This window comes from Streptomyces sp. NPDC006261 (genome assembly GCF_040613515.1).
Taxonomy (GTDB): domain Bacteria; phylum Actinomycetota; class Actinomycetes; order Streptomycetales; family Streptomycetaceae; genus Streptomyces.
This window is the reverse complement of sequence record NZ_JBEXSI010000056.1, coordinates 1-44,085: the sequence shown is the minus strand read 5'-3', so window position 1 is coordinate 44,085 and position 44,085 is coordinate 1. Positions and strand designations below refer to the sequence as shown.

General features: G+C 71.0%; 40 protein-coding genes. 11 read left to right on the top strand and 29 right to left on the bottom strand.

Annotated elements, in window-relative coordinates:
• Nucleotides 1-128: 128 nt before the first annotated feature.
• The 9 genes from ABZ154_RS28585 to hisD form a co-directional block, all read right to left on the bottom strand.
• Nucleotides 129-1,052, bottom strand: a complete 924-nt coding sequence (locus tag ABZ154_RS28585) for an alpha/beta hydrolase (protein WP_356837262.1) — start codon at nt 1,050-1,052, stop codon at nt 129-131.
• A gap of 203 nt (nt 1,053-1,255) precedes the next feature.
• On the bottom strand, nt 1,256-2,011 hold the full coding sequence (gene hisF / locus ABZ154_RS28580; RefSeq protein WP_356837261.1) for an imidazole glycerol phosphate synthase subunit HisF: 756 nt from the start codon (nt 2,009-2,011) through the stop codon (nt 1,256-1,258).
• On the bottom strand, nt 2,008-2,424 hold the full coding sequence (locus tag ABZ154_RS28575; protein ID WP_356837260.1) for a RidA family protein: 417 nt from the start codon (nt 2,422-2,424) through the stop codon (nt 2,008-2,010). Before ABZ154_RS28575 ends, hisF begins: the two co-directional genes overlap by 4 nt.
• Complete coding sequence (gene priA / locus ABZ154_RS28570) at nt 2,421-3,146, bottom strand: bifunctional 1-(5-phosphoribosyl)-5-((5-phosphoribosylamino)methylideneamino)imidazole-4-carboxamide isomerase/phosphoribosylanthranilate isomerase PriA (protein WP_018512033.1); 726 nt, start codon at nt 3,144-3,146, stop codon at nt 2,421-2,423. Before priA ends, ABZ154_RS28575 begins: the two co-directional genes overlap by 4 nt.
• On the bottom strand, nt 3,146-3,799 hold the full coding sequence (hisH, locus tag ABZ154_RS28565) for an imidazole glycerol phosphate synthase subunit HisH (protein WP_356837259.1): 654 nt from the start codon (nt 3,797-3,799) through the stop codon (nt 3,146-3,148). Before hisH ends, priA begins: the two co-directional genes overlap by 1 nt.
• Before the next feature lie 10 nt (nt 3,800-3,809).
• Nucleotides 3,810-3,977: a hypothetical protein gene (locus tag ABZ154_RS28560; protein WP_003969742.1), complete on the bottom strand. Its 168-nt coding sequence runs from the start codon at nt 3,975-3,977 to the stop codon at nt 3,810-3,812.
• Nucleotides 3,974-4,570: an imidazoleglycerol-phosphate dehydratase HisB gene (gene hisB / locus ABZ154_RS28555; RefSeq protein ID WP_093686685.1), complete on the bottom strand. Its 597-nt coding sequence runs from the start codon at nt 4,568-4,570 to the stop codon at nt 3,974-3,976. The genes ABZ154_RS28560 and hisB overlap by 4 nt, the downstream gene beginning before the upstream one ends.
• On the bottom strand, nt 4,567-5,694 hold the full coding sequence (locus ABZ154_RS28550; RefSeq protein WP_356837258.1) for a histidinol-phosphate transaminase: 1,128 nt from the start codon (nt 5,692-5,694) through the stop codon (nt 4,567-4,569). The genes hisB and ABZ154_RS28550 overlap by 4 nt, the downstream gene beginning before the upstream one ends.
• Nucleotides 5,691-7,013 carry a histidinol dehydrogenase gene (gene hisD, locus ABZ154_RS28545; protein WP_356837257.1) on the bottom strand — a complete coding sequence of 441 codons (1,323 nt, stop codon included), beginning with the start codon at nt 7,011-7,013 and terminating at the stop codon, nt 5,691-5,693. The genes ABZ154_RS28550 and hisD overlap by 4 nt, the downstream gene beginning before the upstream one ends.
• Nucleotides 7,014-7,182: 169 nt before the next feature.
• Between hisD and ABZ154_RS28540 the strand changes: the two genes are divergently transcribed.
• The 4 genes from ABZ154_RS28540 (at nt 7,183) to ybaK (ending at nt 11,342) form a co-directional block, all read left to right on the top strand.
• On the top strand, nt 7,183-8,784 hold the full coding sequence (locus tag ABZ154_RS28540) for an oxidoreductase (RefSeq protein WP_356837256.1): 1,602 nt from the start codon (nt 7,183-7,185) through the stop codon (nt 8,782-8,784).
• A 231-nt stretch (nt 8,785-9,015) separates the two neighbouring features.
• Complete coding sequence (locus tag ABZ154_RS28535; protein WP_356837255.1) at nt 9,016-10,056, top strand: hypothetical protein; 1,041 nt, start codon at nt 9,016-9,018, stop codon at nt 10,054-10,056.
• Nucleotides 10,057-10,061: 5 nt separating this feature from the next.
• Nucleotides 10,062-10,826, top strand: a complete 765-nt coding sequence (locus ABZ154_RS28530; RefSeq protein WP_356837254.1) for an LON peptidase substrate-binding domain-containing protein — start codon at nt 10,062-10,064, stop codon at nt 10,824-10,826.
• 18 nt (nt 10,827-10,844) lie between these two features.
• Nucleotides 10,845-11,342 (top strand): Cys-tRNA(Pro) deacylase, encoded by a 498-nt coding sequence (ybaK, locus tag ABZ154_RS28525; RefSeq protein ID WP_356837253.1) that lies wholly within the window; start codon nt 10,845-10,847, stop codon nt 11,340-11,342.
• A gap of 101 nt (nt 11,343-11,443) precedes the next feature.
• Here ybaK and ABZ154_RS28520 read toward each other — a convergent pair whose 3' ends face one another.
• The 4 genes from ABZ154_RS28520 to ABZ154_RS28505 form a co-directional block, all read right to left on the bottom strand.
• Nucleotides 11,444-12,187: an ABC transporter permease gene (locus ABZ154_RS28520; protein WP_356837252.1), complete on the bottom strand. Its 744-nt coding sequence runs from the start codon at nt 12,185-12,187 to the stop codon at nt 11,444-11,446.
• An 81-nt stretch (nt 12,188-12,268) separates the two neighbouring features.
• Complete coding sequence (locus ABZ154_RS28515) at nt 12,269-13,099, bottom strand: ABC transporter permease (protein ID WP_356837251.1); 831 nt, start codon at nt 13,097-13,099, stop codon at nt 12,269-12,271.
• Between the two features lie 145 nt (nt 13,100-13,244).
• Nucleotides 13,245-14,228, bottom strand: a complete 984-nt coding sequence (locus tag ABZ154_RS28510; protein WP_356837263.1) for an ABC transporter ATP-binding protein — start codon at nt 14,226-14,228, stop codon at nt 13,245-13,247.
• A 141-nt stretch (nt 14,229-14,369) separates the two neighbouring features.
• Entirely contained in the window at nt 14,370-15,632 is a 1,263-nt protein-coding gene (locus ABZ154_RS28505) for an NYN domain-containing protein (RefSeq protein ID WP_356837250.1), read from the bottom strand.
• A gap of 290 nt (nt 15,633-15,922) precedes the next feature.
• Here ABZ154_RS28505 and ABZ154_RS28500 point away from each other — a divergent pair, with 290 nt between their 5' ends.
• Nucleotides 15,923-16,102 (top strand): hypothetical protein, encoded by a 180-nt coding sequence (locus tag ABZ154_RS28500; protein WP_073880380.1) that lies wholly within the window; start codon nt 15,923-15,925, stop codon nt 16,100-16,102.
• A gap of 87 nt (nt 16,103-16,189) precedes the next feature.
• Here ABZ154_RS28500 and dnaE read toward each other — a convergent pair whose 3' ends face one another.
• Nucleotides 16,190-19,729 carry a DNA polymerase III subunit alpha gene (gene dnaE / locus ABZ154_RS28495; protein ID WP_356837249.1) on the bottom strand — a complete coding sequence of 1,180 codons (3,540 nt, stop codon included), beginning with the start codon at nt 19,727-19,729 and terminating at the stop codon, nt 16,190-16,192.
• Nucleotides 19,730-19,943: 214 nt separating this feature from the next.
• On the opposite strand from dnaE, the gene ABZ154_RS28490 reads away from it, so the two are divergent.
• The 4 genes from ABZ154_RS28490 (at nt 19,944) to ABZ154_RS28475 (ending at nt 24,832) form a co-directional block, all read left to right on the top strand.
• On the top strand, nt 19,944-21,269 hold the full coding sequence (locus ABZ154_RS28490) for a DUF2252 domain-containing protein (RefSeq protein ID WP_356837248.1): 1,326 nt from the start codon (nt 19,944-19,946) through the stop codon (nt 21,267-21,269).
• Between the two features lie 80 nt (nt 21,270-21,349).
• Nucleotides 21,350-22,081, top strand: coding sequence for a hypothetical protein (locus tag ABZ154_RS28485; RefSeq protein ID WP_356837247.1), 732 nt, complete (start codon nt 21,350-21,352; stop codon nt 22,079-22,081).
• A 63-nt stretch (nt 22,082-22,144) separates the two neighbouring features.
• Complete coding sequence (locus tag ABZ154_RS28480) at nt 22,145-22,960, top strand: DsbA family protein (protein ID WP_356837246.1); 816 nt, start codon at nt 22,145-22,147, stop codon at nt 22,958-22,960.
• A gap of 198 nt (nt 22,961-23,158) precedes the next feature.
• A complete protein-coding gene (locus ABZ154_RS28475) occupies nt 23,159-24,832 on the top strand; it encodes an alkaline phosphatase D family protein (protein ID WP_356837245.1) in 1,674 nt (557 codons plus the stop codon).
• A gap of 20 nt (nt 24,833-24,852) precedes the next feature.
• Here the strand turns inward: ABZ154_RS28475 and ABZ154_RS28470 are convergent, their stop codons facing one another.
• Entirely contained in the window at nt 24,853-25,431 is a 579-nt protein-coding gene (locus ABZ154_RS28470) for a dienelactone hydrolase family protein (RefSeq protein WP_356837244.1), read from the bottom strand.
• Between the two features lie 37 nt (nt 25,432-25,468).
• On the opposite strand from ABZ154_RS28470, the gene ABZ154_RS28465 reads away from it, so the two are divergent.
• Entirely contained in the window at nt 25,469-26,620 is a 1,152-nt protein-coding gene (locus tag ABZ154_RS28465; protein ID WP_356837243.1) for a mechanosensitive ion channel domain-containing protein, read from the top strand.
• An 11-nt stretch (nt 26,621-26,631) separates the two neighbouring features.
• On the opposite strand, the gene ABZ154_RS28460 is transcribed toward ABZ154_RS28465, so the two are convergent.
• From ABZ154_RS28460 to ABZ154_RS28440, 5 genes are all read right to left on the bottom strand, one after another.
• Nucleotides 26,632-28,218 carry a Na+/H+ antiporter gene (locus ABZ154_RS28460; RefSeq protein ID WP_356837242.1) on the bottom strand — a complete coding sequence of 529 codons (1,587 nt, stop codon included), beginning with the start codon at nt 28,216-28,218 and terminating at the stop codon, nt 26,632-26,634.
• A gap of 190 nt (nt 28,219-28,408) precedes the next feature.
• Nucleotides 28,409-28,894 (bottom strand): GNAT family N-acetyltransferase, encoded by a 486-nt coding sequence (locus ABZ154_RS28455; RefSeq protein WP_356837241.1) that lies wholly within the window; start codon nt 28,892-28,894, stop codon nt 28,409-28,411.
• Nucleotides 28,891-29,832: an RluA family pseudouridine synthase gene (locus tag ABZ154_RS28450; protein WP_356837240.1), complete on the bottom strand. Its 942-nt coding sequence runs from the start codon at nt 29,830-29,832 to the stop codon at nt 28,891-28,893. Before ABZ154_RS28450 ends, ABZ154_RS28455 begins: the two co-directional genes overlap by 4 nt.
• Nucleotides 29,833-29,882: 50 nt before the next feature.
• Nucleotides 29,883-30,473: a signal peptidase II gene (gene lspA / locus ABZ154_RS28445; RefSeq protein ID WP_356837239.1), complete on the bottom strand. Its 591-nt coding sequence runs from the start codon at nt 30,471-30,473 to the stop codon at nt 29,883-29,885.
• 58 nt (nt 30,474-30,531) lie between these two features.
• The gene (locus ABZ154_RS28440) at nt 30,532-31,344 is read right to left on the bottom strand and encodes a TraR/DksA C4-type zinc finger protein (protein WP_356837238.1); all 813 of its coding nucleotides are present in this window, start codon (nt 31,342-31,344) and stop codon (nt 30,532-30,534) included.
• Between the two features lie 574 nt (nt 31,345-31,918).
• On the opposite strand from ABZ154_RS28440, the gene ileS reads away from it, so the two are divergent.
• Complete coding sequence (ileS, locus tag ABZ154_RS28435) at nt 31,919-35,062, top strand: isoleucine--tRNA ligase (protein ID WP_356837237.1); 3,144 nt, start codon at nt 31,919-31,921, stop codon at nt 35,060-35,062.
• Nucleotides 35,063-35,427: 365 nt separating this feature from the next.
• Here the strand turns inward: ileS and ABZ154_RS28430 are convergent, their stop codons facing one another.
• The 9 genes from ABZ154_RS28430 to ftsW all read right to left on the bottom strand — a co-directional run bounded on the left by ABZ154_RS28430 (nt 35,428) and on the right by ftsW (nt 43,972).
• Nucleotides 35,428-36,579 carry a DivIVA domain-containing protein gene (locus tag ABZ154_RS28430; RefSeq protein WP_356837235.1) on the bottom strand — a complete coding sequence of 384 codons (1,152 nt, stop codon included), beginning with the start codon at nt 36,577-36,579 and terminating at the stop codon, nt 35,428-35,430.
• A 49-nt stretch (nt 36,580-36,628) separates the two neighbouring features.
• Nucleotides 36,629-36,913, bottom strand: coding sequence for a YggT family protein (locus ABZ154_RS28425; protein WP_356837233.1), 285 nt, complete (start codon nt 36,911-36,913; stop codon nt 36,629-36,631).
• Nucleotides 36,914-36,985: 72 nt separating this feature from the next.
• Nucleotides 36,986-37,609 carry a cell division protein SepF gene (gene sepF, locus ABZ154_RS28420; RefSeq protein WP_030564126.1) on the bottom strand — a complete coding sequence of 208 codons (624 nt, stop codon included), beginning with the start codon at nt 37,607-37,609 and terminating at the stop codon, nt 36,986-36,988.
• A gap of 126 nt (nt 37,610-37,735) precedes the next feature.
• Nucleotides 37,736-38,455 (bottom strand): YggS family pyridoxal phosphate-dependent enzyme, encoded by a 720-nt coding sequence (locus ABZ154_RS28415; protein WP_356837231.1) that lies wholly within the window; start codon nt 38,453-38,455, stop codon nt 37,736-37,738.
• Between the two features lie 6 nt (nt 38,456-38,461).
• On the bottom strand, nt 38,462-39,202 hold the full coding sequence (gene pgeF, locus ABZ154_RS28410) for a peptidoglycan editing factor PgeF (protein WP_356837229.1): 741 nt from the start codon (nt 39,200-39,202) through the stop codon (nt 38,462-38,464).
• On the bottom strand, nt 39,199-40,422 hold the full coding sequence (gene ftsZ / locus ABZ154_RS28405) for a cell division protein FtsZ (RefSeq protein ID WP_356837227.1): 1,224 nt from the start codon (nt 40,420-40,422) through the stop codon (nt 39,199-39,201). Before ftsZ ends, pgeF begins: the two co-directional genes overlap by 4 nt.
• Before the next feature lie 276 nt (nt 40,423-40,698).
• Nucleotides 40,699-41,493: an FtsQ-type POTRA domain-containing protein gene (locus ABZ154_RS28400; protein WP_356837225.1), complete on the bottom strand. Its 795-nt coding sequence runs from the start codon at nt 41,491-41,493 to the stop codon at nt 40,699-40,701.
• Nucleotides 41,494-41,542: 49 nt separating this feature from the next.
• The gene (gene murG, locus ABZ154_RS28395; protein ID WP_030564134.1) at nt 41,543-42,637 is read right to left on the bottom strand and encodes an undecaprenyldiphospho-muramoylpentapeptide beta-N-acetylglucosaminyltransferase; all 1,095 of its coding nucleotides are present in this window, start codon (nt 42,635-42,637) and stop codon (nt 41,543-41,545) included.
• A 6-nt stretch (nt 42,638-42,643) separates the two neighbouring features.
• Nucleotides 42,644-43,972 (bottom strand): putative lipid II flippase FtsW, encoded by a 1,329-nt coding sequence (gene ftsW, locus ABZ154_RS28390; protein WP_356837222.1) that lies wholly within the window; start codon nt 43,970-43,972, stop codon nt 42,644-42,646.
• Nucleotides 43,973-44,085: the final 113 nt, after the last annotated feature.

Sequence of the window (44,085 nt, the reverse complement as noted above, 5' to 3'; positions counted from 1 at the left end):
GGCCCGCGAGGTGGCTCGGGAGACCGCGTTCGGCGTGCTGTACGCCCTGGCCGACCCGGCGGACGGATCGCTGCCCGCCGAGGTCGGAAGACCGGTTCCCCGCCGGTTCCGCACCGGCTGCGCCGGTTCTACGAGGAGTGCGGGCAGTTGCCCCGGTACTCCGCGATGGTGAGGCTCGGCCGCGGGATCGGGCAGAGGAACTGCTCGTAACGGGTGTCGTTGTCGATGAATCGCTTCAGCCACGAAAGGCTGTACTTGGCGATCGTGGTGTTGGACGAGTTGGGCGTGAAGTGCGAGGCGCCCCGCAGCTCCAGGTACGCCTTGTCGAGCGACCCGGGCAGCGACTGGTAGAACGGCTCGGAGTGCGAGGCGACCGGCGCGACCGTGTCGCCGTCCGCCCCCACCACCAGCGTGGGCGTGCGCAGTTCGGGCCAGGTCTTGTCGGTGTTCCAGCCGGTCAGCGGGATCGCCGCCTTCAGCGACGGACGGCTCTTGGCGGCCTCCAGGGATCCCCCGCCGCCCATCGAGTGGCCCATCACGCCGAGCCGGCTGGCGTCGACACGGGTCCGGACCGAGCTGCGCTGGGTCAGGTAGTCCAGCGCGGACAGCAGCTGGCGGCCCCGGCTGTCGGGCTGGTCGAGGGTGGTGTTGGTGTCGATGGTGAAGACCACGAAGCCCTGCGACGCCAGGCGCGGCCCGAGCCAGGCGATGGAGGACTGGTAGGCGGTGAAGCCGGGCGAGATGACGACCGCGCCGAACGTGCCGTCGGCGGTGGAGGTCGGGTAGTAGATGGTGCCGCCGCCGAATCCGCTCACGGCGAGCGAGGAGACGGAGGTCTGGGAGGTGGCGTACGAGCCGCGGCTCGCCTCGATGGAGGCGTTGGTGGGGGCCGGCCCGCGCTCGTAGGGGTTGGCGGCGGCCTGGGCGCCCGGGACCAGGGCGGTCATCAGGAGACCGGCGGTGGCCGCGGCGGCGGTCAGCAGGCTGGTGAGCGTACGGGAGCGGCTCGGGCGTGGGGGGTGCTGGCGTGAGGGGAGGAGGTGCTGCTGCACGGGGGGATCCTCTCGGTGGTGGCGGAACCACACCACGCGAGGCGCCCACGAGCCCGTCGTCCGGGGGCTGTCGGGGTGCACCGCGTGGCTGCCGTCGTCGTTCGTCGGCGGTCGCCACTCTCACGGTGCGTCCCGGGGACACGCATCGGCGGTATCACCGGTCTTGGCCGGACCGGTGATACCGCCGAAAGGGATCGAAGACCTCAGCGGACCGGGTGTCCCGCTTCCCTCAGCGCGTCCTTGACCTCGGAGATCCGCAGGTCTCCGAAGTGGAACACCGACGCGGCGAGCACCGCGTCCGCGCCCGCCTCGATGGCCGGGGCGAAGTCCGCGAGGCGGCCCGCGCCGCCGGAGGCGATGACGGGCACGGTGACGTGCCCGCGTACCGCCTCGATCATCTCCGTGTCGTAGCCGTCCTTCGTGCCGTCCGCGTCCATCGAGTTGAGCAGGATCTCGCCCGCGCCCAGCTCGGCGGCCCGGTGCGCCCACTCGACGGCGTCGATGCCGGTGCCCTTGCGGCCGCCGTGGGTGGTGACCTCGAAGGCGCCCTCCGGGGTGCGGCGGGCGTCGACGGAGAGCACCAGGACCTGGCGGCCGAAGCGTTCGGCGATCTCGCGGATGAGGTCGGGGCGGGCGATGGCTGCGGTGTTGACGCCGACCTTGTCCGCCCCGGCGCGCAGCAGCTTGTCGACGTCGTCCGGGGTGCGGACGCCGCCGCCGACGGTGAGCGGGATGAAGACCTGCTCGGCGGTGCGGCGGACCACGTCGTACGTCGTCTCGCGGTCGCCGCTGGAGGCGGTGATGTCGAGGAAGGTCAGCTCGTCGGCGCCCTCGGCGTCGTACAGCTTGGCCATCTCGACGGGGTCGCCCGCGTCGCGCAGGTTCTGGAAGTTGACGCCCTTGACGACCCGGCCGTTGTCGACGTCGAGGCAGGGGATGACGCGTACGGCGAGGCTCACTTCGCGCCTCCCCGGTAGGCCTCGACCTCGACCTCGACGACCAGGCTCGGGTCGACGAACCCGGACACGATGATCATGGAGGCGACGGGGCGTACGGCGTCGAACAGCTCCTTGTGGGCGCGGCCGATGTCGTCCACGTCCCTGGCGTGCGTGATGTACATCCGGGTGCGGACGACGTCCTCGCGGGTGAGGCCCACCTGCTCCAGCGCCGCGAAGGCGACGTCGAAGGCGGTGATCGCCTGCTCGTACGGGGAGCCGGCGGAGATCTGGCCGTTCACCACGGAGGTGCAGCCGGCCACCAGGACGAGGCCGCCCGGGAGTTCGACGGCGCGGGAGTAGCCGAACTTGTCCTCCCAGGGGGCGCCGGTGGAGATCCGGCGCACGGAGGCGGTGGGCTCGAGGGCGTCCGTCATGCGGCTACCGCCTTGAGCGCCTCTTCCAGCGTGAACTCCTTGGCATACAGCGCCTTGCCGACGATCGCGCCCTCGACGCCTTCGGGGACGAGGAGGGAGATCGCGCGGAGGTCGGCGAGGGAGGAGACGCCGCCGGAGGCGACGACCGGGCGGTCGGTGACGGCGCAGACGTCCCGCAGGAGACCGAGGTTGGGGCCCTGGAGGGTGCCGTCCTTGGCGATGTCCGTGACGACGTAGCGGGCGCAGCCCTCGGCGTCGAGGCGGGCGAGGGTCTCGTAGAGGTCGCCGCCGTCGCGGGTCCAGCCACGGCCGCGCAGGGTGGTACCCCGGACGTCGAGGCCGACGGCGATCTTGTCGCCGTGCTCGGCGATGACCTTGGCGACCCACTCGGGGGTCTCCAGGGCGGCGGTGCCGAGGTTGACGCGGCGGCAGCCGGTGGCGAGGGCGGCGGCGAGCGAGGCGTCGTCACGGATGCCGCCGGAGAGCTCGACCTTGATGTCCATGGCTCCGGCGACCTCGGCGATCAGGTCCCGGTTGTCACCGGTGCCGAAGGCGGCGTCCAGGTCGACGAGGTGCAGCCACTCGGCGCCGGCGCTCTGCCAGGCGAGGGCGGCCTCCAGCGGGGAGCCGTAGGAGGTCTCGGAGCCGGACTCACCGTGCACGAGGCGGACGGCCTGGCCGTCACGGACATCGACGGCGGGGAGCAGTTCAAGCTTCGGCATTACAGCGTCTCGATCCAGTTGGTCAGCAGCTGGGCGCCGGCATCGCCGGACTTCTCGGGGTGGAACTGGGTGGCCCACAGCGCGCCGTTCTCCACGGCGGCCACGAACCGTTCGCCGTGCGTGGCCCAGGTGACCTTGGGGGCACGGATCTTGGCGTTGGTGACTTCGAGGGACCAGTCGTGCGCCGCGTAGGAGTGCACGAAGTAGTACCGCGCGTCGGCGTCCAGGCCCGCGAAGAGCCGGGAGTCCTCGGGGGCCTCGACGGTGTTCCACCCCATGTGCGGGACGACGTCGGCCTTCAGGGGCCCGACCGTACCGGGCCACTCGTCCAGGCCCTCGGTCTCCACGCCGTGCTCGATGCCGCGCTCGAACAGGATCTGCATCCCGACGCAGATGCCCATCACGGGGCGGCCGCCGGAGAGCCTGCGGCCCACGATCCAGTCGCCGCGGGCCCGCTTCAGTCCGTCCATACATGCGGAGAAGGCGCCGACGCCGGGGACGAGCAGCCCGTCGGCGTTCATCGCGCGGTCGTAGTCGCGGGTGATCTCGACGTCCGCGCCGACGTGGGCGAGGGCCCGCTCGGCGGAGCGGACGTTGCCGAAGCCGTAGTCGAAGACGACGACCTTCTTCTTGCCGGTCGATGTGTCGGTCATGACGTCCTCCTCAGTCCCACAGGCCCTGGATCCGCAGGATGCCCGCCACCAGGCACATCACGGAGCCGATCGACAGCAGCACGATGACGCCCTTGGGCATCCCCTGCTTCGCGAAGGAGTAGACGCCGCCGGCCAGGAAGAGGCCGACGACGATCAGGATGGTGTTGAGGCCGGTCACAGGGCGCCCTTCGTGGAGGGCAGGATGCCTGCGGCGCGCGGGTCGTGCTCACAGGCGTACCGCAGGGCGCGGGCGAGGGCCTTGAACTGGCACTCCACGATGTGGTGGGCGTTGCGTCCGTACGGCACGTGGACGTGCAGGGCGATCTGCGCCTGGGCGACGAAGGACTCCAGGATGTGGCGGGTCATCGTCGTGTCGTACTCGCCGATCATCGGGGCCATCTTCTCGGGCTCTGTGTGCACGAGGTAGGGGCGGCCGGAGAGGTCGACGGTGACCTGGGCGAGGGACTCGTCCAGCGGGACGGTGCAGTTGCCGAAGCGGTAGATGCCGACCTTGTCGCCGAGAGCCTGCTTGAAGGCGGCGCCGAGCGCGAGCGCGGTGTCCTCGATGGTGTGGTGGCTGTCGATGTGCAGGTCGCCCTCGGTCTTGACCGTGAGGTCGAAGAGGCCATGGCGGCCGAGCTGGTCGAGCATGTGGTCGTAGAAGCCGACCCCGGTGGCGACATCGACCTTTCCGGTGCCGTCGAGGTTGATCTCGACGAGCACGGACGTTTCCTTCGTGGTGCGTTCCACGCGGCCTACGCGGGGGCTCATGCGTCGTGCTCCTTCTTGAGTTCGCGTACCGCATCGAGGAACGCGTCGTTCTCTGCCGGGGTTCCCGCGGTGACCCGCAGCCATCCCGGTACGCCGTTGTCCCGGACCAGGACGCCCCGGTCGAGGATCTGCTGCCAGACGGCGTGGCTGTCGTCGAAGCGGCCGAACTGGACGAAGTTGGCGTCCGACTCGGTGACCTCGTAGCCGGTGGCGCGCAGCTCGGCCACCAGCCGGTCGCGCTCGTTCTTGAGCTGCTCGACGTACCCCAGCAGCGTATCGGTGTGCTCCAGGGCTGCGAGCGCGGTGGCCTGGGTGACCGAGGAGAGGTGGTACGGCAGCCGCACCAGCTGGACCGCGTCGACCACGGCCGGGTCGGCGGCGAGGTAGCCCAGGCGCAGCCCGGCGGCGCCGAACGCCTTGGACATGGTCCGGGAGACGATCAGGTTGCGGCGGCCCTCGATGAGCGGGAGCAGCGAGGGGTGGTGGCTGAACTCGCCGTACGCCTCGTCGACGACGACGATCGAGGGCCCGGCGGCCTGGGCGGCGTCGTACAGGGCGAGGACCGTGCCGGCGTCCACCGCGGTGCCGGTGGGGTTGTTGGGCGAGGTGATGAAGACGACCTCGGGGCGGTGCTCGGCGATGGCGGTGCGGGCGGCCGCCACGTCGATGGTGAAGTCCTCGTTGCGCGGCCCGGAGATCCAGCCGGTGCCGGTGCCCCGGGAGATCAGGGCGTGCATGGAGTACGAGGGTTCGAAGCCGATCGCCGTGCGGCCGGGCCCGCCGAAGGTCTGGAGCAGCTGCTGGAGGACCTCGTTGGAGCCGTTGGCGGCCCAGACGCTGGCCGCCGTCACCTCGTGGCCGGCGGTCCGGGTGAGGTAGCGGGCCAGCTCGGTGCGGAGCTCGACGGCGTCCCGGTCGGGGTAGCGGTTGAGTCCGCGGGCGGCCTCGCGGACCCGCTCGGCGATCCGGTCGACCAGGGCTTCGGGGAGCGGGTAGGGGTTCTCGTTGGTGTTGAGCCGTACGGGGACGTCGATCTGGGGTGCGCCGTACGGGGACTGCCCGCGCAGCTCGTCGCGGACGGGGAGCTCGTCCCAGGGGTTGCCGGTGGTGCTGCCGTTCGTCACTGCTGCGGAACCTTCCAGCCGAACCGTGCCTTCAACGCGGCGCCGTGGGCGGGGAGGTCCTCCGCCTCGGCGAGGGTCACGACATGGTGGGTGACCTCGGCGAGCGCGTCGCGGGTGTAGTCGACGATGTGGATGCCGCGCAGGAAGGACTGCACGGAGAGGCCCGAGGAGTGGCAGGCACAGCCGCCGGTGGGCAGGACGTGGTTGGAGCCGGCGCAGTAGTCGCCGAGCGAGACGGGCGACCAGGGGCCGACGAAGATCGCTCCGGCGTTGCGGACCCGGTCGGCGACGGCGGCCGCGTCGGCGGTCTGGATCTCCAGGTGCTCGGCGCCGTACGCGTCGACGACCTTGAGTCCGTCCTCGATCGAGGAGACCAGGACGATCGCGGACTGGCGGCCGGCGAGCGCGGGCTCGATCCGGTCCTTGATGTGCTTGGTCGCGGCGACCTGCGGGGCCAGCTCGGCCTCGGTGGCCGCGGCCAGCTCCGCGGAGTCGGTGACCAGGACGGCGGCGGCCATCGGGTCGTGCTCGGCCTGGCTGATCAGGTCGGCGGCCACGTGCACCGGGTCGGCGCCGGCGTCGGCGAGGATCGCGATCTCGGTGGGCCCGGCCTCCGCGTCGATGCCGATGCGGCCCTTGAGGAGGCGCTTGGCGGCGGCGACGTAGATGTTGCCGGGGCCGGTGACCAGGTTGACCGGGAGGCAGTCCTCGGTGCCGTACGCGAACATCGCGACGGCCTGGGCGCCGCCCGCCGCGTAGACCTCGTCCACACCGAGCAGGGCGCAGGCGGCGAGGATCGTGGGGTGCGGGAGGCCGTCGAAGTCCTTCTGCGGCGGGGAGGCCACGGCGATGCCCTCGACGCCCGCCTCCTGGGCCGGGACGACGTTCATCACGACGGAGGAGGGGTAGACCGAGCGGCCGCCGGGGACGTAGAGCCCGACGCGCTCGACGGGGACCCACTTCTCGGTGACGGTGCCACCGGGGACGACCTGGGTGGTGTGCGTGGTGCGGCGCTGCTCGCGGTGGACGAGTCGGGCGCGGCGGATCGACTCCTCCAGCGCCGCGCGGACGGCCGGGTCCAGCTCGTCCAGCGCCCGGGTCAGGGCCTCGGCGGGCACCCGGACCGACGCGATCCGGACACCGTCGAACTTCTCCCCCCACTCGATCACTGCCGCGGAGCCACGATGGCGGACGTCCTCGCAGATGGGCCGCACCGTCTCCAGGGCGGCTTCCACGTCGAACTCGGCACGGGGCAGCAGGTCGCGCAGGGCAGCACCCTCGGGGAGGGTGTCGCCGCGCAGATCGATTCGAGAGATCACACCGCAATTCTCGCAGACCGTTCGGGACGCCCGGTCGCCCGTATCACTGGCTGATACATGTCTCAGCCATCTCGGGCCGTGCGCCCTTGTCACTGCTGACCGATAGCTTTCACACCGTCACACAGAGGGAAGAACAGCACCACAGCATGCGTGCACGGAGGGAGCGGCCGTGACCGAGCCGCACGAAGGCGATATCCCGGACGGCCTCAGCGCAGCGGAGCTGGGCATGTGGCAGTCCTTCCGCAACGGGACGACCTACGACTTGCGCACCTACGGCTCCGCCCGCAACGATCCGTTCGCCCCGCACGACTGGGGGCCCGAGCGGAGTGTCGGCGCGCGGACGGTGGCGCAGCTGCTGCTGAGCGGGCCGCCGCCACGGCCCGGCCGGGTGGCGGCGCTCAAGCTCCGGGGGGTGCGGATCACCGGGAAGCTGGATATGGCGGGGGGCCGGGTGGCTCCGTACGTCGAGCTCACGGGCTGCCGTTTCGAGCAGGAGGTGGTGCTCCCGGAGTGCCATTTCACGACGCTGCGGATGGTGGGCTGCCTGCTGCCCCGGCTGGAGGCGGCCCGGCTGCACACGGAGGGCGATCTGCATCTGCCGCGCTGCCGGATCGACCGGGGCATCCGGCTCACCGACGCCCAGATCGGCACGGACCTGCTGATCAACCAGCTCAGTGTGGGCCCCGACCGGCACGGCCGGGCCTTCGTCGGGGACGGCATGTCGGTCGCCCAGGACCTTCAGGCCGAGATGATCGAGACGCACGGCGAGCTGAGCCTGCGCGGGGCGAAGGTGGGCGGTTCGCTGAGTCTGCGGGGCAGCCACCTCCGGGCGGCGGAGGACCGGCGCGCGCTGAACGCGCCGCAGCTGACGGTGGAGCGCACGCTCTACATGACCGAGGCGTGGGTGAGCGTCGACACGGGCAACCAGGGCACGACTCCCCCGTACGGCGTGGTCTACGCCCCGACCCCGGCGCGCGGGACCCGGTCGCAGATCTTCGAGTGCAAGGGCGGGGTGCGGCTGGACGACGGGCGGTTCGGGGACGCGGTGGACCTGCACAAGGCCCGGTTCGCGATGACCCGGCAGGAGGAGCTGTCGCTGCGCCGGATCGTGACGCCGGAACTGCGGTTCAACGCGGAGCGCCCGGAGGAGGGCCGGGTCGTGCTGAACGGGGCGAAGGTGGTGACCCTGATCGACCTCTCCACCAGCTGGCCGGGGCCCGGGGGTCTGGCGATGGGCGGTTTCGTCTACGAGAACCTCGTCCCGTACGGCCACTTCCCGCTCTCGCGGCGGCTGGAGTGGGTGCTGGCGGCGACCCCGGAGTACGTCCCCGAGCCGTACGAGCGGCTCGCGACGGTGCTGCGCAGCAGCGGCGAGGACGCGGACGCGCGGGAGGTGCTGCTGGCCAAGCAGCGCCGCCGCCGGGAGACGCTGCCGCCCGCCGCGAAGGCGTGGGGGTACCTCCAGGACTGGACGGTGGCGTACGGGTACCGGCCGGGGCGGGCGGCGGTGTGGATGGCGGTGCTGTGGGCGGCGGGCACGGCGGCCTTCTCGCAGTACGACCCGGCGACGATCAAGAACGACGAGTCGCCGCTGTGGAATCCGGCGCTCTACGCGCTGGATCTCCTCATCCCCGTGATCAACCTCGGCCAGGACGGCTACTGGCGGATGGAGGGCGGCTGGCAGTGGACCGCGGCCGCTCTGGTGCTCGTGGGGTGGATATTGGCCACGACGGTGGCCGCCGGAGCCTCCCGGCTGCTGCGCAGGGGCTGACCGAAAGGGCAGCTCGAAGCGGGTGGGGGCGGCCAGGACCGGCACATCCGCTGGGTTCGTGAGGCGGGTGTGCCGGTAGGAACGGGTCGGCCGAGAGGGTTTCGATGGGCGCATTCAAGCCACCGCCGGATAGTTCCTTTGCCCTTTCTTGACCCGGCTCGATACAACCCGTCCACTCGGCACAGAAGCTTCACAGCACACCCCTGGCGCGGCCCCCACCAGGGCTTTTCAATGGTCTGCACCATGGCCTTCCTTCGCGCTCTGCTCAGTACCGCGCGCATGATCCGGCACAGCTCTCCGCTGTCCGCCGGGCTGCCCGCGGATGACGCCGTGCTGCTCGACGCCCCCGACGAGCGGCTCTCCCCGGCGCTGGTGGCCGCTGCCCTCGGCGACCCCGAACCAGCCGCCAAGCTGCTCGCCACCACCCGGGACGCCGCCGACTGGGAGAACCGCGACCGGTATCTCGGCCGGCTCGTCACCTTCGCCCGCCACCGGGACGGCTGGCTCACCGACTGGCTGGCTGCGGCCCCGCGCGACCCCGACGCCCTGCTGGTCAAGGCGGAGCTCGCGGTCCGCCGGGCCTGGGAGTCGCCCGCCCGCGCGGAAAGGCTCCACGAGGTCGGCCCGCTGATCACCGCCGCCGCCGAGGCGGACCCGCGTGACCCGGTGCCCTGGCGGCTCGCCCTGGAGCACGCGCGCGGCAGCCACGCCACGCACACCGCCTTCGAATCGCTGTGGGAACAGGCGGTACGGCGCTCCGCGCATCACTACGGCTGCCACGTGGCCGCGCTGCGCTACCTCTCGGCCGCCTGGTACGGCTCGCACCGCGAGTGCTTCGACTTCGCCGAGCGGGCCGCCGAGGACGCCGTACCCCGCTCCCTGGTGCAGGCCCTGCCGGTCCGGGCGGCCTTCGCCCTTCTGCTGGACACCCAGGCGCTGGGCCGAACCACCTCCGTGCTGGAGGAGCGGATCGACGCGGCGGCCGACGCGGCCATCAGGCTGTCGGCCGCCTACCGGCCCGGCGACCCGTGGCCCGCCGAGGTCCGCAACCTCCTCGCGTACGTGCTCCTCGCCCGCGGGCGCTGGGCCGAGGCGCTGGAGCAGTTCACGCTGATCGGGCAGCACGCGACGTCGTTCCCGTGGTCCTCGGTCTCCGACGACGCGCTGGGCCGGTTCCTCGACGCACGGGACGGCGCACGGCTCCAGGTGGCCTCCGCGACCCCCTTGCGGAACCGGGCCGACCGCGGACGTCCGCGTGGCCATTACGCTTGAGCGTTGTGACCACCGCCCGTCTTCCCCTTTTCCCGCTCAACGCGGTGCTGTTCCCCGGCCTCGTGCTGCCGCTCAACGTCTTCGAGGAGCGCTATCGCGCCATGATGCGGGAGCTGCTGAAGAGCGACGAGGACGAACCTCGCCGCTTCGTCGTGGTCGCGATCCGCGACGGCCGCGAGACCGCGGTGACGGGTACCGGCATGCCGGACCCCGTCGCCTCCGCACCCCCCGCCGAGCGCGCCCCCGCCGAGGGCTTCGGCCCCGACCCCATCCAGACCTTCCACCGGGTCGGCTGCATCGCCGACGCGGCGACCATCCGCGAGCGCCCGGACGGGAGCTTCGAGATCCTGGCCACCGGCACGACCCGGGTGAGGCTGCTCTCGATCGACGCGAGCGGCCCGTATCTGAGCGCCGAGGTCGAGGAAGTGACCGAGGAGCCGCCGGCCGAGGACGAGGCCGACGAGGCCGGAGCCCTCGCCGAGGGCGTCCTGCGGGCGTTCCGCGCCTACCAGAAGCGCCTGGCCGGAGCGACCGAACGCTCGCTCGCCACCGGCTCCGAGCTGCCCGACGACCCCTCCGTCGTCTCCTACCTGGTCGCGGCGGCCACGGTTCTGGACGTCCCCACCAAGCAGCGCCTCCTCCAGGCGCCGGACACCGCGACCCGCCTGCGCGAGGAGCTGACGCTGCTGCGCCGGGAGACCGCGGTCATCCGGCACCTGCCCTCGCTCCCCGCGCCGGACCTGACCCGCGCCCCGACGCACCCCAACTGAACGAGGAATCCCCCACCGGTGGCGAAGAAGCCGAAGAAGCAGTCGGGCGGCACCCCCGCCACGGTCGCCCTGACCGCGGCGGGCATCGCCTTCACGCTCCTCCCCTACGCCCACGACCCGGCCTCTACCTCCTACGGCGAGGAGGCCGCCGAGGCCCTGGGCATCTCCCCCGACCGGGTCTTCAAGACCCTGGTCGCGGAGGTCGACGGCGAACTGACGGTCGCGGTCGTCCCCGTGGCCGGCTCCCTGGACCTCAAGGCCCTGGCGTCCGCGGTGGGCGGCAAGCGCGCCACGATGGCGGACCCGGCCGCCGCGGAACGCACCACGGGCTACGTCCGTGGCGGCATCTCCCCCCTGGGCCAGCGCAAACGCCTGCGTACGGTGCTGGACGCCTCGGCGCGCTCGCACGCCACGATCTGCGTCTCGGCGGGGCGCCGGGGCCTGCAGGTGGAGCTGGCGGCGACGGACCTGGCGGAGCTGACGGGGGCGGTGTTCGCGGAGATCGGGCGGGGCTAGTCACAGCCCCGCAGGCGTTCGGGGCGCGGGGTCGGGGCAGAGCCCCGGTTCCGGGAAGGGCGGGTAGGGAACGGCCCGCCGCAGGAGCCCCGCCCGCGCCGCTACGGCGCCCCCGAACCCCCGCCCGGCGCCGGCGGCACAGGCGGCCCGGCCGGCCCAGCAGGCGGCACATCGGACCCGGGCGGCGGCCCGCCCGCCCCCGGCTCCCCGTAGTACGAGGTCCACCCCTCCCCCAGCCACGCCGGCTCAGGCTCCCGCACCCCGAACGCCGCGGTCAGCAGCACATGCAGGGCCAGCGCCACGAACGGCCACACCAGCACCGCCGCCGCCACCGCGTGCAGCTCCAGCGGCGCGTCGAAGACGACCCCCTTGCCGGCCTCCCGCGCCCGGGCCACCACGTCGGAGGACGGCCCGAGCCAGATCCCCACCCGCCAGGCCAGCAGCGAGCCGAGCACCCCGCCCAGGGCGAGTCCCACCACCACGAAGACACCGCCCCGCCGCAGCCGCCAGGAGACGGCGGCCGCCGACAGCACGCCGAACACGGCCGCCAGCAGGACAAACGTTCCGTCCGCCCCGATCGCCTCCTCGCCCTCGCTGTTCCGCAGGAAGACAGCGCTGCCGTCGGAGACCAGGGGCACCCGGGGCGCCAGCCACAGCCACAGCAGCCCGAGCCCGATACCGGCGAGCGCCACGAGCACGAGGACCAGGGCGGCCTGCCGGAGCTCCGTCGCCGTGTCCGGGTCGTCGGGCGAACCGTACGCGGGCGCGAGGCGGGAGCCCGCGGGCGGGTTCTGCCACGGATCGTGGGGGTTCGGCTGGTGAGGCGGCGTCAGAGGTGCGGTCACCGTGCCATCGTGCCAGGCCCCCCTGTGCGGCGCCTCACCGGCTGCCCACCCGTGCGTACCAGGCACACCACCCGGCGCCACCTACCGTACGGCCGCCCGCCGGTACGCCCACGTGGCCACGGCCAGCGACAGCACCCCCACCACCGCGCAGACCGCGAGGAAGAAGCCGATCACGCCCCAGTCAGGGTCGGCGTCGAAGGAACGGGCCAGCGCCTCGACCCCGTACGTCGAGGGCAGCAGGTCACGCGCCCACCCCACCGGCTCCGGCAGCCGGTCGGCCGGCAGCACGCCGAGCAGCAGAGCGGCGGACATGCCCAGCTGCCCCAGCAGAGTGGCCAGCTCCTGGCGGGGGGCGAGCAGCCCGAGGGCGGCCCCCAGACCGGCCAGGGCGGCACCGGAGAGCGGGATGACGGCGACCAGGACCCACAGATGGGTCATCGGGAGCTGGAACAGCACGCTCCCCGTGATCGCCGTGAAGACCGTGCCGGGCACGGTGAACGAGGCGTACGCCGCCGCTGCCCCCAGCACCACCGCGGCGGGCGGCACCGGAAGGGTGGCGTAGTGGTCGAGTCCGCCACCGGCCCGCAGCTGGCCGAAGTACTGGGCGAGCAGGTTGAGCGCGACGAACGCCACGACCAGCACGCTGGAGCCGGCGACCACCGCACGCGCCTCGGCCCCGCCGTCGACGACGCCCCGCATCAGGACCATGATCCCGACGGACTGGAAGGTCGCCACGAAGAGCAGCGGGATCCGGGCGACCCGCGCCCGCGAGAGCTGGGCGCGGTAGACGGCGGCCAGCGAGGGCAGCAGCCGGGCGCGCGGCGCGAGAGGGGCGGGCACGGTCCGCGCGGCGGAGCCGGGCAGGGGCCGGGCCCGCGACGGTGCGGTCCTGGCCGGAATGATGCTCGTCACCTGAGGCCGCTCCCCTTACGCCCGTCCCGTACATCCACCGCGCCCACCGCGTCCCGTACATCACGCACGGACAGCACGTCCCGTACATCGACTGCGTACGGCGCCCGCACACGGTTCAGCACCCGCGCCCCGCGTCCCTGGTTCCTCACGCCTTCACCAGCCCCTTGCTCGCATTGGCCGCGTCTCCCCCGAGCGCCAGGTACACATCTTCCAGGCTGGGTGTGGCCAGGGTGAAATCGTCGAGCGCGGCGAAGGCCGCGCCACCCGTCACCGCGGCGACCGCGGCCCGGGCCTCGTCGGGGCTGAGCCGCAGCACCCAGCGCCGCCCGGACTCCTGGGCGGACGGGCGCAGCGCCGCGACCTCCGGGACGTCCAGCGGGGCCCGCTCACGCCACATGAGCTCGACGCGGACCTCGCCGGCGACCTTCTCCTTGAGCCCGGAGGGGGTGTCGCAGGCGATGACCCGGCCGCGCTCCAGGACGGCGACCCGGTCGAGGACGGTCTCGGCCTCGATGACGTTGTGGGTGACCAGCAGGACGGTGGCGCCGCGCTCGGCCCGGCGGCGGTCGACGGCGGCCCAGACGGCCCGCCGGGCCACCGGGTCCATGCCGGTCGTCGGCTCGTCCAGGACCAGCACGGGCCGGTCCCCGACGAGCGTGGCGGCGAAGCAGGCGAGCCTGCGCTGGCCGCCGGAGAGCTTCTTCAGGGGCCGCCCGGCGAGCGCGGTGAGACCGAGCTCATCGAGTACGGCGTCGCGTTCGGCGCGCGCCTCGCGGAGGTGGAGGCCGCGCAGCCGTCCGGTGGTCTCGGCGGCCAGGGAGACGGTCAGCTCGTCCAGGGCGGTGGATTCCTGCCCCAGGTAGCCGATCAGCCGGGAGGCCCGCTCGGGGTGGCGTACGAGGTCGTGGCCGAGAACCTCGACGGAGCCGGAGTCGGGGCGCATGAGCCCCGTGAGCTGACGGACCAGCGTGGACTTGCCGGCGCCGTTGGGGCCGAGCAGTCCGAAGATCTCGCCGCGCTCGACATCGAGGCTGATCCCGTCGGTGGCGCGCACCTCGGGGGTGGCGGGCGCGCCGCGGCGGCCCCGGACGGCGGGATAGGTCTTGACGAGGTCACGCACCGCGCACACGGTGCCGGTGTCGCTCTGCGCCTGTGCTGTGCCCGTACTCACGAGGTACGAGGGTACGGGGTCACAGGCCCCGGTTCGCGTCCGGGGCCACCACGCGCCGCGGAGCCCCCGGGCCCGCCTGCTCACGCCCTGCGTACGCCCCTACTCCCCGGCGGGCACGTGCTCGGCCGCCGCGCGCACGTCGATCTCGCGCCAGAACCCGGCCCGGATCGCGTAGCGGTCGTGCTCGTCGATCTGGTCGTCCTTGTGGGCGAGGAGCCCGAAGCGGGCCGCGTACCGCAGGAGTTCGCCGTCGATGCGGTGCGGGATGCGCGGGTACATGGTGGACAGCTTCTGCAGGTGGACCGTCTCCGGGAGCCGTTCCATCCAGCGCCGGGCGAAGACCTGGCCCACCTCGAAGGGGTCGCCGCCGACGGTGGTGATGTCCTCCTCCCGGTCGGCCCAGCGCTGTTCGGCGCTGGTGACCTGGGCGAGGGTCGGCAGGGATGCGGTTTCGGCCGGTTCGCCGAGGGGGCCGCCGCGCTCGACCCAGCCCTTGTCGGAGGACCAGCGCAGGGTCGCGTTGGCAGGGGTCGCGTTCTGGGCGGCCGTCCGGTCGGGGTGGGTGCTGTGGGCGCGGAGAGCGGCGAGGTCCTTGGGGGTGGGGACGCCCTTGTGGCCGGGGGCGGCGGGGGGCTCGGAGGGGCCGGGCCCGGTGGGCGCTGCGGGCCCGTTGCGGGCGGCGGCGGCCTGGGCCTCGGAGGCCCGCTCGGCGGAGGCGGCGAGGGCGGCCTCGGGCAGCGGCGCGGAGAGGATGGCGGCGATCTCGGGGCGTGGGGCGGGCGGCGGGGGGCAGCTGCCCCCGGTGTCCTTGGCGCGTACGGCCTTGGTGATCCAGGCCCGGTCGAGGACGCGGCGTTCGTCCGCCTCGGCCACGAGGTCCTCGGACTGGTTGTAGTCGCCGTCGGCGGCCTGGACGGCCCACAGGTGGACGGCGACCCCGTGCTCCTTGGCGGACATGAGCCCGGGCAGCAGATCGCCGTCGCCGGTCACCAGCACGACGTCGGAGCAGGCCCGGTTCCTGGCCAGCTCGGTGAGCTCGGCGTGCATGGCGGCGTCCACGCCCTTCTGGGCCCAGCGTCCGTCGCTGCGGGTCAGGGCTCCCAGCCGTACGGTCACCCGGGGCATCACGCGGAGCCTGCGGTGCTCCGGCTGGGGCACCCGGTCGGGGGCGCCGTCGAACCAGTAGATCCGCAGCAGCGGCTGCTGCGTGTCGGCCTCGGCCCTCTCGCGCAGCCCCTGGATCAGGGCCGCGTGGTCGACGGTGATGCGGGAACGGGCGGGCTCTCCGGCCAGCAGACTCGCGGCTGCGCCCAGCAAGTAGCCGGCGTCCACCAGGACGACGCAACGGTCCACGCGTTCCACCCTCTTCCAGGAATTCGGGAACGGTTCAGCGGCCCGCCCCTCGATGACCGGGTCCGCTTGCCCAGGGTTTCCTTCGAGTCTGCCCGACCGCACAGGGGTTAACGGCCGGAACTCGATCATCGGCGTGGCGAATCGGGAAAGAGCTGGAGAAGGTCCGGGGCGGAGGGCCGGAACGGCCTCGCTGCGGATACCACTACGGATGGTAATGATCCAACATGCACTGTTTGCGGCGCCATGTGAGTCTGACGATGGTCCTGGCCCCCCAGGATTCCCCACAGGAGGCATTCACCATGGCCAAGAACAAGAACCGCAAGCAGGGCAGCCAGCACGATCGCGCGTCCGCGTCGGAGCGTAGTGCCGAGCAGGCCAAGTCGACGGCGTACGAGTCGCAGACCCAGCCGCAGGCACAGGCCCAGGGCAGCCCGTCCGACGTGGCGCGCAAGCACCAGCGGCGCTTCGGTCACAACTGACGCGTCGGCCGCTCGCGGTCATGCACGAGAGGGGCGTCCCGCACGGTGCGGGACGCCCCTCTCGTCGATTCCGTATCGCCCTGGGGCTCAGCCGGCCAGGCAGGACGGTCCGAGCAGCACCTTCAGATCGCCGAAGAGGGCCGAATCGGCCTTGACCCGGTGCCGGTCCAGGCGCAGGACGGTCGTCTTGCGGGGGCCCTGGAGCTTGATGCGCACCTCGGTGTCGCCCCGGTGGTGGCTGAGCACCTCGCCGAGCCGGGTGACCATCGGCGGAGTGATCTTCACGGTGGGGATGGTGAGGACGACGGGCGCGTTGGTCCCGGCGTTGGAGATGTCGGGGACCTGCATCTCCATGGCGACCAGCCGGGGCACGTCCTCGCGCTTGTCGAGCCGTCCCTTGACGAAGACGACGGTGTCCTCGACGAGCTGGGTGGAGACCAGCTGGTAGGTGGCGGGGAAGAACATGCACTCGATGGAGCCGGCCAGGTCCTCCACGGTGGCGATGGCCCAGGCGTTGCCCTGCTTGGTCATCTTGCGCTGGAGGCCGGAGATGATGCCGCCGACGGTGACGATGGCGCCGTCCCCGTAGTCCCCGCTCATGAGCTGGGAGATCGAGGAGTCGGCCTTGTCGGACAGCACGTGCTCCAGGCCGAACAGCGGGTGGTCGGAAACGTACAGGCCGAGCATCTCCCGCTCCTGGGCGAGCAGGTAGGCCTTCTCCCACTCGACGTCGGAGAACTCCACGTCCAGGCCGAAGCCCGGCTCGTCGCTCTCCTCCTCGCCCATGCCGCCGAAGAGGTCGAACTGGCCCTCGGCCTCCTTGCGCTTGACCTGGACCACGTTGTCGATCATCGGCTCGTGGTGGGCGACGAGACCCTTGCGGGTGTGGCCCATCTCGTCGAAGGCGCCGGCCTTGATCAGCGATTCGACGGTGCGCTTGTTGCAGACGACCGCCTCGACCTTGTCGAGGAAGTCGGGGAAGGAGCTGTACTTCCCCTTGGCCTTGCGGGAGCGGATGATCGAGTCCACGACGTTCTGGCCGACGTTGCGGATGGCGGTCAGGCCGAAGAGGATCACGTCGTCGCCCTGGGCGGCGAAGTTGGACAGCGACTCGTTGACGTTGGGCGGCAGCACCTTGATGCCCATGCGGCGGCACTCGTTGAGGTAGACCGCGGACTTGTCCTTGTCGTCCTTGACCGAGGTCAGCAGGGCCGCCATGTACTCGGCGGGGTAGTTCGCCTTGAGGTAGGCGGTCCAGTAGGTGACCAGGCCGTACGCCGAGGAGTGCGCCTTGTTGAACGCGTACCCGGCGAACGGCACCAGGACGTCCCACAGCGCCTTGATCGCCGCGTCGGAGAAACCCTTCTCCTTGGCGCCCGCCTCGAAGAGGACGAAGTTCTTCGCCAGCTCCTCGGGCTTCTTCTTGCCCATCACCCGGCGCAGGATGTCGGCCTCGCCGAGCGAGTACCCGGCGACGATCTGGGCGGCCTTCTGGACCTGCTCCTGGTAGACGATCAGGCCGTAGGTGAGGCCGAGGACCTCCTTGAGGGGCTCCTCCAGCTCCGGGTGGATCGGGGTGATCTCCTGGCGGCCGTTCTTGCGCTCCGCGTAGTTCGTGTGCGAGTTCATGCCCATCGGGCCCGGCCGGTAGAGGGCCGAGACGGCGGAGATGTCCTCGAAGTTGTCGGGCTGCATCTGGCGGAGCAGGGAGCGCATCGGCCCGCCGTCGAACTGGAACACGCCGAGCGTGTCACCGCGGCAGAGCAGTTCGTACGTCTTGGGGTCGTCCAGCGGCAGGGAGAGCATCTCCAGGTCGATGCCCTTGTTGGACTTCACCATCTTGATGGCGTCGTCCATGATCGTCAGGTTGCGCAGGCCGAGGAAGTCCATCTTCAGCAGGCCGAGCGACTCGCACTGCGGGTAGTCCCACTGCGTGATGGTGACGCCGTCGGTGTGCCGCACCCAGACCGGGGCGTGGTCGACGATCGGCTCGCTGGACATGATGACGCCGGCGGCGTGCACACCCATCTGCCGGACCAGACCCTCGACGCCCTTCGCGGTGTCGATGACCTTCTTGACGTCCGGTTCGCTCTCGTACATCCCCCGGATCTCGCCGGCCTCGCTGTAGCGCGGGTGCTTGGGGTCGGTGATGCCGTTGAGGTCGATGCCCTTGCCGAGGACGTCGGCGGGCATCGCCTTGGTGAGGCGGTCGCCCATGGCGTACGGGTAGCCCAGCACCCGGGCCGAGTCCTTGATGGCGTTCTTGGCCTTGATCTTGCCGTAGGTGCCGATCATGGCGACCTTGTCGGCGCCGTACTTCTCGGTCACGTACCGGATCACCTCGACGCGCCGGCGCTCGTCGAAGTCGATGTCGACATCGGGCATGGAGACGCGCTCGGGGTTGAGGAACCGCTCGAAGATCAGCCCGTGCTCGATCGGGTCGAGGTCGGTGATGCCCATCGCGTACGACACGATCGAGCCGGCCGCGGAGCCACGGCCGGGGCCCACCGCGATGCCGTTGTTCTTGGCCCACATGATGAAGTCGGCGACGACCAGGAAGTACCCCGGGAACCCCATCTGGATGATGATGTCCATCTCGTACTCGACCTGCTTCTGCCGGTCCTCGGGGACGCCGCCCGGGAAGCGGCGCTGCATGCCCTTGCGCACTTCCTCCTGGAACCAGGTGATCTCCGTGAAGCCGTCCGGGATCTCGAACTTCGGCATGAGGTTCTTCGCCTCGAACATGCCGGAGGTGTCGATCTGCTGGGCGACCAGGAGAGTGTTGGCGCACCCCTGCTGCCAGGCGTCGGAGGAGTCGACGGCGTACATCTCGTCCGTCGTCTTCAGGTAGTAGCCGGTGCCGTCGAAGCGGAAGCGGTCCGGGTCGGAGAGGTTCTTGCCGGTCTGGATGCAGAGCAGGGCGTCGTGGGCGGTGGCCTCGTGCGCGTACGTGTAGTGGGAGTCGTTGGTGACCAGCGGCGGGATGTCCAGCTTCCTGCCGATCTCCAGCAGCCCGTCACGGACCCGGCGCTCGATCTCGATGCCGTGGTCCATCAGCTCCAGGAAGTACCGGCCCTCGCCGAAGATGTCCTTGTAGTCGGAGGCCGCCTGCACCGCCTCGTCGAACTGGCCGAGCCGCAGCCGGGTCTGCACCTCTCCGGAGGGGCAGCCGGTGGAGGCGATGAGGCCCTCGGACCACTGGGAGATGGTCTCCTTGTCCATCCGGGGCCACTTCTGGAGCCAGCCCTCGGCGTACGCGTCGGAGGAGAGCCGGAAGAGGTTGTGCAGACCGGTCTTGTTCGACGCCCAGATCGTCTTGTGGGTGTACCCACCGGATCCGGACACATCGTCGCGCTTCTGGTGCGGCTGCCCCCACTGCACCTTGCGCTTGTGTTTACGCGACTCGGGAGCCACGTACGCCTCGATGCCGATGATCGGTGTGACCCCGGCCTTGGTCGCCGAGTGGAAGAAGTCGTATGCCCCGTGCAGGTTGCCGTGGTCGGTCATCGCGATGTGCGACATGCCCATCTCGTTGCACGCCTCGAACATGTCCTTGAGCCGCGCCGCACCGTCCAGCAGCGAGTACTGGGTATGAACGTGCAGGTGCGTGAAGGGCGGCTTGGTCACGGCGTCGGGCCTCCGGGAAGTCGGGCGATGACGGACGGGGGAACAGCGTGGAAGTCTACGACGTGGCGGACCCGGACGGCGGGCACTACCCGCGATCGCCGAGCGTTGGAGAGGGCGGGACACGTGTCCGTTTTGTCATGCACTCAGTCACGCTCGCAGTGGAGCGGACCCGGGCCCGGCCAGGCACGCCAACGACAGCAGGAGGCAGCAAGAGATGTCGGAAACGCAGACCGGCGCAGCGCAGCGCGGGGAGCAGATTCTCGCCGTTTTCGACACCGCCTTCGGGGAGCTGCTGGCCGCGGATCCGGCCGCTTTCCGGGTCAAGTTCCGCAAGATGGCGGGCTCGGCCTTCGCCTTCTACCGGGGCACGGCCTGCCTGTTCTACACCGATCTGGAGCGGGAGCAGCGTGGCGGCCCGTATCTGGACGAGCGCACGGGCCGGGTCTGGATCCACGGTGATCTCCACGCGGAGAACTTCGGCACCTACATGGACGCCAACGGCCGCCTCGTCTTCAACGTCAACGACTTCGACGAGGCGTACGTGGGCCCGTTCACCTGGGACCTGAAGCGCTTCGCCGCCTCCGTGGCGCTGATCGGGTACGCCAAGGCGCTGGCCGACGAGCAGATCACCGACCTGGTCCGGATCTTCGCCGCCGCCTACCGGGAGCGGATCCACGCGCTGGCGACGGGCGCCAAGAACGACGAGGTGCCGCCCTTCACGCTGGACACGGCGGAGGGGCCGCTGCTGGACGCGCTGCGCGCCGCCCGCTCTCTGACCCGTTTCTCGCTGCTGGACTCGATGACGGTGATCCGGGACTTCGAGCGCCGGTTCGCGGACGGCGGGGGTGCGATCGACCTGGACGCCGCGACGCGGTACAAGGTGCTGGCCGCGTTCGACGGCTATCTGGAGACGCTGCCGGAGTCGAGCCTGACCCGTCCCGACTCCTACCGGGTCAAGGACGTGGTGGGCCGCCGGGGTATCGGCATCGGCTCCGCCGGGCTCCCCTCGTACAACATCCTCCTGGAGGGCAACAGCGACGCCCTGGAGAACGATGTGGTGATCTATCTCAAGCAGGCGCAGACCCCGGCGGTCTCCCGGCACATCACGGACGCCGCCGTGCGGGACTACTTCCAGCACGAGGGGCACCGCACGGTGATCTCGCAGCGCGCGCTCCAGGCCCACGCGGACCCGTGGCTGGGCTGGACCGAGCTGGACGGGGCCGGCCAGCTGGTCGCCGAGGTCTCGCCGTACGCGGTCGACCTGGACTGGTCCGAGATCGACGAGGTGGACGAGATCGCGGCGGTCGTCGCCGATCTGGGCCGGGCGACGGCCACCATGCACGCGGCGGCGGACGACGAGAGCGGCCACTCGCTGGTGCCGTTCTCCACGGAGCGGGCGATCGACGCGGCCATCGCGGCCGACGAGGAGGGGTTCGGCGAGCATCTGGTCGACTTCGCCCACAGCTACGGGACCCGGGCCCGCGTGGACCACCAGATCTTCGTGGACCTGTTCCGCAACGGCCGGATCCCGGGCCTGTAGGCCGTCCGCGTCCGGCCGTGCTGTGACTCTCAGCTTCTTTTAAGGTCCGCTTACCTCCGTACATGACACACTTTCCGGCGATGGACATCTCAGGTACGCAGCTCAGGGTGGTGCGCGCGGCGCTTTTCGCCGCGCTCGTCGTCACCCTGTCCACGGCGTCCCATGTGCTGCTCTCCGGGGTCCCGCTGCCGCTGACGGCCGTCGCGCTCCTCGCGGCGGCCGTCTTCGCCGTGGCGTACGCGCTGGCCGGCCGGGAGCGCGGCTTCGGCGCCATCGCGGGGCTGCTCGTCCCCCTGGAGCTGGCGGCCGACACGCTCTTCACCACCGGTCAGCACCTCTGTTACGGGGCGGCGGGCGGACCCATCGCGGGCCCGTTGCGCTCGGTCGGCTTCGACGTGCTCTGCGGGGGCGGCGAGGTCGCCACGACCGGGGCGCGTCTCGCGGGCGTCGGCACGGTGGGCACCCCGCTCGCCGGGGTGACCGGTGCGGGCGACCGCGCGGCGGCCCTGCTGGCGCAGCCCGGTCCGGCCGTGCCATGGCTGCTGCTCGCCGCCCATGTGGCCGTCGGGCTGCTCGCCGCCGCCTGGCTGCGGCGCGGAGAGGCGGCCCTGGCGGGGCTGCTGCGCACGGCGGCTCTGGTGGCGTTCCGTCCGCTGCTCACCGCGGTCGCCGTGGTGCGCGGGTCCGTCCGGTCCGCTTCCCGTCTCCCTCACGCCGCCGGGCTCGTGCACCCGCTCTTCGCGGCCCGCTTCCTCGTGCACTCCGTGGGACGGAGGGGGCCGCCGCTCACCGCGTACGCCCTTGCTGCCTGAGGGCAGGACGGCCGACGCCGAGCAGCACCCTTTCCACTCCCCACGCACCCACGGAGAACGATCATGAGCAAGCGCAACACCCAGGAGAACAAGGCAGCGGCCCGTGAGCGGCTGCGCGCCGAGCGCGAGCGCCAGGCCAGGAAGGACCGGACCCGCAAGCAGCTCGTCGTCGCCGTCTCGGTCGTCGCGGCCCTCGCCGTCGTCGGAGGCATCAGCTACGGCGTGATGCAGCTGAACAAGCCGGACGCCTGGGAGACCGCCGCCGACGCGAAGAACGTCAGCGCGCCGAAGAACACCTCCGGCACCGACGGCACCACCGTGGTGATCGGCAAGTCCGACGCCGAGAAGACCCTGGAGCTGTACGAGGACTCCCGCTGCCCGGTCTGCGCCACGTTCGAGCAGGGCGTCGGCGAGACCCTCGCGAAGGACGTCGAGGCCGGCAAGTACAAGGTCAAGTACGTCGGTGCGACCTTCATCGACAACACCGACAACGGTGAGGGCTCCAAGAACGCCCTGAGCGCGCTCGGCGCCGCGCTGAACGTGAGCCCCGAGGCGTTCATGGACTACAAGGCCGCGCTGTACTCCGCGAAGTTCCACCCGCAGGAGAGCGAGGACAAGTTCGCCAAGGACAGCTACCTCATCGAGGTCGCCGACTCGGTGGACGCGCTCAAGGGCAACAAGGCCTTCCAGAAGGACGTCGAGGACGGTACGTACGACGCCTGGGCGATGAAGATGTCCGCGGCGTTCGGCAAGAGCGGGGTGGAGGGCACCCCCACCCTGAAGATGGACGGCAAGAAGGTCACGGCCGAGGGCAGCGACAACGCCCCGATGACGGCGGCCGACTTCACGGCGGCGGTGGACAAGGCGCTGAAGGCGTAACGCGGACAAGGCGCTGAAGGCGTAACGCCTCAGGGGCGGCGAGCGGCGAGGCGCCGGCCGCGGGTCCGCCCCCAGGGGTGGCCGGGCCGGACGGTCGCCGGCCGGAGGGCCACCTCCCGGCGACCGTTTTCCGACGGGCGGACGAACTTTCCCTGTTCGCCCGCCCGTTCGCTGTACGCGCCAGTAGGGTGATCGGCCGTGACCAGTCGACACGTACCCTCTCCGAGCCGCCGCACGGTCGTCCGGGCCGCCGCCGCGACCGCCGCCGCCGTTCCCGTACTCTCCGCCACCACAGCCGCTTCCGCATCCCCCTCACCGGAGGTGACGGCCCCGGCGCCCGCCTTCCTGCACGGCGTCGCCTCCGGTGACCCGTTGCCCGACGGTGTCCTGCTGTGGACCCGCGTCACCCCCGAGCCCGGCGCGGAGCCCGGTTCGGGGCGCGGGGCCGATACACCGGTGCGCTGGGAGGTCGCGGAGGACCGGAACTTCAGCGCGATAGCCGGGAGCGGTACGACGCTCGCCTCGGCCGCCTCCGACCACACGGTGAAGGCCGACGTCCGCGGACTGCGGCCGGCCTCGACGTACTACTTCCGCTTCACGGCGGGCGGCGAGGGCGCCGAGGTCCGCTCCCCCACCGGCCGCACCCGCACCGCGCCCGCCACCGGGGCGAGCGTGGCAGGGCTCCGCTTCGGTGTGGTGTCCTGCGCCAACTGGGAGGCGGGCTGGTTCTCCGCGTACCGCCATCTCGCCGCCCGCGGTGACCTGGACGCGGTGCTGCACCTGGGCGACTACCTGTACGAGTACGCGACCGGCGGCTACCCGACCCAGGGCGCGGCCCTGCGTGAGCACCGGCCCGCCCACGAGATCCTGAACCTGGCCGACTACCGCCTGCGGCACGGCAACTACAAGACGGACGCCGACCTCCAGGCGCTGCACGCGGCCCACCCGGTCATCGCGATCTGGGACGACCACGAGTTCGCCAACGACGCCTGGTCGGGCGGGGCACAGAACCACACCCCGGGTACGGAGGGGGTGTGGGCCCAGCGGGTGGCGGCGGCCAAGCAGGCGTACTTCGAGTGGATGCCCGTCCGCGCCTCCACCGAGGGGACCGTCCACCGGCGGCTGCGGTTCGGGCGGCTGGCCGATCTGCACCTGCTGGACCTGCGGAGCTTCCGTTCCGAGCAGGCGTCCATCGGCAACGGCTCGGTGGACGACCCGGAGCGTACGATCACCGGCCGGGCGCAGCTGGACTGGTTGAAGGCGGGCCTGGCAGGGTCGGACGCGGTGTGGAAGCTGGTCGGTACGTCGGTGATGATCTCGCCGGTCGCCTTCGGGGCTCTCCCCGCCCATCTGCTGGGGCCGCTCACCGGGCTGCTGGGGCTGTCGAAGGAGGGGCTGGCGTTCAGCGTCGACCAGTGGGACGGGTACACCGACGACCGCAAGGAGCTGATCGGGCACCTGCGGGACCGGGGGATCACCGACACGGTGTTCCTGACCGGCGACGTCCACATGGCCTGGGCCAGCGAGGTGCCGGTGAAGGCGGCGACGTATCCGCTGTCGCCCTCGGCGGCGACGGAGTTCGTCGTCACGTCGGTGACCTCGGACAACCTGGACGACATCCTGCGGGTCGCGCCGCAGACCGTGTCGCTGGCCGCGTCCGCGGCCGTCCGTACCGCCAACCGCCATGTGAAGTGGGTGGACATGGACTCGCACGGCTACGGCGTCCTGGACGTCACCGCCGAGCGCTCGCAGATGGACTACTACGTGCTCTCCGACAAGACGGCCAAGGACGCCGCCTCCTCCTGGGCCCGCTCCTACCGGACGCGGCGGGGCACCCAGCGGGTGGAGCGGGTGGACCGCCCGGTGCTCTGAGGCAGAGCGGCTCCTGCGCCCTACAGCGTGGCCAGGAAGCCGAGCGCGACCTTCCAGGCCTGCTCGGCGGCAGCCTGGTCGTAGTCGTGGAGGTCGGGGTCGGTGAACAGGTGGCCGGCCCCGGGGTAGCGGTAGATCTCCACGTCCGCGCCGGTCCGCTGCATCTGGAGGTACCAGCTGTTCAGCCAGTCGTGGGACTCGAAGGGATCCGGGTCCGCGACGTGCAGCTGGACGGGGAGCTCGTCCACCGTCGCGTTCTCGGCGATGTCCGAGGTGCCGTGGAGGAGCAGCAGCCCGCGCGCCTTCGCGTCGCCGAGCGCCAGGGTCTGCGCGGTCGCCGCGCCGAGGGAGAAACCGGCGTAGACGAGCCCCTGGTCGGAGTAGGGGGCCGCGGCCAGCACCGCACGCTTCAGCAGCTCCTCCTTGCCGACCTCCTCCTTGAAGGCCATGCCCTCCTCCACCGTCTCGAAGGTGTGCCCCTCGAACAGATCGGGCACGCGCACCTCGTGGCCGGCGTCCCTCAGACGTGCGGCCGCGGCGTGCACTGCGGGCGTGACCCCGTAGGTCGAGTGGAAAAGCATGATGTTCATGAGGCCCATGGTGCCAGTTGCGCCTCGATGCTTGGAGGACCGGACGATGGAGAACGTGCTGCGCCCGCTGATCGTCTTCGGCGGATCCGTGGTGATCACACTGCTGGCCGGCTGGCTGGTCGACCGGCTGCTGCGCAGGGCCGACAGCCGTCACCACGAGACCCCGCTGTGGGGCCTGCTGCGGCGCTGCCGACCACCGCTGCAAGTGGTGATCATCACCGCCCTGCTGCGCGGCAGCTACCGCCAGTCGGGCATCGCCTGGGTGTGGGAGCACCGGGTCGGGATCGGCCAGGCCCTGTCCCTGGTCCTGATCGGTGCCTCGGCCTGGCTGGTGGTCCGGGCCGCCGCGACGGTCGTCGAATCCAGTTACGCCCGGTACGCGACGTCCACCCGCGATCCTGCCCGGGTCCGGCGGGTCCGTACGCAGGTGACGCTGATCCAGCGGGTCGTCATAGCGGTGGTGACGGTGGTCGCCATCGCCGCGATGCTGCTGACGTTCCCGGCGATGCGCGGGGTCGGCACCTCGATGCTGGCCTCGGCCGGTGTGCTCGGCATCGTCGCCGGTGTGGCCGCCCAGTCGACCCTCGGCAACCTCTTCGCGGGGCTCGAGATCGCCTTCGGCGACATGGTCAGGCTCGGCGACACGGTCGTGGTGGACGGCGAGTGGGGAACCGTCGAGGAGATCACCCTGACGTTCCTGGCGGTACGGACCTGGGACGAGCGGCGGATCACGATGCCGGTCTCGTACTTCACGAGCAAGCCGTTCGAGAACTGGTCGCGCGGCGGGGTCCAGATGACCGGCACGGTCTACTTCCACCTCGACCACGCGGCGCCGATCGCCCTGATGCGCAAGAAGCTGCGGGACGTCCTCGGCGACATCGCCGCCTGGGACGGCCGCGACTGGTCCCTCGCCGTCACCGACACGACCCCGACCACGATCCAGGTGCGGGCGGTGGTCACGGCGAAGGACGCGGACGACATCTGGACGGTGCGGTGCGCGGTGCGCGAGCAGCTGATCGGCTGGCTGCGCGACCACCATCCGTACGCGCTGCCGCGCGTCGCCACGTCGCCCGGCGCGCTGCCGCCGGGCGAGCAGTGGGCGGAGCTCACCGGGGCGCAGACCCGGCCCAGCCGCAACGGGTCCGGCCCTTCCCGTGACCTGGACGACTCCAAGGCGCCCCGGACCGGCCGCGGCTGAGACCGCGGGGTTCAGCGCAGGGAGCGGACGTCCAGGTAGCGCAGCACCCGGTCCACGACCTCCGGGTCGGAGCCGGCCTCGTTGCGCGCCGAGAGCACCTCGTGGCGGGCGGCCGACATCATCTCGCGCTGGACCCGGCTGACCGCCTTGAAGCGCTCGGCCCGCTTCGCGTACGCCTCGCGCCGCTCCTCGTCGACGATCTCCGGGTTGATGCGGGCCCCGATGTCGTACGCGGCCTTCTGGAGCCGCTCCACGACCTCCTCCGGGAACTCCTCGACCTCCTGGATCTCCTTGAGCCGGAGCTTGGCGGCCTTGGCGGCGCGCAGGGCGAGCTCCCGCTCCAGGGCCTCCTCGGCGTCCGCGTCGGCGCGCACGCCGAGCTTGCGGACCAGCCAGGGCAGGGTGAGGCCCTGGAAGACGAGGGTGACCATGATCACGGAGAAGGCGATGAAGACGATCTCGTCGCGGCCGGGGAAGGGCTGTCCGTCGTCCGTCTCCAGCGGGATCGCCAGTGCCAGCGCGACGGAGGCCACCCCGCGCATCCCGGCCCACCACATGACGACGGTCTCCCGCCAGCTGGTAGGGATCTCCTCGTTGACGTCCCGCCGGGTGTGCAGCCGCTTGGCGAGCCAGGTGGCGGGCAGCAGCCAGGCCAGCCGGACGCCGACGACGACCGCGACGATCACCAGCCCCCAGCCGGCCATCTGGAACTCGCGCCCGTCGGAGGAGCCGAACACGCTGTGCAGCTCCAGGCCGATCAGCCCGAAGGCCACGCCGGTGACCAGGGTGTCGACGATCTGCCAGAAGGTACGTCCGGTGAGCCGGCCCAGCACGTCGTCGGCGTCGGCGGTGCGCTCGGCGAGGTAGAGGGCGACGGTCAGGACGGCGAGGACGCCGGAGCCCATCAGCTCCTCGGCGAGGACGTAGGCGACGAAGGGCACCAGGAGACTCAGGCCCACCTGGAGGGTGGCGTCGCCCAGCAGGCCCATCAGCTTGATGGTGAGCCAGCCGAGCGCGAGGCCGACGGCGATCGCGACCACGGCGGAGAGGATGAGCAGCCCGAAGGCCTCGGGCACCGAGAAGCTGCCGCTCACGGCCGCGGCGATGGCCAAGTGGTAGAGCACGATGGCGGTGACATCGTTGAAGAGCCCCTCGCCCTCCAGGATCGACACCAGTCGGCGCGGCAGTCCGACCGAACCCGCCACGGCGGTCGCGGCGACCGGGTCGGGCGGGGCGACGAGCGCGCCCAGCACGACGGCTGCGGCGATCGGCAGCCCGGGCACGACAGAGTTGGCGACCGCGGCGACGGCGGCCGTGGTGACGAAGACCAGGGCGACGGCCAGCAGGAAGATCGGGCGTTTGTTGGCGACGAACTGGCGCCAGGAGGTGCGCTGCACGGAGGCGTAGAGCAGCGGCGGCAGCAGGGCCGGGAGGATGAACTCGGGCGGGATGTCGACGTTCGGCACGAAGGGCGCGAAGGCCATCGCGACCCCGGCCAGCGTCATGAGGACCGGTGCCGGCAGCCCCAGGCGGGCGCCGAGGGGCACCGTGACCACTGCTCCGAGCAGCAGCAGGAGCAGCAGGGTCATCTGATCCACGGGAGGTGCCTTCCGGAGCGTACGGTTCCGGGCCTCTCACCGGGCCGACGTCCAGGTCACGGCTCAGCCGTGCCCGCAGGTCCGGCCGGGGTGAGCGGCCGTCAGGAGCCCGGCCGGGTCAGCGGCCGAGCGGGCCTCCACCCTGCCACGCCTGGTTCACGGAGTGGGCGAGGCCTCCCGCACGGCGGGATCAGGCAGGCCCGGTCCTCCGGCGCATCGCCCGGTGCGCAATGCCCGCGTCCGGGAACTCGGGGCCGTACGCGAGGTATCCGAGCCGCTCGTAGAAGCCGAGGGCGTGGGTCTGGGCGTGCAGGTCCACGGCGGCCAGGCCGAGCCGGCGCGCCTCGTCCTCGATGGCGCGCACCAGGGCCGCGCCGACGCCGAGGCCGCGGGCCTGCCGCGTCACCGCGAGCCGGCCGAGGGAGCCGACGGTGAGGTCGCCACCGGTCTTGCCGGCCGCGTCGGCGCCGTGCAGCAGCCGCCCCGTACCGAGGGCGGTGCCGTCCGCCGCGACGGCCAGGACGTGCACGGCGGTGGGGTCGTAGGCGTCGTACTCGATCTCCTCGGGCACGTTCTGCTCGCCCACGAAGACCTCCTTGCGCACCTGGAAGCAGGCCTGGAGGTCGCTCTCCTCTACGGCCCTGCGGGTGGTGTACGGGGGTGGGACGGCGGTCACTGGCTCTCCGCGGCGATGGTGTCGAGGGCGTGCTGGAGGTCGGCCGGGTAGGTGCTGGAGAACTCCACCCAGCTGCCGTCGCTCGGGTGCTCGAAGCCCAGGCGCACCGCGTGCAGCCACTGCCGGGTCAGCCCGAGCCGCTTGGCCAGGGTCGGGTCGGCGCCGTACGTCAGGTCGCCGACGCAGGGGTGGCGGTGGGCGGCCATGTGGACCCGGATCTGGTGGGTGCGGCCGGTCTCCAGCTTGATGTCCAGGAGACTGGCGGCGCGGTAGGCCTCGATCAGGTCGTAGTGGGTCACCGACGGCTTGCCCTCGGCGGTGACCGCCCACTTGTAGTCGTGGGTGGGGTGGCGCCCGATGGGGGCGTCGATGGTGCCGCTCATCGGGTCCGGGTGGCCCTGGACGAGGGCGTGGTACTTCTTGTCGACGATCCGGTCGCGGAACTGGGCCTTGAGCAGGGTGTAGGCGCGCTCGGACTTGGCGACGACCATCAGGCCGGAGGTGCCGACGTCGAGGCGGTGCACGATGCCCTGGCGCTCGGCGGCGCCGGACGTCGAGATGCGGTACCCGGCGGCGGCGAGGCCGCCGATGACGGTGGTGCCGTTCCAGCCGGGGCTGGGGTGGGCCGCGACGCCGACCGGCTTCATGATGACCACGATGTCGTCGTCGTCGTGGACGATCTCCATGCCCTCGACGGGCTCGGCCACGACCTGGACGGGGGCGGGTGCCTGGGGCATCTCGACCTCCAGCCAGGCGCCACCGTGCACGCGCTCGGACTTGCCGGCCACCGAGCCGTCCACCTGGACCTTCCCGGCAGCGGCCAGCTCGGCGGCCTTGGTGCGGGAGAAACCGAACATCCTGGAGATGGCGGCGTCGACACGCTCGCCTTCCAGGCCGTCCGGTACGGGCAGGGTGCGGATCTCGGGGTGCGTACTCACCTGTCGAGTATGCCTTGCGCCGGGCACTCCCCGCGCAGCCCCGGCCCCGGTCAGTCCTTGTGCACGGTCCCGTCGGGATCCAGGCCCTTGAAGGAGAGGATCACGATGAGGATGCCGCCGCACACGATGGCGGAGTCGGCGAGGTTGAAGACGGCGAAGTGCTTGGGGGCGATGAAGTCGACCACCGCCCCTTCGAACACGCCGGGGGCCCGGAAGATGCGGTCGGTGAGGTTGCCGAGCGCACCGCCCAGCAGCAGTCCCAGGGCGATGGCCCAGGGCAGGCTGTAGAGCTTGCGGGCCAGCCGGATGACGACCACGATCACGCCGGCGGCGATGATGGTGAAGATCACCGTGAACGCCTCGCCGAACCCGAACGCGGCACCGGGGTTGCGCAGCGCCCGGAACTGCAGCCAGTCACCGATGATGTCGATCGGCGGCTGGTGCTCCAGCCTGGCGACCACGATCATCTTGGTGACCAGGTCCAGCAGGTAGGCGACGACGGAGACGCCGATGAGCACCAGGATCTTGCGCTTGCCCGTGCCCGCGTTCACCGCGGCGTCGGCGGCCGTGGAGGCGCCGTCGTCCGTGTGCTCGGTCTCGGGATTGTCCGGCGTACCGATGATGCGCTCCGCCTCTGCCACGTGAGTCCCTCAACCTAGGTGCCTGACTGAGGACGAGGGTACGACACACCTGTACGGGTCAGCTGCGCCGCTCCTGCTTCTGTTTGTCCTCGACGCAGAGGGTGGCGCGGGGAAATGCCTGCATCCGTGCCTTGCCGATCGGTTTGCCGCACACCTCGCAGAGCCCGTAGGTCCCCGCCTCCAGGCGGGCGAGCGCCCGCTCGGTCTGCTCCAGCGTCTCCTGGGCGTGGGCGGCGAGCGACAGCTCATGTTCACGCGTGATGTTCTTGGTGCCCGTATCGGCCTCGTCGTCGCCCGCGCCGTCGCCGGAGTCCCGCATCAGCCCGGCGAGCGCCGCTCCCGAGGCCTCCAGCTCGCTGCGCAGCCGCGTGATCTCGCCGGTCAGCAGAGTGCGTGCCTCGGTTACCTCCTCGGGCGTCCAGGGGTCCTCCCCGGGCCGTACCGCCAGTTCGCCGGGGGCGGTCGCGGCGGCTCCGCGGGCCGGCGGCACGGCCGCCTCGTCCGTACCGGCTGCGGGGCGACTCGCGCTCTTCTTGGCTACCACCGTGTGGGCTCCCGTCTCCTCGGCGGCCGCAGCCGCCCCTGTGGCCGTCTGTGCGGCCGTCTTCGAAGCCTTCTTGGCCGCGCTCTTCTTCGTGGTGCTCTTCGTGGTGCTCGTGGTGCTCTTCCTGGCAGCGGCCTTCTTCGCGGCAGCCCTCTTGGCCGGCGCCTTCTTCGCGGCCGCCTTCTTTGCCGCTGCCTTCTTGGCAGGCGCCTTCTTCGCGGGCGCCTCCTCGGCAGCCGTCCCGCCCTCGGACGTCTCGTCGGCCGGTGGCTTCCCGTCGGCCTTCTGCCCGGCCGCGGTCTCTTCCGCCGTCTTCTTCGCCACCATGGCCGCGGCCCCTTCACATATTGTGATCTTGCACGCGAATCGTGCTGGGACGATAAATCGACCCCAGTCCCGCGGCAACGGGGCACGCCGCCCTTTCGCCCCTCCCCGTACCCGGTCGTGGCGCGCCTGCATCCGTTGTTCCCAGCTCCCCGCCCGGTAATCCAGCCCCCGACCGCCCCCGCCCCCCGTACCCGACTCCGTACGCCCCCGACTGGCCATTCGGGTCACGCCGGGCCCCGGTTAAACCGGTCGGCCGTCAGCCGTCCGGGCCCGTACACTGGGCCCAGCGAAAGGCATGGACGGGACGAGTAGCGCCGTACGCAGCCAGCAGCGACCCGGGGACGGTGGGAGCCCGGGGGCGAGCGCGTCGTGAAGATCACCCCGGAGCCGCCGGAAGAACGTTTTGGACCGTGGGTTCCGCCCCACGGGCACCAAGACCACTAGACCCGGCGTCGCGACCCCAATGAGGGGGCCACGGGCACACGCCCGGGGCCAAGGAGGGTGGTACCGCGGGAGCCGAGACGCTCTCGTCCCTCCGACGGAAGTGGAATACGTCCGCCGGAGGAAGCCGCACATGACATCGCCGCAGTACCGCCAGGTACCCGCCCAGGTCGACCTGCCCGCGCTGGAGCACGCCGTTCTCGACTTCTGGCAAGAGAACAAGGTGTTCGCCAAGAGCCTGGATCAGTCCGAGGGCCGCCCGGAGTGGGTCTTCTACGAGGGCCCCCCCACCGCCAACGGCATGCCCGGGGCCCACCACATCGAGGCCCGCGTCTTCAAGGACGTCTTCCCCCGCTTCCGCACCATGCAGGGCTACCACGTCGGCCGCAAGGCCGGCTGGGACTGTCACGGCCTGCCGGTGGAGCTCGCGGTCGAGAAAGAGCTGGGCTTCAACGGCAAGAAGGACATCGAGGCGTTCGGCATCGCCGAGTTCAACGCCAAGTGCCGTGAGTCCGTGACCCGGCACACCGACGCCTTCGCCGAGCTCACGACCCGTATGGGCTACTGGGTCGACCTGGACGACGCGTACCGCACGATGGACCCGGAGTACGTCGACTCCGTGTGGTGGTCGCTGAAGGAGATCTTCAACAAGGACCTGCTGGTCCAGGACCACCGCGTCGCTCCCTGGTGCCCGCGCTGCGGCACCGGCCTCTCCGACCACGAGCTCGCCCAGGGCTACGAAACGGTCGTCGACCCCTCGGTCTTCGTCCGCTTCCCCCTCACCTCGGGCCCGCTGGCCGGCGAGGCGGCGCTCCTGGTCTGGACGACCACCCCCTGGACCCTGGTCTCCAACACGGCGGTCGCCGCTCACCCCGAGGTCCGCTACGTCGTCGCGACGGACGGCGAGGAGAAGCTCGTCGTGGCCGAGCCCCTCCTGGAGAAGTCGCTGGGCGAGGGCTGGGAGGTGACCGGCCCGTCGTTCACCGGTGCCGAGATGGAGCGCTGGACCTACGAGCGCCCGTTCACGCTGGTCGACTTCCCGGCCGAGGCGCACTACGTGGTCAACGCCGAGTACGTGACGACCGACGACGGTACTGGTCTGGTCCACCAGTCCCCCGCGTTCGGCGCCGACGACCTCCTGGTCTGCCGTGCGTACGGCCTGCCGGTGGTCAACCCGGTCCGCCCCGACGGCACCTTCGAGGAAGACCTCCCCCTGGTCGGCGGCGTCTTCTTCAAGAAGGCGGACGAAGCGCTCACCGCGGACCTGGACGCGCGCGGCAAGCTCTTCCGCCACGTCCCGTACGAGCACAGCTACCCGCACTGCTGGCGCTGCCACACGGCGCTGCTCTACTACGCGCAGCCGTCCTGGTACATCAGGACGACGGCGATCAAGGACCGCCTCCTCCAGGAGAACGAGAAGACCAACTGGTACCCGGACTCGGTCAAGAACGGCCGCTTCGGCGACTGGCTGAACAACAACGTCGACTGGGCCCTGTCCCGTAACCGCTACTGGGGCACGCCGCTGCCGATCTGGCGCTGCGAGGACGACCACCTCACCTGCGTGGGCTCCCGCGCGGAACTCACAGAACTCACGGGCACCGACCAGTCGTCCCTGGACCCCCACCGCCCGTTCATCGATGAGATCACCTTCACCTGCACGCACGAGAACTGTCAGCTGGAGGCGTACCGCGTCCCGGAGGTCATCGACGCCTGGTACGACTCGGGTTCGATGCCGTTCGCGCAGTGGGGCTACCCGTACAAGAACAAGGAAGTCTTCGAGAGCCGCTACCCGGCGCAGTTCATCTCGGAGGCCATCGACCAGACCCGCGGCTGGTTCTACACGCTGATGGCGGTAGGCACGCTGGTCTTCGACAAGTCGTCCTACGAGAACGTCGTCTGCCTGGGCCACATCCTCGCCGAGGACGGCCGCAAGATGTCCAAGCACCTGGGCAACATCCTCCAGCCGATCCCGCTGATGGACCAGCACGGGGCGGACGCGGTGCGGTGGTTCATGGCGGCGGGCGGCTCCCCGTGGGCGGCACGCCGGGTGGGCCACGGCACGATCCAGGAGGTGGTTCGCAAGACGCTCCTGACCTACTGGAACACGGTCGCCTTCCAGGCCTTGTACGCGCGCACGTCGGGCTGGGCCCCGTCGGCGGCCGACCCGGCCCCGGCGGACCGCACGGTCCTGGACCGCTGGCTGCTCAGCGAACTGAACGCGCTGGTGGACCAGATGACGCTCGCGATGGAGGGCTACGACACCCAGCGTGCCGGCAAGCTGCTCTCGGCATTCGTGGACGACCTCTCCAACTGGTACGTACGCCGCTCACGCCGCCGCTTCTGGCAGGGCGACAAGGCGGCGCTGCGCACGCTGCACGAGGTCGTCGAGACGGTGACCCGGCTGATGGCCCCGCTGACCCCGTTCATCACCGAGCGGGTCTGGCAAGACCTGATCGCGCCGGTCACACCGGACGCCCCGGAGTCGGTGCACCTGTCCTCGTGGCCGAAGACGGACCTGGCGGCGATCGACCCCACCCTCTCGACCCAGATGGCACTGGTGCGCCGCCTGGTGGAGCTGGGCCGGGCGACGCGTGCGGAGTCGGGCGTGAAGACGCGCCAGCCGCTGTCGCGCGCGCTGGTGGCAGCGAGCGGCTTCGATGCGCTCTCCTCCGATCTGCGTGCGCAGATCACGGAGGAGCTGAACGTCACATCGCTCGCCACACTCTCTGAGGTCGGCGGTTCGCTGGTCGACACGACGGCGAAGGCGAACTTCCGGGCGCTGGGCAAGCGGTTCGGCAAGGGCGTCCAGGCGGTGGCCAAGGCGGTGGCGAACGCAGACGCGGCGGCGCTCTCTCTCGCCCTGCGCGAGGGCACGGCGTCGGTGGAGGTGGAGGGCGAGCAGATCACCCTGACCCCCGATGAGGTCATCATCACGGAAACTCCGCGCGAGGGCTGGTCGGTCGCCTCGGACGCGGGCGCGACAGTCGCCCTGGACCTGGAGATCACCCCGGAGCTGCGGCGCGCGGGCCTGGCCCGTGACGCGATCCGCCTGATCCAGGAGGCCCGCAAGAACAGCGGCCTGGACGTGGCGGACCGCATCGCCGTCCGCTGGATCTCGACGTCCCCGGCGACGGTGGAGGCGCTCACGGAGCACACGCCGCTGATCGCGGACGAGGTCCTGGCCCTGGACTACGCGGAGGGCGAGGCGGACGACACGTATGGCGCCCCGTTCGAGGACGAGGGCCTGGCCCTGACGTTCCGCCTGCGTAAGCAGTAGCCCGTACGTCTGAGAGGGCCCGGCCGACACGCCTCGGCCGGGCCCTCCGTCGTACCCCTCGGGGCGACCCTCGCGCCTCAATTGCCGGCCGGGCTAGAAATCCGGTACCTCCGCCACGTGAAGGCGAGGCCCCGATCCAGCCCCGCTCCGCCCCGGAACCAGCCCGTCCGGCGCTTGAGGACAGAGGGGGGCCCGGAGCGCAGACCCGGTTTCGGGAAGAAGCGGGTAGGGGAACAGCCCGCCGCGGGCGCCCCCACCCGCACCCACAACGGCGGCCGCCCACGTCAGAGGGCCGGGCCCCGGGGAAACCCCGGGGCCCGGCCCTCTGACTGCCGACGGCTACGCGCTCAGCGAGCGCGATCCGCTCAGTTGTCGTCCTCGTCGATCAGGAACCCACGCATCGGCGACGGCGCCTGCTGCATCGGCTGCGGCGCCTGAGGCCGGACCGGCGCCATCGGCTGCGTCATCGCGGGCGACATCTGCTGCTGCCCGCCGTAGGACGGCGCACCGCCCATGGACTGACCGCCACCCATCTGCTGGCCGCCATGGCCACCGTGGTTGGAGCTGCCCATGGAGTGACCCATCGCACCCGCACCGGCCGGGGCCAGCGAGGGCGACGGCGGCAGCGATGCGGCGGCCGGGGTCCGCGGCGGGGCGAGCGAGTCGTCCGACTGGGTCTCCAGCTGGCGCAGCTGGCTCTCCAGGTAGGACTTCAGCCGCGTGCGGTACTCGCGCTCGAAGCCACGCAGGTCCTCGACCTTGCGCTCCAGCGTCGCGCGGGCCGACTCCAGCGAGCCCATCGCCACGCGGTGCTTCTCCTGCGCGTCCCGCTCCAGGGCGTCCGCCTTGGCGCGCGCGTCGCGCTCCAGGCCCTCGGCGCGGCTGCGCGCCTCGCCGACGATCTTGTTGGCCTCGGAACGGGCCTCCGCGATCGCCTGGTCGGCGGTCTGCTGCGCGAGCGAGAGGACACGGGCGGCGCTGTCGCCACCGGGGCCCTGCCCCTGCTGCTGCATCTGCGGCTGCTGCATCTGCTGCATCTGCTGCTGCTGGGGGTGCTGACCCATGGGGCCGCCCATCGGGCCACCCATGGGACCGCCCTGCATCGGGCCGGGGCCGTGCGGGCCCTGCGGGCCGCCGTGGCCACCCTGGGGGCCATGACCGCTGGGGCCGGCAGGCAGCTGCGGAGCTCCACCGGGCAGCTGGGGCGGACCCATCTGCGGGGGCTGCTGCTGCTGCGGCGGTCCAGATATGGCGGCGGGAACGGGCGCGCCCGGGCGGTCCTGCTGCTCCGGGGGTTTGCGCATACCCTGCTGCTGCTGCTGCTGTTGCTGGTTCTGCGCGGCCGCGCGCGTCGCAGCGGCCAGCTTGGCGCGCAGGTCCTCGTTCTCACGGAGCAGACGGGTCAGCTCCGATTCGACCTCGTCGAGAAAGGCATCGACCTCGTCCTCGTCATAGCCTTCTCGGAGGCGGACGGTCGTGAACTGCTTGTTCCGCACGTCCTCGGGGGTCAACGGCATCTCTTCTTCACCTCTACGTAGTCGTCGGCAGTCGGCAAGACCGTATCGCTCACAACCTGACCACAACGCTGATCAGGATGTAGACGATGATCATCAGAACGAAGAAGGACAGGTCGAGTGCCACGCCCCCGAGACGCAGCGGCGGAATGAACCGCCGCAGAAGCTTGAGCGGTGGATCGGTGACAGTGTAGGTGGCCTCAAGTACGACCACCATCGCCTTGCCGGGTTGCCATGAACGTGCGAACTGGAAGACGTAGTCCATGACGAGCCGGAAGATCAGCACGATGAGGAAACACATCAGCGCGATATAGACCACATCCACTGCGACGCCCATGTCCCGCGCTTCCCTCTCCCCTGGCTCTCGTAGCTCCGGCCTCTCGGCCGGGTTGTTCCCGGTGTCGTGTTCTCAGCTCTGGTTGAAGAATCCGCCCTCTGCGATGCGGGCCTTGTCCTCCGCCGTGACATCGACGTTAGCAGGCGACAACAGGAACACCTTCTGCGTCACGCGTTCAATGCTGCCATGGAGCCCGAAGACGAGTCCTGCGGCAAAGTCGACAAGTCGCTTCGCGTCCGTATCGTCCATCTCCGTGAGGTTCATGATCACCGGAGTGCCCTCACGGAAGTGTTCCCCGATGGTACGGGCCTCGTTGTAGGTCCTGGGGTGCAGCGTGGTGATGCGGTACGGCTCCCGCTCGGACACGACCTTGGGCATGATCACCGGTGCGTTCTTCTCCATGTTCGGGCGTTCGGGTGTGATGGATGCCACGGGTGCGATTCGGGCGGGTCGCCCGCTTTCCGCGGGGAGCTGAACCGGCTCACGCTGGGCCGGCGGCTGCACCACTCGTACCGGTTCGTCCCTTTCGCGTTCCCGCTCGCGCTCGCGTTCCACCTGGTGCGGGGGCTGATGCCGTCGCCGATCGGGCTCCGGCTCAGGCTCGAATTCGTCATCGGGGTCGAACCCCGGACCGTCGTACCCATCGTCCTCCACGAGGCCGAGGTAGACCGCCATCTTGCGCATCGCGCCGGCCATGCTCCGAGTCCTCCGCTCTGTGGTGGATCGGCATTCGTCACCAAGTGCCCGCGATCCACTGTGGTCCGCCCCGCCGTGCTGGGGAATGACCATATTTTCTGCTGTGGTCCGACTTGCTTCGCGACGTTACCCGAGCCCGGGTCGGACTCCGAGTACCGCCGTACCGACGCGTACATGTGTCGCTCCGGCCGCCACCGCGTCCTCAAGGTCCGCACTCATACCTGCGGAGACCATGTTCGCAGCCGGATGACCGGAGCGCAGGCGGGTGGCCAATTCCATCAGCCGGTCGAACGCGGCCCGTTGCCTGCCGGCAAACGGTCCGGCCAGCGGCGCCACGGTCATCAGACCGTCGAGCCGCAGACCCCCGGCCGCGTCGACCGCGGCCGCCAACTCCTCGATCCCGTCGGGCGCGACCCCGCCGCGCTCACCGCGCTCGCCGCTCTCCGCGTCCAGGGCGACCTGGATCAGACAGCCGAGTTCGCGCTCGGCGCGGACCGCGGCGGCCGAGAGGGCGGTGACCAGCTTGATCCGGTCCACCGACTGCACGACATCGGCATAACTCGTCACAGAACGAACCTTGTTCGTCTGCAATTGTCCGACAAAGTGCCATGTCAGGGAAAGATCCGCACAAGCTGCGGCTTTCGGTGCCGCGTCCTGGTCACGGTTCTCGGCGACATGGCGCACACCGAGTTCATGCAGCATGCGCACATCGCTCGCGGGGTAGGTCTTGGTGACCACGATCAGGGTCACTTCCTCGCGCTTACGGCCGGCCGCGGTGCAGGCGGAGGTGATCCTTTTCTCCACCTGTGCGAGATTCGCCGCGAGTTGAGCTTTACGGTCCGTCATGCCCTATCAGTCCAACCAGACATATCCGGCGAGCCGCCCGGTGGTGCGGTCGCGGCGGTACGAGAAGTGGTCGCCCGATTCACGGGTGCAGACCGGCGAACGGTGCAGGTCACTCACCCCGAGAGCGGCGAGCTGGGCGTGGACTCCGCCGGTGACGTCGACCGCCGGGGTCCCCCAGCTGGTCTCGGACCAGGTGCCGGGGACGACTGCGGCGACCTCGGCCCGCATCTCCTCGGGCACTTCGTAGCACCGTCCGCAGACAGCCGGTCCGGTGTGCGCGGTGATCCGGGACGGGCGCGCCCCCAGGGCGGTCATCGCTTCGACCACCGCGGGGACGACTCCGGCGACCAGTCCCGGCCGCCCGGCGTGCGCCGCCCCGACGACTCCGGCGACCGGATCGAGGAGGAGGACGGGGGTGCAGTCGGCGGTGAGGACCGCGAGCGCCAGCCCGCGCCGCGTGGTCACCACCGCGTCCACGGCAGGAATCTCCGCGTCCGCGCCCCAGGGTCCGTCGACCACCGCCACGTCCCGGCCGTGCACCTGGTTCATCCAGACGACCGAGGCGGGGTCGAGGCCGAGCCGACGGGCCGCGCGCTCGCGGTTCTCGCCGACGGCGGCGGGGTCGTCACCGACCGCGCCGCCGAGGTTGAGCTCACCGTACGGAGCGGCGCTCACCCCGCCCCACCGGTCGGTGAAGGCGAAATGAGCGCTGGCCGTGACGGGTTCCGCCTGGTGCTGACCTATCACTTCAAGAAGTCCGGTACGTCCAGCTCTTCGGCCTGGGCGTCCTGGTAGGGACGGGCCGGCGGGACGTGCGGCGGAGAGACCTGGGACAGCGGGCCCTCGCTCGAAGCCGTCGCGGGGGCGGGCTCGGCCGGGGCCGGGCTCTCCTCGCGCGGAGGTACGGAACCGAGTCCGCCCGACGGGCGCGCGGACTCAGCGGAGGGCCTGGCCTGGGCGGCCGGCTCCTCCCTCTTGTTCGTGTTCCCGCCCAGCGCGCTCTCCCGGCGGGTCGGCGGCTGCCCGCCGTCGAACCCGGCCGCGATCACGGTGACCCGCACCTCGTCGCCCAGGGCGTCGTCGATGACGGCGCCGAAGATGATGTTGGCCTCGGGGTGTGCCGCCTCGCTCACCAGCTGGGCGGCCTCGTTGATCTCGAAGAGACCGAGGTCGCTGCCGCCGGAGATGGAGAGCAGGACGCCGCGGGCGCCGTCGATGGACGCCTCCAGGAGCGGCGAGGAGATCGCCATCTCCGCCGCCGCGACCGCGCGGTCGTCGCCGCGCGCCGAGCCGATGCCCATGAGTGCCGATCCGGCCTCGGACATGACCGACTTGACGTCGGCGAAGTCGAGGTTGATCAGGCCCGGCGTGGTGATCAGGTCGGTGATGCCCTGGACACCCGAGAGCAGGACCTGGTCGGCCGACTTGAAGGCGTCGAGCACGCTGACCTGGCGGTCAGAGATGGACAGCAGGCGGTCGTTGGGGATGACGATGAGGGTGTCGACCTCTTCGCGGAGTTCAGCGATGCCGTCCTCCGCCTGGTTCGCGCGTCGCCGGCCCTCGAAGGTGAACGGGCGGGTGACCACACCGATCGTCAGGGCGCCGAGCGAGCGCGCGATGTTGGCGACGACGGGTGCGCCGCCGGTGCCGGTGCCGCCGCCTTCTCCGGCGGTGACGAAGACCATGTCGGCCCCCTTGAGGACCTCCTCGATCTCCTCACGGTGGTCCTCTGCCGCCTTACGACCGACGGCCGGGTTCGCCCCGGCGCCGAGGCCCCGGGTGAGTTCGCGGCCGACGTCGAGCTTGACGTCGGCATCGCTCATCAACAGGGCTTGTGCGTCCGTGTTGATCGCGATGAACTCGACGCCCTTGAGACCGACCTCGATCATTCGGTTGATGGCGTTGACACCACCGCCGCCGACACCGATGACCTTGATGACTGCGAGGTAGTTCTGCGGTGCTGCCACGTCGAAGGCCTCTCGCCTCGAGTTACGTGTCGTCGCTCCGCGGAGGACCCGCGGCGACGACTGATGTCGATGGGGACGGTCCGAACGCCGACCCAAACCCTAACGTTCAACTTTAGGGTTACCAGTGTGTCTGCTTCCTGGACTCTTCCGAACAGGACACTAAGTCGACAAGTGGCGCACGTTCAACGAACACGCCGAACCTCCCGTTTTTCTTTTCACCCTATGTGATCACCCGTAGCGCTGACCAACCAGGGTGCTGGCCAGCACAAATGCACGTCAACTCGCTGATACCGCTGGGGCGGTGGGGGCACTCACGTCGAAGTGTCCTCCTTTGGGGGCCGCCTTCATGAGAGCGGTGAGAACACGCGCCTTCACCGGCCCGTCCTCACTACTGCCCCAGGTCACCGAGCGATCACGCGTGAGCCTCAAGGAGATCCCGTCGTACGAGGTGACCAGTACCGCCTCGGTGGCCCCGGCGACACCCTTGGGCAGGTCGCCCGCGACCTGTACCGCTTCCTGCAACAGACGGTCACTGCCGAACCGGCGCAGACTCGCGGACCGGCCCGGCTTCAGCTCCAGCAGGGGAACGCCCTCCGGCGCCCGGTCCACCGTGGCGAAACGGAAGCCGGTTCCGTCCACTTCGACGAACTTCCCGCCCTTTTCGACCAGCAGGACCGGCTTGCGTTCGGTCACCTTGAGTCCGATGCCGTGCGGCCAGGACCGCACGACATCCACGGAGCCGATACGAGGCAGCTTCTGGAGCAACCGGCCTTCCATCCCGCCGGTGTCCACGGAGATCAGCGGCGCCCCGAGCGGGACGGCGGCAACCGCTTCCACCTCTTCACGGGTCAGCACCTCGGTGCCGGTGGTGGTCACGCGTTCCACGCGGAGCCAGGAGGAGCCGTAGAGCACCCAGATGACGAACGCGGTGAGCAGGGCCGCCGCGACGCCGATCAGGATCAGGAGCGTGCGGCGGCTCAGCCGGCGCTCCTCGGGGCCGATGTGCGGCGGGCGGGCGGGGGTGTCCGCACGCCCCGCTGCGCCGCGCTGGGCGGTCGTCGGTCCGGCCACGCTCGCTCCTTCGCCGGGCCCGGGGCGCCCGCCCCGGGTCCGCACCGCCTCACGCCTGGCGGCGGGAGGCAATCGCTTCGTACACCATGCCGACGAGCAGGTCGTCGGCGTCGCGCCGGCCGAACTCGGCCGCGGCGCGGGACATTTCGTACAGCCGGTGGGGGTCCGACAGCACCGGCAGGACGTTGCCCTGCACCCACTCGGGGGTCAGCGCCGCGTCGTCCACCAGCAGGCCGCCGCCGGCGTTGACCACCGGCTGGGCGTTCAGCCGCTGTTCGCCGTTGCCGATGGGCAGCGGGACGTAAGCGGCGGGGAGCCCGACGGCGGAGAGTTCGGCGACGGTCATCGCGCCCGCGCGGCAGAGCATCATGTCGGCCGCAGCGTACGCGAGGTCCATCCGGTCCACGTACGGTACCGGGATGTAGGGCGGCATCCCGGGCATGTTGTCGATCCGCGGCAATTCGTTCTTCGGGCCGACCACGTGGAGGATCTGGATCCCGGAGCGCTGGAGCAGCGGCGCGACCCGCTGGACCACCTCGTTGAGGTGGCGCGCGCCCTGCGAGCCGCCGGAGACCAGCAGCGTGGGCAGGTTGGGGTCGAGGCCGAAGGAGGCGCGGGCCTCCGGGCGGACCCGGGCGCGGTCCAGGGTGGCGATGGTGCGGCGCAGCGGGATGCCGATGTAGCGGGCGCCGCGCAGCTTGCTGTCCGGCGTGGAGACGGCGACCCCGTGGGCGTACCGGGAGCCGATCTTGTTGGCGAGGCCCGGGCGGGCGTTGGCCTCGTGGACCACGATCGGCACGCCGACGCGCTTGGCGGCGAGGTAGCCGGGCAGCGCGACGTAGCCGCCGAAGCCGACCACGCAGTCCGCCTTGGTGCGCTCCAGGACCTGCTCGGCGGCCTTGATGGTGCCGCGCAGCCGGCCCGGGACGGTGATCAGCTCGGGGGTGGGCTTACGGGGCAGCGGTACGGCAGGGATGAGGGCGAGCTCGTACCCCCGCTCGGGTACGAGCCTGGTCTCCAGGCCGCGTTCCGTGCCGAGGGCAGTGATTCCCACGGTCGGGTCCTGCCTGCGCAGGGCGTCTGCGAGGGCAAGCGCGGGCTCGATGTGTCCGGCGGTCCCCCCGCCGGCGAGTACGACATGCACCGAAATTCACCGCTCTCCGGACGGACGCTTCTTGACGCGCCGTCTCATCGTCTTCCATGTCACCCCGGGCCTCCGCATGGCCAGGGCCGCCTTCGCGGCGGGATCGTTCCGCGCGAAGGCGATCATGAGCCCGACCGCGAACATCGTCGGCAGCAGGGCGGACCCTCCGTAGGAGAACAGCGGGAGCGGGACACCGGCGATCGGCAACAGGCCGAGCACCGCACCGATGTTGATCACGGCCTGGGCCATGATCCAGGTGGTCACGCCTCCCGCGGCATACCTGACGAAGGGGTCCTCCGTGCGTCCGGCCACGCGGATACCCGCATAGCCTAGAGCCGCGAACAGGGCGAGCACGGACAGCGTCCCCGCCAGACCCAGTTCCTCACCGGTGATCGCGAAGATGAAGTCGGTGTGCGGTTCCGGGAGTTGGCCCCATTTTTCCACACTCGCACCCAGCCCGGAACCGAACCATCCGCCGGAGGCCAGAGCGTAGATTCCGTGCGCGGCCTGCCAGCAGCCGGCCTCCGGATCGGGTTCGCCGATGACGCCCATGCAGGAGAGCCGGGACATCCGGTTGGGGCTGGTCCAGATCAGCAGGAACGCGATGACGGCGGCGAATCCGAGCACCCCGGCGAAGAGCCGGGTTGGGGCACCGGCCAGCCAGAGCAGGCCGAACAGGATCGCCGTGAGAATGATCGCGGTCCCCATGTCACCGCCGAGCATGATCAGCCCGAGGAGCATGAAGGCGACCGGGACGAGCGGGACGAGCATGTGCTTCCACTGCGTCAGCAACCGCTTGTCCTGCTTGCGGGCGAGCAGGTCGGCGCCCCACAGGATCAGGGCGAGCTTGCCGAACTCGCTGGGCTGGAGCTGGAACGGGCCACCGAGGTAGAGCCAGTTCTGGTTGCCGTTGACCGACATCCCTATCCCCGGCACCTGGACCAGGACCATGAGGAAGACCGTGATCATGAGCATCGGGTAGGCCAGCCCGCGGTGGAGCTTCACCGGCATCCTGGAAGCGATCAGCATGAGCGTGCCCCCGATGACGGCGGCGACGAACTGCTTGCCGAAGAAGTACGTCGACGACTTGTCGATGTTCAACGCCTGGATCATCGAGGCGGAGTAGACCATCACCAGGCCCAGCACGGTGATCAGGAGGCTGGAGCCGAGGATCACGTAGTAGGCGGTCAGAGGGCGGTCCCAGGCCCGGCGTGCCTGCTCGTAGAGGCGCCGTACGCCACCGCGCGGGGTCCGGGGGGCTCGGGAGCCGCCTCCCGCGCCCCGGGCCGGCGCCGGCCGGCGGCTGCGTACGGCGGAGCTCTTCTCGGCCGGCATTGTCGCTGTCCCCTCCACTCTTCATGCCGTTCGCCGGAGTCCGCGGCGGCGACGGCAGGCCCGGGGCGACCCTCGCCGAGGACCTGGACATCCTCGACCGGCTGGACGACGAA

Bases quoted from the DNA above. Each gene is read 5' to 3' on its own strand.
- hisH (WP_356837259.1), bottom strand. From the start codon at position 3,799: ATGACCGACACATCGACCGGCAAGAAGAAGGTCGTCGTCTTCGACTAC.
- ABZ154_RS28415 (WP_356837231.1), bottom strand. From the start codon at position 38,455: ATGACGGACCGTAAAGCTCAACTCGCGGCGAATCTCGCACAGGTGGAG.
- ABZ154_RS28465 (WP_356837243.1), top strand. From the start codon at position 25,469: ATGGAGAACGTGCTGCGCCCGCTGATCGTCTTCGGCGGATCCGTGGTG.
- ABZ154_RS28490 (WP_356837248.1), top strand. From the start codon at position 19,944: ATGTCGGAAACGCAGACCGGCGCAGCGCAGCGCGGGGAGCAGATTCTC.
- ABZ154_RS28485 (WP_356837247.1), top strand. From the start codon at position 21,350: ATGGACATCTCAGGTACGCAGCTCAGGGTGGTGCGCGCGGCGCTTTTC.
- ileS (WP_356837237.1), top strand. From the start codon at position 31,919: ATGACATCGCCGCAGTACCGCCAGGTACCCGCCCAGGTCGACCTGCCC.
- ABZ154_RS28470 (WP_356837244.1), bottom strand. From the start codon at position 25,431: ATGGGCCTCATGAACATCATGCTTTTCCACTCGACCTACGGGGTCACG.
- hisB (WP_093686685.1), bottom strand. From the start codon at position 4,570: ATGAGCCCCCGCGTAGGCCGCGTGGAACGCACCACGAAGGAAACGTCC.
- ABZ154_RS28440 (WP_356837238.1), bottom strand. From the start codon at position 31,344: ATGGTGGCGAAGAAGACGGCGGAAGAGACCGCGGCCGGGCAGAAGGCC.
- sepF (WP_030564126.1), bottom strand. From the start codon at position 37,609: ATGGCCGGCGCGATGCGCAAGATGGCGGTCTACCTCGGCCTCGTGGAG.
- priA (WP_018512033.1), bottom strand. From the start codon at position 3,146: ATGCCGAAGCTTGAACTGCTCCCCGCCGTCGATGTCCGTGACGGCCAG.
- ABZ154_RS28575 (WP_356837260.1), bottom strand. From the start codon at position 2,424: ATGACGGACGCCCTCGAGCCCACCGCCTCCGTGCGCCGGATCTCCACC.
- ftsW (WP_356837222.1), bottom strand. From the start codon at position 43,972: ATGCCGGCCGAGAAGAGCTCCGCCGTACGCAGCCGCCGGCCGGCGCCG.
- ABZ154_RS28480 (WP_356837246.1), top strand. From the start codon at position 22,145: ATGAGCAAGCGCAACACCCAGGAGAACAAGGCAGCGGCCCGTGAGCGG.
- ABZ154_RS28430 (WP_356837235.1), bottom strand. From the start codon at position 36,579: ATGCCGTTGACCCCCGAGGACGTGCGGAACAAGCAGTTCACGACCGTC.
- ABZ154_RS28535 (WP_356837255.1), top strand. From the start codon at position 9,016: ATGGTCTGCACCATGGCCTTCCTTCGCGCTCTGCTCAGTACCGCGCGC.
- ABZ154_RS28425 (WP_356837233.1), bottom strand. From the start codon at position 36,913: ATGGGCGTCGCAGTGGATGTGGTCTATATCGCGCTGATGTGTTTCCTC.
- ABZ154_RS28500 (WP_073880380.1), top strand. From the start codon at position 15,923: ATGGCCAAGAACAAGAACCGCAAGCAGGGCAGCCAGCACGATCGCGCG.